Source organism: Photobacterium sp. BZF1 (assembly GCF_014349205.1).
Classification (GTDB): Bacteria; Pseudomonadota; Gammaproteobacteria; order Enterobacterales; family Vibrionaceae; genus Photobacterium.
Genome location: NZ_JACSOF010000005.1, coordinates 1 through 57,671 on the forward strand (window position 1 = coordinate 1; position 57,671 = coordinate 57,671).

36 protein-coding genes and 1 pseudogene (1 of these 37 running past the window's edge) are annotated in these 57,671 nt (G+C 47.8%); 26 read left to right on the forward strand and 11 right to left on the reverse strand.

Annotated features, from left to right (window positions below):
* The 3 genes from BIZ37_RS01785 to trpB form a co-directional block, all read left to right on the forward strand.
* The coding region (locus BIZ37_RS01785) for a type I secretion C-terminal target domain-containing protein (protein WP_187460048.1) at nt 1–5,655 on the forward strand (5,655 nt) is incomplete at its 5' end.
* Nucleotides 5,656–5,894: 239 nt separating this feature from the next.
* Complete coding sequence (locus BIZ37_RS01790) at nt 5,895–17,675, forward strand: retention module-containing protein (protein WP_187460049.1); 11,781 nt, start codon at nt 5,895–5,897, stop codon at nt 17,673–17,675.
* A gap of 108 nt (nt 17,676–17,783) precedes the next feature.
* A complete protein-coding gene (trpB, locus tag BIZ37_RS01795; RefSeq protein ID WP_187460050.1) occupies nt 17,784–19,007 on the forward strand; it encodes a tryptophan synthase subunit beta in 1,224 nt (407 codons plus the stop codon).
* Between the two features lie 75 nt (nt 19,008–19,082).
* On the opposite strand, the gene glcF is transcribed toward trpB, so the two are convergent.
* The gene (glcF, locus tag BIZ37_RS01800) at nt 19,083–20,348 is read right to left on the reverse strand and encodes a glycolate oxidase subunit GlcF (protein ID WP_187460051.1); all 1,266 of its coding nucleotides are present in this window, start codon (nt 20,346–20,348) and stop codon (nt 19,083–19,085) included.
* Between the two features lie 238 nt (nt 20,349–20,586).
* Between glcF and BIZ37_RS01805 the strand changes: the two genes are divergently transcribed.
* The 4 genes from BIZ37_RS01805 to BIZ37_RS01820 all read left to right on the forward strand — a co-directional run bounded on the left by BIZ37_RS01805 (nt 20,587) and on the right by BIZ37_RS01820 (nt 26,292).
* Nucleotides 20,587–21,987 (forward strand): FAD-binding oxidoreductase, encoded by a 1,401-nt coding sequence (locus BIZ37_RS01805; protein WP_187460052.1) that lies wholly within the window; start codon nt 20,587–20,589, stop codon nt 21,985–21,987.
* A 138-nt stretch (nt 21,988–22,125) separates the two neighbouring features.
* Complete coding sequence (locus BIZ37_RS01810; protein ID WP_187460053.1) at nt 22,126–23,073, forward strand: hypothetical protein; 948 nt, start codon at nt 22,126–22,128, stop codon at nt 23,071–23,073.
* Nucleotides 23,074–23,092: 19 nt separating this feature from the next.
* Complete coding sequence (locus BIZ37_RS01815; RefSeq protein ID WP_187460054.1) at nt 23,093–24,583, forward strand: glycerol kinase GlpK; 1,491 nt, start codon at nt 23,093–23,095, stop codon at nt 24,581–24,583.
* Nucleotides 24,583–26,292 (forward strand): glycerol-3-phosphate dehydrogenase/oxidase, encoded by a 1,710-nt coding sequence (locus BIZ37_RS01820; RefSeq protein WP_187460055.1) that lies wholly within the window; start codon nt 24,583–24,585, stop codon nt 26,290–26,292. The genes BIZ37_RS01815 and BIZ37_RS01820 overlap by 1 nt, the downstream gene beginning before the upstream one ends.
* Before the next feature lie 131 nt (nt 26,293–26,423).
* On the opposite strand, the gene BIZ37_RS01825 is transcribed toward BIZ37_RS01820, so the two are convergent.
* Nucleotides 26,424–27,386 (reverse strand): YhfZ family protein, encoded by a 963-nt coding sequence (locus BIZ37_RS01825; RefSeq protein ID WP_187460056.1) that lies wholly within the window; start codon nt 27,384–27,386, stop codon nt 26,424–26,426.
* 255 nt (nt 27,387–27,641) lie between these two features.
* Here BIZ37_RS01825 and gltS point away from each other — a divergent pair, with 255 nt between their 5' ends.
* From gltS to BIZ37_RS01840, 3 genes are all read left to right on the forward strand, one after another.
* On the forward strand, nt 27,642–28,868 hold the full coding sequence (gene gltS, locus BIZ37_RS01830; RefSeq protein WP_187460089.1) for a sodium/glutamate symporter: 1,227 nt from the start codon (nt 27,642–27,644) through the stop codon (nt 28,866–28,868).
* Between the two features lie 184 nt (nt 28,869–29,052).
* Nucleotides 29,053–30,030 carry a transporter gene (locus BIZ37_RS01835; RefSeq protein WP_187460057.1) on the forward strand — a complete coding sequence of 326 codons (978 nt, stop codon included), beginning with the start codon at nt 29,053–29,055 and terminating at the stop codon, nt 30,028–30,030.
* 304 nt (nt 30,031–30,334) lie between these two features.
* Nucleotides 30,335–31,045, forward strand: a complete 711-nt coding sequence (locus BIZ37_RS01840) for a hypothetical protein (protein ID WP_187460058.1) — start codon at nt 30,335–30,337, stop codon at nt 31,043–31,045.
* A 20-nt stretch (nt 31,046–31,065) separates the two neighbouring features.
* Here the strand turns inward: BIZ37_RS01840 and yidA are convergent, their stop codons facing one another.
* Nucleotides 31,066–31,875 (reverse strand): sugar-phosphatase, encoded by an 810-nt coding sequence (yidA, locus tag BIZ37_RS01845; protein WP_187460059.1) that lies wholly within the window; start codon nt 31,873–31,875, stop codon nt 31,066–31,068.
* A gap of 476 nt (nt 31,876–32,351) precedes the next feature.
* On the opposite strand from yidA, the gene BIZ37_RS01850 reads away from it, so the two are divergent.
* The 3 genes from BIZ37_RS01850 (at nt 32,352) to BIZ37_RS01860 (ending at nt 37,642) form a co-directional block, all read left to right on the forward strand.
* Nucleotides 32,352–34,808, forward strand: coding sequence for a family 20 glycosylhydrolase (locus BIZ37_RS01850; protein ID WP_187460060.1), 2,457 nt, complete (start codon nt 32,352–32,354; stop codon nt 34,806–34,808).
* 254 nt (nt 34,809–35,062) lie between these two features.
* Nucleotides 35,063–36,541 carry a putative basic amino acid antiporter YfcC gene (gene yfcC, locus BIZ37_RS01855; RefSeq protein ID WP_222939555.1) on the forward strand — a complete coding sequence of 493 codons (1,479 nt, stop codon included), beginning with the start codon at nt 35,063–35,065 and terminating at the stop codon, nt 36,539–36,541.
* Between the two features lie 96 nt (nt 36,542–36,637).
* Complete coding sequence (locus BIZ37_RS01860) at nt 36,638–37,642, forward strand: succinylglutamate desuccinylase/aspartoacylase family protein (RefSeq protein ID WP_187460090.1); 1,005 nt, start codon at nt 36,638–36,640, stop codon at nt 37,640–37,642.
* 76 nt (nt 37,643–37,718) lie between these two features.
* Here the strand turns inward: BIZ37_RS01860 and BIZ37_RS01865 are convergent, their stop codons facing one another.
* Genes BIZ37_RS01865 through BIZ37_RS30640 form a run of 3 tightly spaced genes read right to left on the reverse strand, consistent with a single transcriptional unit; the run spans nt 37,719 to nt 40,990 of the window.
* Nucleotides 37,719–39,866 (reverse strand): FUSC family protein, encoded by a 2,148-nt coding sequence (locus BIZ37_RS01865; protein WP_187460062.1) that lies wholly within the window; start codon nt 39,864–39,866, stop codon nt 37,719–37,721.
* A gap of 9 nt (nt 39,867–39,875) precedes the next feature.
* Nucleotides 39,876–40,757 carry an HlyD family secretion protein gene (locus BIZ37_RS01870; RefSeq protein ID WP_187460063.1) on the reverse strand — a complete coding sequence of 294 codons (882 nt, stop codon included), beginning with the start codon at nt 40,755–40,757 and terminating at the stop codon, nt 39,876–39,878.
* Between the two features lie 17 nt (nt 40,758–40,774).
* Nucleotides 40,775–40,990, reverse strand: a complete 216-nt coding sequence (locus tag BIZ37_RS30640; protein WP_187460064.1) for a DUF1656 domain-containing protein — start codon at nt 40,988–40,990, stop codon at nt 40,775–40,777.
* Nucleotides 40,991–41,141: 151 nt separating this feature from the next.
* Between BIZ37_RS30640 and BIZ37_RS01880 the strand changes: the two genes are divergently transcribed.
* From BIZ37_RS01880 to dkgB, 3 genes are all read left to right on the forward strand, one after another.
* The gene (locus tag BIZ37_RS01880) at nt 41,142–42,038 is read left to right on the forward strand and encodes a LysR family transcriptional regulator (protein WP_187460065.1); all 897 of its coding nucleotides are present in this window, start codon (nt 41,142–41,144) and stop codon (nt 42,036–42,038) included.
* Nucleotides 42,034–42,918, forward strand: a complete 885-nt coding sequence (locus tag BIZ37_RS01885; RefSeq protein WP_370577288.1) for a LysR family transcriptional regulator — start codon at nt 42,034–42,036, stop codon at nt 42,916–42,918. Before BIZ37_RS01880 ends, BIZ37_RS01885 begins: the two co-directional genes overlap by 5 nt.
* A 159-nt stretch (nt 42,919–43,077) precedes the next feature.
* Entirely contained in the window at nt 43,078–43,884 is an 807-nt protein-coding gene (dkgB, locus tag BIZ37_RS01890) for a 2,5-didehydrogluconate reductase DkgB (RefSeq protein ID WP_187460067.1), read from the forward strand.
* 106 nt (nt 43,885–43,990) lie between these two features.
* On the opposite strand, the gene BIZ37_RS01895 is transcribed toward dkgB, so the two are convergent.
* Nucleotides 43,991–44,689, reverse strand: a complete 699-nt coding sequence (locus BIZ37_RS01895) for a PAS domain-containing protein (RefSeq protein WP_370577287.1) — start codon at nt 44,687–44,689, stop codon at nt 43,991–43,993.
* A 78-nt stretch (nt 44,690–44,767) separates the two neighbouring features.
* The gene (locus tag BIZ37_RS01900; RefSeq protein ID WP_222939552.1) at nt 44,768–45,400 is read right to left on the reverse strand and encodes a D-Ala-D-Ala carboxypeptidase family metallohydrolase; all 633 of its coding nucleotides are present in this window, start codon (nt 45,398–45,400) and stop codon (nt 44,768–44,770) included.
* A gap of 221 nt (nt 45,401–45,621) precedes the next feature.
* On the opposite strand from BIZ37_RS01900, the pseudogene BIZ37_RS01905 reads away from it, so the two are divergent.
* Together BIZ37_RS01905 and argF are read left to right on the forward strand one after the other, a co-directional pair.
* Nucleotides 45,622–46,230: pseudogene (locus BIZ37_RS01905) on the forward strand (murein L,D-transpeptidase catalytic domain family protein); the annotation flags it as partial.
* A gap of 350 nt (nt 46,231–46,580) precedes the next feature.
* Nucleotides 46,581–47,582: an ornithine carbamoyltransferase gene (argF, locus tag BIZ37_RS01910; protein ID WP_187460068.1), complete on the forward strand. Its 1,002-nt coding sequence runs from the start codon at nt 46,581–46,583 to the stop codon at nt 47,580–47,582.
* 100 nt (nt 47,583–47,682) lie between these two features.
* Here the strand turns inward: argF and BIZ37_RS01915 are convergent, their stop codons facing one another.
* On the reverse strand, nt 47,683–48,834 hold the full coding sequence (locus BIZ37_RS01915; protein ID WP_187460069.1) for an iron-containing alcohol dehydrogenase: 1,152 nt from the start codon (nt 48,832–48,834) through the stop codon (nt 47,683–47,685).
* A gap of 250 nt (nt 48,835–49,084) precedes the next feature.
* Between BIZ37_RS01915 and BIZ37_RS01920 the strand changes: the two genes are divergently transcribed.
* The 4 genes from BIZ37_RS01920 (at nt 49,085) to BIZ37_RS01935 (ending at nt 52,282) form a co-directional block, all read left to right on the forward strand.
* Complete coding sequence (locus tag BIZ37_RS01920; RefSeq protein WP_187460070.1) at nt 49,085–50,005, forward strand: AraC family transcriptional regulator; 921 nt, start codon at nt 49,085–49,087, stop codon at nt 50,003–50,005.
* A 191-nt stretch (nt 50,006–50,196) separates the two neighbouring features.
* Nucleotides 50,197–50,757, forward strand: a complete 561-nt coding sequence (locus tag BIZ37_RS01925; protein ID WP_187460071.1) for a porin family protein — start codon at nt 50,197–50,199, stop codon at nt 50,755–50,757.
* Nucleotides 50,758–51,132: 375 nt separating this feature from the next.
* Nucleotides 51,133–51,642: a porin family protein gene (locus BIZ37_RS01930; RefSeq protein WP_107299913.1), complete on the forward strand. Its 510-nt coding sequence runs from the start codon at nt 51,133–51,135 to the stop codon at nt 51,640–51,642.
* Nucleotides 51,643–51,817: 175 nt separating this feature from the next.
* Entirely contained in the window at nt 51,818–52,282 is a 465-nt protein-coding gene (locus BIZ37_RS01935; protein ID WP_107299912.1) for a hypothetical protein, read from the forward strand.
* Nucleotides 52,283–52,347: 65 nt separating this feature from the next.
* On the opposite strand, the gene BIZ37_RS01940 is transcribed toward BIZ37_RS01935, so the two are convergent.
* The gene (locus BIZ37_RS01940; protein ID WP_187460072.1) at nt 52,348–53,388 is read right to left on the reverse strand and encodes an AraC family transcriptional regulator; all 1,041 of its coding nucleotides are present in this window, start codon (nt 53,386–53,388) and stop codon (nt 52,348–52,350) included.
* Nucleotides 53,389–53,592: 204 nt separating this feature from the next.
* Here BIZ37_RS01940 and BIZ37_RS01945 point away from each other — a divergent pair, with 204 nt between their 5' ends.
* From BIZ37_RS01945 to BIZ37_RS01955, 3 genes are all read left to right on the forward strand, one after another.
* Complete coding sequence (locus tag BIZ37_RS01945; protein WP_187460073.1) at nt 53,593–53,973, forward strand: MFS transporter; 381 nt, start codon at nt 53,593–53,595, stop codon at nt 53,971–53,973.
* Nucleotides 53,966–55,189 (forward strand): HlyD family secretion protein, encoded by a 1,224-nt coding sequence (locus BIZ37_RS01950; RefSeq protein ID WP_187460074.1) that lies wholly within the window; start codon nt 53,966–53,968, stop codon nt 55,187–55,189. The genes BIZ37_RS01945 and BIZ37_RS01950 overlap by 8 nt, the downstream gene beginning before the upstream one ends.
* A 199-nt stretch (nt 55,190–55,388) precedes the next feature.
* Entirely contained in the window at nt 55,389–56,093 is a 705-nt protein-coding gene (locus BIZ37_RS01955) for a hypothetical protein (protein ID WP_187460075.1), read from the forward strand.
* On the opposite strand, the gene BIZ37_RS01960 is transcribed toward BIZ37_RS01955, so the two are convergent.
* On the reverse strand, nt 56,090–57,262 hold the full coding sequence (locus BIZ37_RS01960) for a cation:proton antiporter (RefSeq protein ID WP_107299908.1): 1,173 nt from the start codon (nt 57,260–57,262) through the stop codon (nt 56,090–56,092). The genes BIZ37_RS01955 and BIZ37_RS01960 overlap by 4 nt on opposite strands.
* 356 nt (nt 57,263–57,618) lie before the next feature.
* Between BIZ37_RS01960 and BIZ37_RS01965 the strand changes: the two genes are divergently transcribed.
* A protein-coding gene (locus BIZ37_RS01965) for an adenylosuccinate lyase family protein (RefSeq protein WP_187460076.1) crosses the window boundary here: on the forward strand, nt 57,619–57,671 show its start. 1,306 nt of this gene lie beyond the right edge of the window; 53 of the gene's 1,359 nt are visible here — the first part of the coding sequence; the start codon lies at nt 57,619–57,621; its stop codon lies beyond the right edge, outside the window.

Genomic DNA, 57,671 nt, shown 5'->3' on the forward strand with positions numbered 1-57,671 from the left:
GTTCTAAAAGTTAGGCGTATCGAGTCTGATGAGGATGAATGGGTTGACCTGAAGAACCACATTACGTTGACTTCGAAAGATGATCTCAGTGATGGTTCAGAGACATTGTATATCCAAATATCCGATTTGCCAGATGGCGCGATTTTGTCATTAGATGGGAGTACTCCGTTAGCACCTGATGCTAATGGGGTATATGAAATTGCATACAGTGAGATTGAGCAGTTACAACTTAAGCCCGGACCGCATAGTAATGTGGATTTTTCTTTCGATGTGAAGGGCGTTGTAAAAGATACAGCGACTCACACCGCCGCAGATGGCATAACGACCACTGCTGTTTTGCATGAGCACTTCACTCAAGCAAAACCTATTGAAGTTGCCCTTACGGGTGTCGCGGATATGCCTGACTTTGAGTATGACCAAACCAGTTGGACCGAATTGACTGACGGCCGTGTTGGCTTGGAAACGACCATAGAGGAAGACACTTTTGCTTACCTTGATTTCTCGGTATTAACCGGAGAAGCAGGGCGCGCATTCGATGATGAATCTGAGACTTTGAGCTTGATTATTTCGGGAATTCCGGATGGTGTGAAGTTCGAGGATACGACAGGGAATGAGCAATCTTTGGTATATGTTGGTACCAATGGTGCCGGCGAACCAAAATATGAGCTGAAAATTGACTCTATCAATGACTTTAAGATCACCCCACCATTACATAGCACAGACGATATCACCCTTGATGTGACTCTGGTTGTGACTGAGGATGATGGAGACAGCCAAACATTCGGTGGTCATTTGGTGGTTCATGTCGAACCCGTTATTGATGCCGCTAACTACGAAAAAACCTCAACAGGTAGAGAAGACAGTTTTATCAATCTAGATTGGCAACCGCCCCTTGCTGATGACAAAGAAGTTATTACCGGCCTGGTTATAAAAGATCTCCCTGCTGATTTTGACTTGTATATTGGTAACGATTTGCTTAGTCCTGGCGGTTCAGAAATTGTGTTGTCGCAAGCTCAGCTAACCCAAATCACCACTGGTGGTGAAAAACTGAGGATCAAAGGTCCTGAAGACTCGGATGTTGATATTTTAGAAATCAATACGGTAGTTACAGTTTACGAGCTAGATGTCGATTCCAATGCTGATGATGAAAAGTTAGTTTACGGCAAATTGGATGTTGATATTAGAGCGGTTGTTGAAAGTGATGGCCAATTAGCGGTTGTAGATAACAATGGGGCAGCTATTAATATCCTTGTTAGCGATGCTGATGGTGTTATTGATATACCAGTAAATACCACTGGGGATCAGACATTTATTAATGGCCTCTCCTTTGTTGAAGATGATCTCAGCAGTGCAGAAGTGATTCAAGAGGTAGTGATCACCTTGGTCAATCAGGACAATACTGATCTCTCGGACCAATCGGTGATGAATGAGTTCTTTGTCCAAGGAGGGATTAATAACGGCGATGGAAGTTGGACTATTTTTGAAAATGATTTGGCCGATTTGCAAATCATTGCCAAAGCAGAACAAACTGAGCCGGTATATGTTCGAATTACCGCAGAGATCCGTGATCTAGGCGATAACAATGAAAGTGATGAAAGCTCGGTTGTTGTTAAGACAATCCAATCTGTGCCCCTTGAGTTAACGTTTAACGGTTTCCAAGACTTCACCCAACAAGCCGGAAATATTGTGGTTGATACTGATGACACTATCATCGGTGAAGAAGACGTGCAAATTCCATTGGGTGAGAAATTAGAGGGAATAATCTCTGTTGATACCTCTGGGAACCATCATCAGAATGATGACTTTACTTTGGTTATCGATCCTGCTGATTTGCCTACTGGCGCGTCTTTGAAAAATATTGACAAGAATCATCAAACCGGTGAATACGTATTGAATGTCCCTGTCGCGGCAGATGGCTCTTTAGATTTCTCCAGCGTTCAGCTTATTTTGCCTCCTGACTATGCCGGTGACTTCACTCTAGATGTCAAATATGTCACTACTGATACTCAAAGCGGTGATGTTAAAGAGTTTGAGCACTCCATTCCATTTAAAGTTTCGCCTGTCGTTGATGAAGCCGGTTCACCGAGCCTTTCTGTCGTTCAGACTGACGGGTTGGGCATTGATAAGCAGCCTGTTTCTAATGAAGAAACCGATTATGACCATGTAGGGATAGCTCTTGAGGATGGTGATATTACGCTCGATTTGAGTGTGGCTGTTGGCGATAGTAGCACAACCGAGGAAGAGGGCCTTGAAACCGTGGGCCCGGTAACCCTAACAGTAGATGGAACAAAAGGTGTCTTTATTGATCCAAGTATTCCATTTGACCCTGAGGATCCAACGGCAAACCAAGTGACGGTGTTGACACTCGCAGTCAGTGAATTGGATAACATTCAATTCCGCCCTGTGGAAGACTTCAGTGGTACCGTAAGTGTTGGGATAGAATACCAAGTAACTGATAAAACAGAATTTAATTTGACTGGGGGTAGCGAGACTGACATGAAAGCCGTCTCCACGAATGCGAGCTTTGCTGTCATTGCGGTAAATGATCCTGTTGAATGGGTGGGTATTGATAGTCCGGCGATAGGGCAAGAGGATGCCGCTAATGGTACTTCATTAGCCGGTATCGGGGGTAGCCTGTCTGACATTGATGGATCTGAAGAAATAATCTCCGTCAAAATAACGGGCGTTCCCGATGACTTCATTATCCAAGGGGCTGCGAACAACAGTCAGGGTGAATGGAACTTAACACTGCCTGCAGGCAAGCAAACTAGCTTCAATCTCGATGATTTGTCAGTGATTGCACCGAAAGACTTCAGTGGTCAAGTTAACTTGAATGTTGTGGTTTACAGCAAAGAAGCGTCACTTGCTGATATTGTCGAAAATACAGTGAGTTTTGTAGTCGATATTCAGCCGTTTGCCGATAGGGTTGATACGGATATTGAAACCGAGGCATCTGGAACTGAAAATGATGCTGCAGGCATTGAACTGCTCCTCAATGTTGAAGCTTTTGATGATGAGCTTAGCTATGAAGGGGCGGCAACAAATGTGGTGGAGCGCGCTGCTGAAGGCTTAATGATTACCCTTTCAAATGTGCCTGATTCGAGTTCAATCGCTCTACCGAACGGTGTAGTTGGTACTGTTACAGATAATGGCAGTGGTGAGTGGGTTGTCACGGTTGATGCACCTGATTTTGATAAATTAATCTTCCATCCGGGAGATGCTAACAATGTTAACTGGGACGGCAATATCGGTGTCAATATCCGCGCAGTAGATAATGGTGACATAGCAACTGATAGCATTGATGTTAATGAAACGATTCATGTTGACGTTGCTGCTGACAACGATGCACCAGTCAACATGGTACCAACAGATCTTACTGTCGAAGAGGATGTTAGTTTACTGATTAACACGTTGCGGGTAACGGATGTTGATGTTGGCGAAGGTGCTACTGGGGAAATGACAGTGACACTCAATGTTGGGGAGGGAACCTTAGCGGTTGCGAGTGGTTTCGATTGGAACAGCCTTGGCTTGACTGTTGATGGAAATGGGCTGGACACCCTAGTTATCACTGGCAGTTTACAGTACATAAATGATTTGCTTGAGCATGGGGTGGAGTACACCGGAGACCTGCATTTCAATGGTGTTGATACGCTAGCAATGGTAACAAACGATCAAGGAAATTCTGGAGCGGGACCAGTGGGCGGGCTCTCTGATTCTGATCTGGTTACCATTACCGTTACCCCAGTTAATGATGCACCTGAAAATACTGTACCTTCTGTAGTGACAGTAGAAGAAGATGACAGTGTTGATATTACAGGGCTGCAGGTTAGTGATGTTGATTATTCGGAAGCCGGTTCAACCGGAGCCATGACTGTTACTCTTGAGGTCACTGAAGGAAGTTTGACGGTTATCGTCCCTACATTGAGTGGCGTAATGGTCTCTGGTCAGGGAAGTTCGACCATAACAGTAGAGGGTACGTTGCCTGAGATAAACGACCTTCTAGGCCAAGGGGTCAAATATGAAGGTGATTTGAACTTCAGTGGTGATGATGAACTGACTATAACAACCTATGACGGTGGTAATGTTGGCTCAGGTACTCAAGATACAACTGTTAGCAAAGTGCCAGTAAAAGTGACACCGAAAGCGGATGCCCCAACTTTATCCCTAGATAGTAACTCTATTCACACTGCTGCGATTCGTGCTTCATTGAATACTGCCGTGCCTTTGACAGGTTTGATGGCCGCCTTGACCGATGCCTCAGAACTATTGACCGTTGAGGTGAGAAACCTTGGTAATGGCCAATTAGTTGATGGAAATGGGTTATCTGTTGGGCAAGATCTTGGCGCAGGTGTGTGGCAGGTAAGTCAGGCAGAGTTGGCTGATCTCCATGTTATAGGGCTAACTGAAGGAGAGAATGTTCTTGAGGTCATCGCTATATCAGAGGAAACAGACAGCACCAAGGCGGAATCTTTAACTATTGATATACAAGTTGTTGTTGATGATCTGGAGCATACCAATAACCAAATTGGCTCGACGGCTGATCAAGATGGTGCGAACCTTGTTATCGACAGCGATAATTCTCCAGTTTTACTGGGAGGGGCAGGTGACGATGTATTAGTCGGCGGCGATTCAGCGGATATTTTAGTTGGAGGGGCTGGAGACGATATCTTGTGGGGGGGAGAGCAAAACGGTACTGGCGATGGTGCAGCTGATATTTTTAAATGGAATGCAGATGACTTCGGTACTGCTGGGAATGTTGCGACTGATAAGATCATGGATTTTGAGGTCGGTATCGATAAGGTTGACTTGGTAAATGCATTAAGCGGCTATGGTTCCATGTCGCTCACTGAACTGAGTGAGTACATTAAATTATCCAGTAGCGGTGGAAATAGCGTGCTGAGTATTAGCAATATTCAAGGAAATCTAGTTCAAAATATTATTTTTGAAGGTGTCACAGAGTCAGCATTATTAATGGGTGTACCTACTACTGCTTCTGATGAAGACAAACTGACAGCGCTTCTTAATAATGGGCATCTAGAAGTTGGCAGTAATTTTGGTAATAAGCAAGACAACATTGTAGATGCAAGTGACGAAGGTGATTACCTGTATGGCTTAGACGGTGAAGATATTCTTACCGGTGGGGATGCAGATGATTATTTGTTTGGGGGGGATGGTAACGATGTCCTTGACGGACAAGGAGGTAGTGATGACCTTGTCGGTGGTGAGGGAGACGATTCGCTTTCTGGGGGGAACGATGATGATGTACTTCAGGGTGGTGATGGCGATGATATTTTAACGGGTGATGCAGGGAGTGACTTGTTCACCTGGGATGAAGATGCTTCGGGGACAGACATCATTACAGATTTTACTTTGTCCGAAGATCAGTTGGATCTGTCTGAGGTCTTATCAGATGGTGGTGATGATAAATTCACAATGGATGATCTCCTTGCCCATACACAGTCCGGAGATCTAACTGATACATATGATGATCAGGGTGATGTTAATCTGACGGTTAAAACTGAAAAAGGGAACGAGCAAAAAATTATTCTAAAAGATGTCGATTCAGAGAGCCTTGACCCAAATGGGGCGAGTTCAAATGACATTATTGACCAATTGTTCTCTCATAATGCATTTAAGGTTGATCCTGATTCTTAAGATGCAGCTATCGGTTACCGGTAAAATAATAGGAGGCAATAATGCCTCCTTCTTTTATTTTCAGCCATGCAATAAAAAGTTATTTATGAGGTGGTTTAACTGAGTGAAGTCAAAGGTCATATACCGGCTGCAGCGTCTAATTATTGAGAGCCTGTACTAATTGATAAACAGTAGTTCAGGCTCGAGACTAGACTTTATGGCAACGATTGAAGTTTGCTTTCCAGTCAGAGGTCGTTGTAATGGCTGAGTCACCCGTATCACTACCCCTACAGCAAGAAGGGCAGGAGCCAGCCAGAATTCAGGTTCTGCAAGGAAAGTTGTTGTTGGTTGAGCCCGAAGGCAATGTCGTACTCGTCGATGCTGGAGAGGAAATTCTGCGGGACTCAGTTTTATTTGCTGACAGGTATGCGAAGTATCTGGTTATCGTTAAAGGTAATCCAGTTCTGGTCGATTGGCCATGCTCTACCTGCGTATTGGTGGCAAATCCAAACAGTCCAGATGCGCAGCCCCAAGTAGCTATTCAACGTCTAGATGAAGCGCCTGATATTAATGCGTTAGCTGCCAATGGTTTATCGCCCTCAGAAATAGCCGCATTACAGCAATTAATTTTGGAAGGTGCTGATCCGACAGCTGTTTTATCATCAAGCAACTTTGAAGTGATATTTCCCCCAACAGCCGCATTACCTGTTGACGGTTCATCCAATACAGGGTTTGTTTCCATTACAGCTGATGGTGATTCAACCTTGGCAGAAGCTGGGTTTGATACTCGCTTCGAACGAGGGGAGGTTACCGCTGAGGACGAAACTCCGCCTCTTTTTGCCGCATCGGGAGGCGAAACCGGTGAGATGCAACTGACCGAGGCGGATTTTGCGCCTAATAGCTACCCTTCAGAGTCCTCGACGCAAATCATAGTAAGTGCTGGCTCACTGCCGTTGGACCCAGACTCCTTCACCTTTGATCCCAACCAATTGGCACAACTGTTGGCAGAGCTCAATGCTGAAGTCACTTCCAGCGGGCAGCCCGTCGTCTTTAGCTTTGATCCGGCCAGCAACGCCATTGTTGGCGTGAGCAATGGCAATACCGTGGTGACTTTCCAGATTTCTGCTGAAACGGGTGGGCGGGATGTCACAGTAACTGTCACCACCTTGCTCGAACGGCCGGTTGACCATATCCCGGATAATGGCAGTGGCGGCCTTGTTACCAATGTCGATGATGTCCTAGTGGTCGCTTTGCCAATACAAGGCACGGATTCGGCCGGCAACCCGCTTGATAACCCTTTGCTGGTCAACTCTGCCATTGTTGACGGCGAAGACCCAGTGTTTGGTAGCGATAGCGGAACGGTCATCGATGAGGCTGACTCTCTAGGTGTTGATCTTGAGGGCGCGGTGCCACTGGATGTGGGCAGTGATGAAATTAGCACCCTAGTGTTTGATACGCAGCAGCCAGATTTGGAAGGCATAACCAGTAATGGGTTTGAGACGACCGTAACGGTCAACGGTAGTCTGTTGGAAATGGTAGACAGCCGCGGCGAGTTAGTGCTGACAATTACTATTAATACCGATGGCACCTATGTTGTCAATCAGATGCAGCCATTCGATGAGCTCAACAGGGCCGAGTTAGTTTTACAACTCGCTGTTACGGCGACTGATTTTGACGGCGACAGTACCGATGGCATTGTGGTGCTGATCAGTATTGACGGCAATAGCCCTCCCGGAGGTGAGACGGGAGAGATCACCTTTGTCGAACCCGATTTACAACCCAATAACTATCCTGAAAGCGGACAAGATACTATTGAACTCACGCCGGGTGTTGACCGTCTTGACCCTGATACCGTTACTATTGATGAGCTAGTGCTTGCCGATTTTATCAATGAGTTGGAACAAGAGTTGAGCTCTGGAGGCGAAGCGCTCAGCTTTAGTTATGATGATACCACCGATGTCCTGACTGGCGTTCGGCCTGATGGCGAGATCGCTGTTACCTTAACCCTGACTTCAGTGCAAAGCCCAGATGGTCTGGGGATCACCATTACCGCTGATTTAATTCAATTGCTTCCGCTTGATCACCTTGCTACTGGAAACAGCGAGGGGTTCGTCTCGGTTGATGGTGAGCAGATTGTCGTGACCGTGCCAATCCAGGCCAATGACACTGACGGTGATTTCCTCGATACCCCGGCGATTTTAACCACCACTATAGTTGATGGTGATATTCCTGCTTTTGGTGCTGATTCCGGTGCTGCGATTAGTGATCCTGACAATACGCCTGCAGGTCAGGTGAGTACGGCGGTGGGTTCCATTGAACTGGATGTGGGTAGTGATGCGATTGCCAATGTCGTGTTTGTCGATAGTGCCGAGTTGGCGGGTTTGATCGCAGGTTTTACTAGCAATGGATCGCCGGTTAGCTACCAGATCACTCAAAATCAGTTGGTGATTAGTAACAGTCAAGATGAAGCGATTTTGACTGTTACCATCGCCGATGATGGATCTTACAACCTCGAGCAAAGTGATGCCTTTGATCAACCCATTGATAGCAATCAGCTTGTTTTGACGGTCGATGTTAGGGCAACGGATGACGACGGCGATACTGATGATAGCCAGATTGTCCTTACGCTCAATGATGGCTCCGACCCTGTAGGGGGGGAAGAAGTTGCAGTTGCAATGGTGGAACCTGACCTAGAGCCGAGCAACTACCCGCAAAGCATTGAGGCAACATTGAACATTATCGCCGGGGCCGACCGTCTTGATCCCGATTCGGTATCTCTGGACCCAGACCAGCGCGATGATGTGATTGCGGATTTACAAGCGGTGCTTGCTTCTGCAGGCGAAGCATTGACTGTGACATATGATGAAGATAGCGGGCTGCTCGAAGCCCGCCTGCCTGATGGTAGCTTGGTTCTTACGGTAGCAATCAGTAGTGTACAAGCAGGAAACGGAGACGATCTAGCTGTATCTATAATCACTACCCAGCTTCAACCGCTTGACCACCAAGATAGCACTCTGAACTCTCCCTACATCGCTAGTAGTGGCGACGAAATCGTGTTGACTCTACCTCTTATGGCGACAGATACCGATGGCGACAATCTTGCTCAGCCTGCTAGTGCGTCAGTAACAATAACGGACGGCGAGTTTCCTGCATTGGATGATGGGGCGGGTGTTAGCCTAGATGAAACAGATGATGCCAATCAAGCGGTTAGCGGCACGATAGGTATTGATATTGGTAGTGATGATATTGCCTCTTTGCTCTTTGCCGATACCCAGCCCACGTTAGATTTTACCAGCGATGGTAATCCGGTCAGCTTGGTCGTTGGCGGAACGCCTGCTGGTAGTGAAGTTCGCTTGGAAGACTCGCTGGGCAATACCATTTTGCTGGTGACTATCAACATCAATGGCGAGTTCGAGGCTACGCTTAGCGGCACGCTCGATCATACCGTTAGTGATAGTTTGGTGGTGCCGCTTGATGTGGTAATAACAGACAACGACGATGATCAGGCTCCAGGCCAAATCGCTATTACTATTACCGATGGTGATAGCCCAGCAGGTGGCGGGACAATTGGAGTAGGCTTCATTGAGCCGGATCTCGCTCCACCCAATCAAGCCCCGAGCGAGTATCCGATCACCGAGCAGCAACTGGAAGTGATCAGTGCTGGTTCTGATCGTCTGGTGCCCGAATCGGTCCAGATCGACCCCGATCAACTTGCGGCGATTATCGCAGAGTTTAATAGTGAGCTGACTTCTGGCGGTGGCGAGACACTGGCATTCAGCTACGATACGGCAACCAATACGCTAACTGGTGTACTGGGAGACGGCACAGCAGTTCTTACCATAGTCTTTACCCCTGTACAGTCCACCAATGGCCAAGATGTCGATCTGACCATGACGGTGACCCAGTCGCTGCCAATAGACCACAATATCAATGGTAACAGCGACGGGTTTATATCGGTCAGCGGAGAGCTGATAGTGGTAAATCTGCCCTTGCAGGCGACGGATGCCGATGGTGACAACCTGACTACCTTGGTAAGTGCCACGGCATCGATAACCGATGGGCCAATACCGGAACTGGCTGAAGGCAGCAGTATCACGGTCAACGAAACGGCAGATCTTAACGTACCAACACCGGGGCAAATCGGGGTTGATGTAGGCAGTGACGAAGTGGCATCGATTAACTTCGCTGCTGACCAGCCAGCTTTAGCCAACCTGTTTAGTGATGGCCTCCCGGTACAGTTTGAAGTTGTGGGTGGCAACACCCTCAATGCCTTTATCGAGGTCAACGGTACAATGGTCAATGTGTTCACTGTGGTGATGACCCCGGCCGGCGATTATACCCTGACCCTCAACAACAACCTTGATCACCTTGCCGGTGATACAATCTCATTGCCACTCAATGTGCTGGTTACTGATGATGACGGTGATACCAATACCGGAGTGGTCACCCTCAATATCGAGGATGGTAATGATCCTGCCTTTGGTGATGACTCTGGTTTGGACCTCAACGAAGGTGACGATGGCCTGTCGTCGGGCACAGGGAACATTGAGGTCATTCAAGGTAGCGACGATGTTATCTCTGTCCTTTTTTCAACCACACAACCTTCTTTTGAAACGCTGACAAGCAATGGATTTGCGCTGACAACAACCGTCGCGGGTAATCAAATTACGCTTGTTAGGGCTGATGACCCGAATATTGTGGCGCTAGAGATATCGATTGATATAAACGGAGGTTACACTGTCACTCAGCGGCAACCACTAGACCAAATTGATGATTCAGATCTCGCTACATTGCAATTGGCTGTTGAAGTAACAGACCGAGATAATGATACAGCGCAAGGTTCTATCACGGTGACGATTGAAGACGGCACTGATCCTGCTGGTGGCAACGCGGCGCAAATTGCATTTACCGAAGGGGATCTGACTCCGGATCAAGGTGAACAAGGCTATCCGGTATCAAGCGATATAGTGATCACGGTTGCTGCCGGAGTGGATAGGTTGGATCCGGATACTGTTGATATTGATCCTATCCAGCTCGCTACATTATTGGCCGAGTTGGAGACAGACATTACTGCTGGAGGTCTGCCTGTTACAGCGTTATGGGATGCGACAGTCGGAACTCTTACATTGACTGCGGGTGGAGAGACCGTGCTGACAGCGGTGATCACAGCAGTACAAAATGCCGATGGTGAACAGGTTGATATCACTACAACTGTAAGCCAGCTGAAGCCACTTGATCATAATGGTACAGATAATACCGGCTTGGTACGCCAGCAAGACGATACCATCGTTTTTGACCTACCCATTCAACTGCAAGATACCGACGGTGACTTCCTTGAGGCCCCTGCCATTATTACCACCACGATTACTGACGGTAACGATCCGGAACTTGAAACCATCGCTTCGGTTACCGTTTTGGAAAGTGATATCGACGAAGGGGGAGATTTTCATCCGGGCTCAAACCCTGATGGAGATGGACAGGTTGCGACGGGCACTATCACCTTTGATTCAGGATCGGATGAAATCGTGAATTATGAGGTCGATGTTGAAGGTTTCAATACTGCCAATGCCGGTAGTCTGACCGCAGGTGGGCAGCAGGTTACCTTGGTATTCAACGCCACAAACAATACCTATGAGGGCCAAGTTAACGGTCTGGTGATCTTTATATTGGCGTTTAACGCAACGGGCACGGCGGCTGATGACAACTACACCTTCACCTTGCTAGGTGCACTGGACCACATTCAGCCGGACAATGATACAGAGCTGACGATTGAGTTCTCGGCAACTGCGATCGACCAAGATGGCGATGCGAGCTCTGCCGTAACGTTTGAAGTCACAATTCAAGACGATATCCCGCAGACCCAAGATGCTGCTTTCGGGCCGATTGAGGAAGGGGAATCAACCGAAACCTTGGATGTATTAACGGTCCCGGAAGAAGGGGCAGATGATGCCGAGGTGATTGCCGTCATTATTGAAGGTGTTCGTCAGGAGTTGACGGGGACGCCGGATGCACAGGGCTTCTTCAGTTTTGATGTTAACCAAGATGGACAACTGCTGGGGCAGCTGCTGATAAGCGCCGAGGGGCAGGTATTGTTTAACTCCCTGTCTGACCTTGATCACGGCGCCGAGCCAATCGTAGCCAATGTGGACTTCGAAGTTCTTGATGGCGATAACGACCCAAGCCAAAGCACGTTGACGATCACTATCACCGATGAAGAACCGACGTTGGTAGTCCAGCCCTCAGAAGGTGTCGAAGATCAGGGGCGAAACCCAGATGAATCATTGGGTGATCCAACGACGGGGATCCCGATCAATATGTCGATTGATATCGGCGATGCGGATCGCGGGGAGCAGATCGGAGATGTATTTATTATTCTTCCAGCTGATCCCCACGGCCAGTTTTTCCTGGGTGGTGTTGAGATAGTACCGGTAGGTGGGCAGGTGTTAATAGACCCTGCTGCATTTGTCGATCCCGACGGTGATGGGGTGTTTGAGTTGCAGGGTGTGACCTTTGTGCCGGAGCCTGATTATTCAACCTTGTTCGAACCAAATAACCTGCTGGACTTTACCGTGACCGCCGAGGTCGTGACAAATGATGGGGTAAATCAGCCACTTCAGGACGGCACATTATCTATCAGTGTACTGGGTATTGCAGATGAACCGGCCTTCGCAGATAGCACAGTGTTCTATTATGGCGACGGAGAGGAAGACAGTGACAATATTAGCCTTAGCGAGTCATTCCAGGCGTTGCTGCAAGATACCGATGGCTCAGAGACCCTGACCTATTTTATCACCATCACTGAAGGCGAAGCCCAGATAATCGGTGAGGGGATCACCGAGGTTGAGCCGGGGATATTCGAAGTGCCGGTGACGGCGGCGGATACCATAGAAATTGACCCTATCGATAACTTCAGCGGTGATATCCGTTTGAACATCACTGCGCAAAGTACTGAATTAGGCCACTTTGTACCGGGCTCTGAAACCGCACAAATTACCGAAGAAATCCTGATCAATGTGTTGCCCGTTGCCGATGATGCCCAGTTAAAAGTGAGCAGGGTTGAATCCCTCGAGGATGAATCCATAGCCTTAGCCCCGCTTATCGAGTTAATTGAGCTAGATGATCTCGATGATGACTTCGGGGTTGAAACGTTGTTTGTGCGAATATCCGAACTGCCTGACGGGGCGCTGCTTTCACAAAATGGCAGCGTATTGACGCCCGATGTCGATGGTGTTTATGAAATCCTTTATGAAGAGCTGGATCAGGTTGTGCTGATCCCCGTACCGGAAAGTAATGTCGACTTTCAAATCAAAGTAGAAGGGGTAGTGAAAGATGTCGTCGATATTACCCTTGAAGACGGAACGGTAGAGACTGTCGAGGATGTCTTGGTCACGCCAGAACAGTTCATTGAAGTCGCCCTCACCGGTGTGGTCGATGAACCTGAATTTGAGTTAGGCGGCAGTAACTGGACAGAGATTGTTGGTAGCGAAGTGCCTGGCATTGAAACCACGATTGATGAAGATACTGACGCGGTGCTGGATTTCAGTTTGGTATCGGGGGAAATTGCCAATGCGCCTCTGGATGAATCCGAAACCCTGACCTTTGTGGTATCCAATATTCCTGAGGGTACGCGAATCTTTGATGCCGAAGGTAACGAGCAAACTTTGGTGTTTGTCGGGTTTGATGATGAAGGTCTCCCTCGCTACGAGGTGAAGCTAACGGGCGAAGATATTGGTAATCCTGACCAACCCGTCGCAATCAGTATTCGCCCTCCGGAAAATAGCACAGAAGATATCGTGCTCGATGCCAATATCGTGGTGACTGAAAATGACGGCGACCAGGGTGAGTTTGAATTCCAGTTAGTTATCCATATCGAACCTGTCGTCGATGCCGAGGATTACACTCGCCAGAGCAATGGATTGGAAGACCAGCCAGTGAATCTTGATTGGCAGCCGGAACTGACCGATAGCAAAGAACAGATAACCGGCTTGGTAGTAAACAATATCCAGCCCGGATACGGTTTGCAAATCAATGACGGCGGTACGATTACCACTCTGACGGTTGATGCAACCGGTTCAGTGACGTTAACAGAGGCACAACTCACCCAACTCCTCAATGGGGCACAATTGCAATTATTGGCGCCGGAGGATTCAGATTTGAACCTCACTGGCGCGACGGCTATTTCAACCGAGGTGACTGTCACCGAAGTGGATGTCGACTCCCCGGCAACGGATGTCCAAGTCGTTAATGGCACTTTGAACGTCATCATTCAGGCCGTGGTAGAACCGGATGCCGAGATAGGGGTTATACCGACTGGCACCACAGACTTTGTCGATACAATTGTGTCTATTGACGGCAGCTTGGATCTCGGCGGTGGTATTGGTTCAGATGGTCAGATCGTCTTTGAAGATCTCGATCCCAGCAGCGACGAGATCATCTTGTCTATTGTGATCACTTTTCCTGATCCCGAAGCGGATTTTGTGGTCATTGGCGGTATAAACAACGGTGATGGTAGCTGGACAGTGCCTCAAGGCAGCCTTGATGATATCCAGATCCTCGCACCGGCTGATTTTATCGGCACAGTGGATATCGCTATCGCGGCACAGGTGCAGGATCAGAGTGATGATGTAAACCCCAGTGCAATCGAGATCGTCAACAGCACCCTGACGATTGATTTTCAGGGGAATACCCTCAATGACCAGTTTGCCGCAGATATTGTGATTGATGACAGTATAATTGTGACCGGCGAAGAAGATACGGCGGTAACTTTAGGTACATTCCTCAATCAGATTGTCAGCCTCAGTACGGTGGGTGAGAATCAGGGAGATGATGAACTTTCCTTGGTGATCAGTGCCGCCAGCCTGCCAAACGGGGCCACTATCTCGGGTATGGACTTTAACTTTGTCACCGGTGAATATGTGATTAAAGTTCCTGTCCAAGCCGATGGCAGCGTCGATTTGTCTGGCATTACGCTGAACCTTCCTCAGGACTTTGCCGGTGACTTCCTGCTTAGTGTGAAATACGTCAATACCGATACCGAAAGCGGTGATTTCAACGAGGTGACCGACACAATTCCGGTGCGTATTGACCCAGTTGTCGATGTCCCGGATCGGACCGGGGACAACGAGCGAGTACCGGATCTTGGCGTCTCGGTAGTGGAAACCCAAGGACTGGATGCCGACCGCCAACCTATTGAAGAGGGTGAGCCTGAAGTTATCTATCCTGATATTGCCTATGAGGATGGCACTATTATTTTGGATGTTACGGCTACGGTCGCCGATATCAGCACTACAACGCTGGAAGGTCTTGAAACCATCGAACAAGCGGTGATCAGCGTGGGCACCTCGGGAGGCTTTCTGCTCAACGCTGCGGGCGAACAGGTCACCAGCCTGACAATCACAGATAGTAGTGAGTTAAGTGCTATCCGCTATGTTCCGCCACAGGACTTCAGTGGTGATGTATCGCTCGATGTCGCAGTGACGATTGTCGATACCGCAGAATACGATGAAACTACAGGGGCGGCGATCCAAACCGATACCGCCAATTTTGATGGCAGCATCGTTTTCGAGGTGATTGCCGTCAATGATGAAGTCAATTTTATCGGTATCGATGCGCCGGTAGAGGGCGACGAGGATAGTGGCGCGATAAGCTTTGCCGGGATAAGCGGCAACGTCGTCGACATAGATGGCTCTGAGTCGATATTGTCGCTCAAAATTGTCAATGTGCCTGAAGGTTTCATCATTAGCGGTGCTGACAACAATGGTGGTGGCGAATGGAGTGTTGCCGTCCCTCCGGGTAGCGATACTTTCGATTTATCCAGCCTTGGTCTGATCCCGCCAAAGGATTTCAGTGGCTCGGTCGAGTTGGGGATTGTGGTCTTCTCCAAGGAAGACAGTTTGGATTTACCGGTCGAGAATACTGCAACCTTTACTGTGGTCGTCAACCCGATTGCTGACAGGGTAGATATCGACGTTACCCCAACGGCAGAAGGCACCGAGGACGATAATATCGACCTTGTACTCAATATCGAAGCATTTGATGACAGCGATAGCTATACAGGAACTGGCACTAACGTCGTCGAAAACCCACCAGAAACCTTGCAAATTCAAGTTAGTAATGTGCCCGACTCAAGCCAGATTGCCCTGCCGGATGGCGCTTCGGGAACAGTAACCGATCAGGGCAGTGGTGTATGGCTAGTTACTGTTGATAGTTCGGATTTGGATCGCTTGGTGTTCATTCCCGGTGATGCCAATAGTGATAATTGGAATGGTCAGCTCGATCTGGAAATTCGGGCGGTTGATCAAACCGATGTGGCAACGGACGATATTGCCCAGTTCGTGACGATTAACCTCGATATCGAGGCGGTAAACGATGCGCCGGTCAACCAAGTGCCGGACTCGCTTGAGGTCGATGAAGATAACGTGTTGTTAATTGACAGCCTGCAAGTGACCGATGTTGACATAGATGAAGTGAGCGAGGGAACCATGACTGTCTCCCTCAATGTCGGAAACGGTGTGTTGTCGATTCCTGCAGGTTCGCCGACAGGCAGCTTAGCTATTACAGGAAATGGCAGTCAGACATTGGTATTGGAAGGGTCAATAACCGACATCAACACCTTGCTATCTTCAGGCATAAATTACCAGCCTAACGCTGATTTCAATGGTGATGATAGTCTACAAATGATCACCGATGATCAGGGCAATACCGGTACAGGTGGCCCGCTGCAAGATACCGATACGGTGCCGATCACGGTCAACCCTGTTAACGATGCTCCGGAACTGACTGACATAGAAGACCAGAGTGTAGAGGAAGACTCACCTTTAGTGATCAATGGGTTGAGTGTTACTGATGTTGATTTTAACGAGGTTGGTAGCACCGGGGTGATGACAGTCACCCTCACCGCGAACAGTGGGGGGATCACGGCAGTTGAAACCACAGGAGTCACTATCACCGACAACGGCAGTGCCGCTGTCACTTTGGAAGGTAGCCTTGCCGATATCAATACGGCCTTGGCGTCTGGGATCACTTATTTAGCTAACCCAGATTTCAAAGGCGATGATGTGATCACCGTTGTTGCCAACGACAACGGCAACGTCGGCACAGGGGGAGCACAGCAGGCAACAACGACTATCAATGTCACTGTGACCCCTAAGCCAGAACCGCCAACGTTAGAGCTAACCGTTCCCCAATTATCAGATACGCGGGCAACACTTGGCACCCTCGTGCCTCTTCTTGGGCTGGTGGTGATCCCCGCCGATGCGGGTGAAGCGCTTTTCTTGGAAGTCCGCAACCTTGGAGCAGGAAGACTAGTTGATAGTTCAGGGGCGGAAATCGGCACTGATAACGGTGATGGTAGTTGGCGGGTGGCGAGCAGCGAGCTTGATAATATCTTTGTGGCCGATCTCCCTGAAGGAGCAAACAGCTTGACCCTGGTTGGCATCTCGCAGGAAATCGATGGCAGTGAGGCCGAGTCGACCGAATTGTTGATTGGGGTCCGCATAGATGATCTCGCCAATACCGGCAATGAAGTCGGGGCTGGAGATAACGACGCCGAGAACCTTGTCGTGGGCAGTGATGCCGATGAGCGGTTGCTTGGTGGGTTGGCCGATGACATCTTGGTAGGCGGCGGCGGCAGTGATGAATTGCTCGGTGGTGCAGGTAATGATGAGTTATGGGGCGGAGAACTGAATGGCACGGGTGATGGAGCTGCTGATGTTTTCACCTGGCAGGCCGTTGATGTATCGACATCAGGAACACCGTTTACCGATACAGTGAAAGACTTTGAAATCACCCTCGATCAGCTTGATATTGCTGAGATCTTACCGGATAACGGTGAAGATGATCTCGATCGTTTGCTCAACAATATCACGGCCGATATTGATGCCGACGAGGCTGTGAACTTATCGATAGCGGTAAGCGATACTGCCCAGCAGAATATTGCGGTAGAAAACATCGATGTTGCGGCATTAGGGCTCGGCACGGGCTCAAGTTCAAATGAAATCATCAATGAACTGTTCAACAACGGAGTGTTTATTGTTGATTGATTTATAGAGATCACATTTATCCCAAATATTCATCTTGTTACTATTCTGCCTCGGCATATAAGCCGATATGATGGCTAAGTGTACTCATTGAATAGGACAAGGAAAGCCATGAAGAACTCGTTTGATCACGCGCTACCCAATGCTCAAGGTTATTTTGGTGAATACGGCGGCAGCTTTATTCCCGAAGAGCTGCAAAAAGTGATGGAGGAGATCACGGCAGCCTATGATGAGTGCCGCAAAGATCCTGATTTCCAACAAGAGTTGGCGCGCCTATATAAGCATTTTGTCGGCCGGCCTAGCCCTATTTTCCATGCCGAGAACTTATCGGCTAAATATGGCGCACCTATCTATCTCAAGCGTGAGGATCTCAACCATACCGGTGCCCACAAGATCAATCATTGCCTGGGTGAGGCATTGGTTGCCAAGAAAATGGGCAAGAAGAAGCTGATTGCCGAGACCGGTGCTGGACAACACGGGGTTGCGCTGGCAACTGCTGCCGCCTTGGTTGGCTTGGAGTGTGATATCTATATGGGCGAGGTGGATATTGCCAAGGAGCACCCGAATGTCGTCCGCATGCGCATCCTCGGTGCCAATGTCATCCCGGCTACCCATGGTCGCAAAACACTCAAAGAAGCGGTGGATGCCGCGTTTGAAGCTTACCTCAAAGATCCTATCAACCAACTGTATGCCATTGGCTCGGTCGTTGGCCCGCATCCTTTCCCTATGATGGTCCGTGATTTCCAGTCAATTATCGGTAACGAAGCCCGCGTCCAGTTTATGGAGATGACCGGAAACCTGCCTAACAACTTAGTCGCTTGTGTTGGCGGTGGCTCGAATGCAATGGGGCTGTTTACCGCGTTCTTGGACGATCAGGGTGTAGCTATTCACGGTGTAGAACCAGCAGGGCGATCTATGACTGAAGTCGGTGAGCATGCGGCGACTTTGTCATTAGGTGAACCGGGCATCATGCATGGCTTCAAGTCATACATGCTAAAAGACGAGCAGGGTGAGCCGCAGCAAGTCTACTCAGTTGCTAGTGGCTTGGATTATCCCTCAGTTGGGCCACAGCATAGTTACCTGAAAGATATCGGTCGTGTAAGCTACGGTACCGCTAATGATCAGGAAGCCATTGACGCCTTCTTCGAACTATCCCGCAGCGAAGGGATTATTCCTGCCATCGAATCGGCCCATGCCTTGGCCTATGCCCTGAAAATCGCCAAACAGGGTGAAACCGGGTCAATTTTGATTAACCTCTCTGGCCGCGGTGATAAAGATATCGACTTTGTGGTGGAGAACTATGGCAAAGACTATGGCATTGAATCGCTGATTTAAGTTGTTTCGACCTGACGCCATATGAGGAGCCAGCAAGTAAAGTTGCTGGCTTTTTTTTGTTTATCGTCAATGGCACTAGTGACTTGGGTTAATCACCTTGAGCAGTGTTACCCAGTGTGAAATCGGTAGCCTTGTGCCAGAACCGATATGCATTTGGCAGCTTAGGTTAGAGGTGGCTATTTGCGAGGGATGGTTGAGGGTTAGCGCTTTAATTTTGTTGTTTCTAAGCAGAATACTCGATTGTGGCTGTAGCAATGAATAGGTGCCGCCAGACCCACAACAAATTTTATTATCTTCGGTATCACTGAACGTCGCACCAAGCCGGCTTAGGATATGTGTGGGTATATCGTCTTTGCCAAGACCATTCCTTAGCGAACATGGCGTGTGCAAGGCGATGTTTTTGCAGTTCTCGTCGAGCGTGAAATGTGAAAGCTGTTCGTCTTCTTCTAAGATAATTTCACCGATGTTCCTTGTGAGTTTACTGACAATGCTCGCTTTATCGGCATATTTTTCATCGTCAGCAAGATGTGTAGCGTACTCTGTAACCATCAGCTCGCAGCTCGAAGACATTGAAATAATGGCTTCCGCCCCTTGCTCAATCAATGGCCACCATGCATCGATATTTAACCTCATTAGTTGCCGGGCTTTACGGTTATCGCAAAGGCTGGTGTGAACGGCCCCGCAACATTGCGCGGTAGGTTGTTGTTGGGTCTTAATCCCCAAGGCCGAGAGTATGCTGACGGCGGCCCGATTAGTGGTTGGCTGCAGTGTATCTTGGGCGCAGCCGGTCAGTAAGATAACGGACCTGGCCTTATTCCCTGGTTTGGGTACTTGTAGTTTTTGGCTGCTGACCGATACCTCAGGTTGACTGTTGGTATTTTTGGGTGGGATTTTTATCGCGATAGAGTTGGGTAATACAGGTTTCAGCTGCCTTCCAATAGTCAGTGCCAACGAAAAGCGATTAGGGTAGGGAAGAAACTGCTTTATTGCCCACCGAAGCATGCGTTCTCTCCATGGTCGGGGGTACTCTTCCTCCAGCATGCTGCGGGCAATATGGATCAGTTGACCAAATTCGATACCGGCTGGGCAGGTGGTCTCGCAACTTCGGCATGCAATACATAAATCGAGATCTTTGCGTTGTTCTGCTGTTAGCGCCTTTCCCTGCAAAAAATCTCGAATTAAATATATCCGTCCCCTCGGTCCACGGTTTTGGCTACCCGACTCAATAAATGTCGGGCATGTTGCATTGCAAAAGCCGCGGTGGACACACCGTTTAATTATCCTTGCTGCATTGTTTGCGCGCTCGGATTGACGATATTTTTCATCGAGATCGGTAAGCATGGTTCCCTCTCTGGCTCCTTCACATCCAAAGATGATGTGCATCACTTAGCACGGTCAAAAAACAACCAATAACGTGCCATCTATCTCACTTTGCGAACTTCACTTTGACTTTAAATTCTAATGGATCAATAGTCAATTTATTGAATACTCCAAATTATGATTATTGAGTCAAGGCAACTGGAATCAAGGCTCACACCTAACACTGATTAACTAATTACTGAGAGTTGAGAGAGGGGTTATGTTGGATTATCCGTTGATTGTGAAGAAGCTAGAAAAAGCACTGGATGTCGCGAAAGTATCGACACAGAAAAGAGATCTTGAGGCCAGTAGCCACGATACATGGCCATTGATGACCAAGCTCAATTTACTTGATAAGCATCCGAATAAGGCAGATGTCGTAGTAAGAGCGCAGAACGATGACGATATCTGCCAAGTACTGGCGATTGCCAATGAGGAAAAGATCCCGGTAACCGTCAGGGCATTGGCTTCTTCGGTCACAGGACAGCCCCTGCCGACCAAAGGGGGGATTGTGTTGGATATCTCCGAGATCCCAAGCTCATACTCCCTCAATGAACAAAATATGACGGTCACAGCAACCTGCAGCCAAAATGGTGGGGACCTAGAAGATATGTTGCAAAAACAAGGCTGGACGCTGGGCCATTCCCCCCAATCGCTCTACCGCTCAACGGTCGGTGGTTGGCTGGCCACTTTGGCAACTGGGCAGTTTTCCTCTTTGTATGGCGGCATTGAAGATCTGGTTGTTGGTTATGATGTTATTTTGGCGACGGGTGAAAAAATGACCCTAAAGGCCAACCCCCGTGCAGCGATGGGACCGGATTTGCGCCAAATCTTCCTTGGCTCGGAAGGTACATTGGGGGTGATCACCTCAGTGACCCTCAAAGTGTTCCCGACAATGGAAGCGCAAGCTTTCATGACTTATGCCATTCCAACGGTTGAGGATGGCCTTGCCCTCATGCGGGAAATCACCGCCTCCAACCTCAAGCCTTTCCTGGTGCGTTTCTACGATACCGAGGAAGCCAAACATGCCATGCAGGATAAGAGTTTTGACACCCCTGTACTGTTCTTGGGTAGCCGTGGGTTGGCAGCGATGGTGGATGCTGAGCAGAATGTCCTTCACCAGTTAGCTGAAAAGCATGGCGGTAAAGCAATTGGTCCAGAGGGGACGTTGGGCTGGATGGAAAGGCGTTTTGATTTTTCAACCGTTGAGAATCTGCTGGCGACCAAAGGCGGCTTTGGTGAGACCATCGAAATTGCCCATAACTGGGATTCCATCCACTCGCTTTGGCAGGACTTGAAACAAGCCCTCGACCCTATGGCGAATGAAGTGATCTCTCACTTCTCCCACATCTATAACCAAGGGACTTCAATGTACGTCATCTTGCTTGGGCAAGAGGAGTCGGATGAAGCTGCCGTTGCCCGCTTGGAGCAGATTTGGAAAACTACTATGGAGGTCTGTATCAAGCACGGTGCAGAGCTATCGCATCACCATGGTGGTGGGTTGGCACGCTCTCCATACAGCCGCCGCTCAATCGGCGAGGCTCACTTGATCCTACGTAAATTGAAGGCAGCACTGGATCCAAACGCTATCCTCAACCCCGGAAAATTGGGACTGGATTGATGCTAATCGGAAATCAAAAGGCTGGTGCAATTTGATGTACCAGCCTAACCCCTAAATGAGCCTTGGCTAGCGAGAATATTGAGAAACAGCCGATAAGGCTCACCCTACACAGCATAAAAATATATAAGGACATGAAAGATGGATAGCTTATTCAATATCAGTGTCATGGGTATTCTCGGTTCGTTTGCCGGAGGCTTTTTAGGCGCCGTTTTTGGCGGCTTGGTGGCATTTGTTTTTACCGGGATCGCGATTATTGTCGGTATCGCAATTATTATCGGCAGTGGTGATTCCGCCTTCCTTGATTTAATTGGGCTTGGACCGGTATTCGGCCCCCATATTTCATTCGCTGGTGGTGTGGCTGCTGCCGCTTATGCATCGCATAAAGGTTGGCTGGCAAATGGCCGGGATATCGTCACGCCATTGGTTAGTCTGAGCAGGCCGAGTGTGTTGATGGTCGGTGGTGCATTTGGCCTCGGTGGCTATTTGGTTCAGTCTATCCTTGCAGGTATTGAAGGAATTGGCGCAAATACAGACTCTGTTGCCCTGACGGTAGTACTTTCTGCGTTGGCAGCCCGATTGATGTTCAGTAAATGCGGGATTATCGGCCAGCACTGCGAAGGGAAACATGGGTTGGATCGTTTCAAAACATCTGAGCAACATTCATGGTTGGCTTATCAAGATACCTTCCCGATGACCATGATTCTCGGCCTGTTCGTCGGTGCCATGTCAGCTTGGTCGGCGCTGGAGTTGCTAAAAGCCTATCCGGATGCTCCAGGGGTGATATTCCTCGGTTTTGCAATTTCTGCGATATCCCTCCTCTTTTTGGCGATGAATGTCCTTGTTCCTGCAACCCACCATATTACCCTAGTAAGTGCTGTAGCCGTCTCGCTATTTATCGGGGTGGTTCCCAATGATGTCGCACTGGTAACTATTGGTGCTATTTCAGGATTGTGCGCCTCAGTACTGGGCCAATTGTTTGCTCGTTTTTGGCTTATCCGCGCCGATACCCATATCGATCCCCCAGCCAGTGCTATCTGGCCAATGACCACGGCGCTGATTTTAATTTCTTTGGTTGTCAGTAAATAGTGAATACAAGGAGTGAGTCATGAGCAAACATATATTAGTTATTGATGCCGGCACAACGGGTATTCGTGCCCTTATTTACAATGAGCAAAGCCAAATTCTGTCACAGGCCTATACCGAGTTCCCCAACTACCATCCCCAGCCTGACAGGGTAGAGCAGGATGCCAATGAAATTTGGTCAGCAGCCAAAGCAATGATCGCACAGGCACTCAAGCATATCTCACTGCAGATGAACGATATCTCCTGCGTCGGTATAACCAACCAGCGTGCCACCACTGTGGTATGGGACCGTAAAACCGGCCAACCGGTAACCCGGGCTATCGTATGGCAGGACACCAGGACCGCAGGGCGGGTTCAGGAGCTCGCTGAGCAGTGGGGGGAGAAAGTCTACAGCCGGACAGGTTGGGCATTGGCACCTGTCTATTCATCACTCAGCCTTGAGTGGATGCTGGAGAATGTCACTGGCATGCGCGAGCAGGCCGAAGCGGGTGATTTGGCATTCGGTACCATAGATTCATGGTTGGTGTATTGCCTGACCGGTGGTGAAAAACATGTGATCAGTGCTTCCAATGCTTCGGTGACTGGTTCATATGATTTAACCCAGGATGAATGGTACCAAGAGTGGCTGGCAGCATTGAATATCCCGTTATCCATGTTCCCCGAGGTTTGTGATGATGCTGCAGTCGTTGGCCTGACAGATGAGCGTATTGTCGGGGGAAGTGTGCCAATTTCAGGCTTGATTGCCGATCAGCACTCAGCCTTGTTCGCCCAGGGCTGTACCAAAGCGGGGATGATTAAATGTACCCATGGCACCGGTACTTTCCTTGATATGTTAATTGGTGATAAGCCGGTTATAGATGTGAATAGCGGGATTTGTTGCCAGATTGCCTGGCGTAAAAACGGTACAACCCATTATGCCCTTGAAGGTTACGCAGGATGTACCGGTTCGGCAGTCCAGTGGTTAAGAGACGGCTTGCAAATCATTGACTCATCGGCAGAGTCGCAAGCGGTGGCATCCAAGGTCGAAGACAATGGTGGAGTGTACTTCGTTCCGGCTTTGACCGGGCTTTCAGCACCGTATTGGGACCCTTATGCACGAGGTTCTATGTTAGGAATTACGCCGGGAACGACCCGTGGCCATGTTGTGAGGGCAACGTTGGAAGGGATCGTTTATTCCATTCGCGACTTTATCAATGCGATGCAGTCGATATCGGGCTATTCGATTACCCAGATGTCGGTCGATGGCGGTGCAGCCAAGAACGATTTGTTAGTCCAGTTCCAGGCTGATCAGTTAGGGGTCACTGTTATCCGCCCACGGAATGTTGAGGCGACTAGCTTAGGTGCAGCCTTGATGGCAGGGCTTGGGGCCGGTGTTTGGAAAAGCGAGGATGAGGCCTTTTCTATCGGCAGGAATAAACAGACCTTTACCCCACAGATTGATGAGCAAACCCGGGAGCGGCAATACGCGATGTGGACCCGAGCAGTCGAACGAGCACAGGGATGGAGCAAGTGATGAAACGAGCAGTATTACATCAACTTTCAGATACCGTGTTTGATCTTGTGGTGATTGGTGGCGGTATCACAGGCGCAGCCACAGCAAGGGATGCAGCTCTTCGCGGGTTAAAAGTGGTATTGGTGGAGAAAGAGGACTTTGCCTCGGGGACATCTAGCCGCTCGTCGAAATTGATCCACGGTGGACTGCGTTATCTGGAGACCTATCAGTTTGGTTTGGTTGCGGAGTCGGTCAGGGAGCGGGAGATGGCACTTAGGCTGGCACCGCACCTTACCAAGGTACAGCCGTTTTTATATATGTTCTACGATAACACGCCGGACAAGAAGTGGTTGTTGAACTTAGGCTTGACGTTTTACGACTTTGTGTCGGGAAGCTGGAACAAACGGCGTCATAAAATGCTGAGCAAAGAGCAGGTGTTGGCCCGACAGCCGGATTTCAGGCAACAAGGTTTGCGCGGTGCGGCCATGTTTTATGATGTCTCAACGGATGATGCCAGAGTGACCATCGATACGGTGAAGGGGGCTGCTGAGCATGGTGCGCAGGTGCTTAACCATTGTGAAGTGACAGGGTTGACCTACAGCGACAATCAATGTGACGGGGTTAAAGTCACCGATAAGCTGACCGGTCAGCAAGGAGTTATCCGCAGCCGTTATGTGATTAACTCTACCGGGCCTTGGAGCGATGATATTCTGCGTTTTGAGCAGAGTGACTCGAAAGTGCTGCGGCCAACCAAAGGTGTCCATATTGTGCTGCGCAAAAAGGATTTTCCACTGCACTCAGCGGTCTTTATGCGCTCACCTGATGATGGCCGTACGGTTTGGCCGATCCCCTCGATGCAAGATGACAGGGTGTTTATCGGGACGACAGATACCACTTATGACGGTGATTTGAATAACGTCCATCCGGAAAAAGAAGATATACAGTACCTGCTGAATGTGGCTAACCATTTAATGCCCAACAAGAAAATCACCGAAGATCATATTGTTGGCTCATGGGCGGGCTTAAGGCCGCTGATTGCACCTGCTGATGATGTCAACAATAGCAAGACTCCCCGTGAGCATCAGATCATGCGCAGTGAATCTGGGGTTTACTCCATTGTCGGCGGTAAGCTGACCAGTAATCGGGTGATGGCAAAACAACTGTTGGACAAAGTGATAAAGCAAGATCAGAACAAATACCTCAGGCCAGATCTCTTGCCGTACCGAGCAAGCAAGGTCCCGATCTCTGGAGCATGCGAACCTTCGCAGCCAAGTGTGGCGGGTAAGGTGAAGTATGTCGCCAATGAGGTTGTTGCCAAACTGCAAGCGGGAGGTGTGCCATATTCACTGGCTCAATCATGGGCAACTCGCTATGGTCATAACGCTTATCAAGTTGCCTTGTACTGGCATAAAGGTGAACAGTTCCAAAAAGCGCTGGGAGCGCGTGACCTGACAGTGGCAGAGGTTCACTATTGTGTCGAACAAGAAGCGGCATGTTCAATCAAAGACCTGTTGATCCGCAGGACATCGGCTTTCTTCTGGGACAAAGATGGCGGCATGGCCCAGGTTGGCCCGATAGCGCAAGAGATGCAGGGATTATTGGGCTGGACAGAGGAAGATAAGCTAGGCCAAATCGATACCTATTATGATTGGGTTAGCAAGCATAGGCCAAAAGCCATAGCCAAACCGTTAACAGAACCCCGTGATGTTATTGAACTGACCCATTCGTAGCCAATCCTTTTCTTGAGTGGGATCGTTTAGTTACCAGCCTGGTTGCCTCAAACCCAGGCTGGTTTTTTTGGTACTGAGTTTGCCCACGTTAAACTGATACTTGCCTGCGTTTAGCTAATGCTCGTACATATTTAGCTAACAGTAGTAAACGCCTTGTGGTAAGGGTCTTCTTCAACAAAAGCCTGATGTTGGTTTTGCACTATCTCATGGCTGTCAATCTCATTCAGCAGTGCATTGAGTTCTGGCCGGTGGGGGTTGATCACCAGTGTCGCAGCCGATAATTGCTGGTGTGACTCAATCGCTTGTTGGTTTTTCAGTAACCGGGCACAGAGGCCTGCATGCTCTAATGGCACCGGGCTTGAGGTCATGTGCCATAAGCCAACGTCGGCTTCTTTGTTGAGTATTCGGGCCGGGATCTGGCGAAAGTCGGTCTCGATGTATTCGAAGCCTTCGCTCTGTGGAAACTCGATTTTGGTCAGCCTGACATGATCCGAGGAGTGGCTGTCGATGGCAACTTTGGTGGGGTGGCTAATGCTTTTACTCGTGACGGCGACCAAGCGATTCATGGAATAGTAGGTATCCGGCGCCAGTACCTTGATATGATTTTCATCCAGTGGCGTCGGCATATTTTGGGCCGCGCCCAGAGAAACCAGCGCAATATCAAATTCGCCGGATAATACTTGTTCTATCCGTAATTCACCACCGGGCCGGTTGCTGATGAAATAAGGGATATTCAGTTTGCTTAGCTTGTCGGTGATATGGCGGATAACAATATCTATCTCGATGGCACCGCTGCTTGGCATGATCAATTGTACAGGCGGTAACTTCGCAATATTCCAGCACAAGCCTGTATCTATTTGGGTGACGATCCTACCCATATGGCCTTTGGACTGGGTGGATAGTGCCATGGAGTCCTTGAGCATTTTTAGCGCCCGCTGCATGGTACCGGCGACAATCCCGTAGCGTTCATTGAATTGGGTATTGGTCAGTAGCTTGCTGCCTAGCCCTGACTGCAGGGCATGAATAACAATATACCGTTTGGCATTTAATATAGCTTGGTCATCGACAATAGCAGGCGACTTGGTACTTGGCATAAAGGGATTACCACTCAATGAGTTATGGCTACGCTAAAATGATTGTATCGAAATCAGCATTAACATTCTAATGCTCTGTCGTCCTGCTTCGGAGTAAGTTTTAACAAATTAATCATAATTAGATTGTCTCACTTTCCATAACACTGATTCTTACGCGCCAGTCAGCGTTTATTGACCTTAATACGGCTACTTTTAATAGACTTTTGCTAGGGTTAATGAAAGCTTTAGGAACGATAAGGGTTTAACTATATGGGAATGGATTGGGTCAACGGTATTTTGAGGTTTGATTCCTTTTTTGCCGTCACCATCGGGATCTTGGTGCTGTTCGTCGGTCGGCAGCTCAATAATGTCTTCAGGCCGCTCAAAGAGTTCAGTATTCCAGAGCCGGTCACCGGCGGTATCTTGTTTTCGGTGATTATCGCAATAGTTTATAGCGTCAGTGATGTTGCCATTGAATTTGATTTGGTCGCCCGTGATGTGCTTCTGGTGTACTTCTTCACCACGATAGGTATCAATGCCAGCCTGAAAGATTTGCTCAAAGGCGGCTTACCTTTGGTTATCCTGCTCGCCATTACCATTGGCTACATGATGGTGCAGAACTTCACCGGTATCGGCGTGGCAAAAGCCTTTGGCCTTGATAGCCCGGTAGGTATGCTGGGGGGAAGTGTTTCGCTTATTGGCGGTCATGGTACGGCGATTGCTTGGGCACCACGGATTTCGGAGGGCTACGGTATCGCCAATGCGATGGAAATCGGGGTGGCCTGTGCGACCTTTGGTTTGATCTTGGCAAGCTTAATGGGTGGTCCTATCGCCAAGTTCTTGATCACCCGCTACGATTTGAAGCCTGAGAAAAAAGAAGCACTCGATGTCGGGGTCGCCGATGACAAAGCAACTGGCAATATTACCGGCTTTGACTTTCTCGATGCCGTTTTCTCTATCCATGTTTGTGTCATCATCGGGTATATCCTCAACGAAGCGATTGCTGAAATGGGCTTGCAGTTACCGCTGTTTGTTACCTGCTTATTCGCCGGTATTGTAATGACCAATATCGTGTTTAGGGTCAATATCCGCCGGATAACCGGTACGGATTGGCCGGCAAGAAAACCGGCAGTAGCGTTGATCGCTGATATTGCACTGGGTACTTTCCTGGCAATGTCGCTGATGAGCATGCAATTGTGGACATTGATTGACTTGGCTGGGCCGATTTTTGCCATCTTGACCGCACAGTTTATCGTGGCGGTATTGATCAATATCTTTATTGTTTTCCCAGCGATGGGGAAAAACTACGACGCGGCAGTGATCTGCTCCGGCTTTGGCGGTATTTCGCTAGGCTCGACGCCGACAGCGATGGCAAACATGTCTGCCGTTTCCCAGCGCTACGGTAACTCCCACCTGGCCTTTATCATTGTGCCGTTGGTGTGTGCGTTCTTTATCGACTTGGTTAACGCCTTGATGATCCCGTATTTCTTGGCGAATTTCTAAAGTACCCGCTGATAGGTATTCAAGCATATAAAACAATTGCTGGCGCCTAACCCGCTTCATAGGGTTAGGCGCCTCGTCATATTCGTCCTCTATTGCTACTACAATACATATTCTCAACGCCGAATTAGGTAATCTCGATTTATCATCTATATTTCAATCTATTGGGGTAGATTGGAAATCATTTATGTGTGCTTATTGGGTCAGTGGTATGCGTAACCTAGCCTTAGTCTCAATGACTTGGTTGGCATCAATGGTTTTTTCTTGCCAAGTAAAGGCTGAAGAAGGTGCAAGTGGTCACTATCTGCCTGGAAGTCTGCCCTCAAGGATCAATAAAATCCCGCCCAATAAATCAGTAAACATTTTTGTCGATTTGAATGAGTACGAAGGCAAGACTGACGCTGGGCTAACCGTTCCTGTGGCAGGCTTGGCGGTTAATGATATGGATGTGAAAGACCAAACCTATTCACTGAATATTATTTGGAACCCGGGGATTGAGTTAAAGGGTGGAGGGCAGTATGCGATGGCTCTCACCTTGCCATATCGCTCACTGGAAGTCTTTGCAAGCCAAACAAACAATGAGCAAGCGTTTCGCCTACATGACAAGAGTAGTGGCCTTGGCGATATTATGATTTCGCCTTTAATGCTCAGTTATCCACTCTCTGATTTTTGGCAATCTGAGCTGCATTTTAATGTTTACGCGCCGACAGGAAGTTATGAAGTAGGGCAGTTAGCCAATGTTGGTAAAAACTATTGGAGCTTTTCACCTGTTGCTTGGCTGCAATATATTGAGCCAGTAACAGGGCAGGAATTTACGCTGTCTGGCGGTATTGACTGGAATACCAAAAATGATGACACCGACTACCAGACCGGCACCCAAATGCACATTGATTCGACTGTCATTCAATATGTTCCTCTATTGTGGGGTTTTACTGGGCTTGGGTTATCGGGTTATTGGTATCAGCAACTCAGTGACGACTCAGGTAGGGGGGCGACACAAGGAGGGTTTAAGGCAAAATCGGTAGGTCTCGGCCCTATTCTTAGTTATCGGGGGAAATGGTATGGGCGAGCTGTTCGGGCAGAGCTAAAGTGGATCAATGAGATGGAAGTTAAAAACCGAACTGATGGGGACTTTATCTCCTTTAAGTTTTCAGCCCGGTTTTAGGTTGGTTTATCTCTCTCGCTGCCAATCAAAGTAAAAGTGCCACTCAAAGGGAAATTGTGTATCACATATAAGACATCTTTGGAATTTGAGTCCAAAAAGCATTCGCAATCACTGAGCTGTGAGTAATAATACCTTTCCCACCGGACGGGATGATTTTCTTGATACATCCCTCTGTAAAGTTAAGCAGTTAGGCTGTAGCAAGATGACTTATTGCCTATGGCCGTTATGCCTGCTATCCCGCTACTTTATCCGCAGCATCAATGTCTCTAGGTACTTATTTACTTTTTATTGAGTTGATGTGGTTATGGCAGCGATGATGTATCAGCCGACATTCGATCCTATCGAGTCGCTGAGTGATGAGCAGTTGCAGCAAGCAATTGCCGACAGGCTTAACAAGCAGTTGAATAATAAGGATGTTGCCGATCAAACTGCACAGTTTTTTATGGACTACCTACTCAACTGGCAGGCTGAAACCGTGCCGGTAGAGCAAGTAGAAAGTATTCTCGCCTTTTCGTTTGGTAATCGGGTTGCTCCAAATGGTAACCAGCACCCGGGGCCGATGAATGAGGCAATTGCCGATACCGTGGTAACTTTGTACCGCCGAACAGCTGTTCCGGTATACGCCCAGTGGGAAGTGGCCGAGGCGATAGGCAACCGTATCCCGGCGTGTGATCTTCACGCTATCTACCCGCGATTCTCCGGCAAGGGAACAATGAAATACCTTTGCACTCTAGGGGTCGCCGAGAAAGCGGTATCAATAGCCGGTGGTGTAGAAGGCATGGGCAAGACTGCTGTGGTGGCATTTTTTGAGCACAGCCTGCGCACTGTGGATACGGCGCGTGATGCTGGTGTCGATGCGTATCTTCCGCAGGGTTTGGAAATGCCCAAGCAGTTCGACCCAGACTCAGGGCAGGCCTGGACACGGGATCAGCAAACGTATGTGATGCATGAAATCCGCACCCGGGCAACTAATGAGCGAGACCGGATAATTAAGTCAAAAAAAAGCGAAGGTTAACCCTTCGCTTTTTTATTGATTTACTTGCCTAGTACAAACTCTTCAATCACTTTCGCCACACCGTCGTTGTCGTTGGTGTCGGTGATGTGGTTGGCAATAGCTTTGATATCGTCGGTGGCATTGCCCATAGCAACGCCTAGACCGGCATATTTGATCATGTGGTGATCGTTGCCTGCATCACCCATGCAAATGACTTCGCTGGCATCCAGACCCAAATGCTCGGCTAGCATGGCTACACCAGTGCCTTTGTTGCTGTTCGGGTTCATCAGCTCGAGGAAGAACGGGGCACTTTGTACCACAGTGTACTGGGTGTATAGGCTCTCTGGCAGTTGGTTGATTGCTGCGGTAAGCACCTCAGGGTCGGCAACCATCATGACTTTGATCACTTCCTCATCATCAGCCAACTCGGCAAAGTCCAGAACCGTGGTAGGTACACCATTAATGACCGATTCATGCTCGGTGTACGGGTTGTTTTCTGGAGTGATAAGGCCACGCTCAGGGGTGAATGCGTGAATGAAAGTCCCGAAGTCGCTTGCAAGACTGGCAATGTTCTTGGCGTCACGGCCTGTCATGATTTGCTTGCGGATCACCGTTTTGCTTTCAACGCGTTGTACCAAGGATGCGTTGTAGCTCAGGACATAATCATTTTCACCGGTCATACCCAGTTCATCGAGGTACTTAGTCATACCTTCTAGCGGGCGGCCAGAAGCAAGCACGACTTGCACGCCGTTGTCTCGCGAGGCCTGAATAGCCTGTTTAGTTCGATTAGAAATAGCTTTCTGCGAGTTGAGCAGTGTGCCGTCCATATCAAGGGCAACCAGTTTATACATTGATTCGTCCAATCAGTGAGAAATTTTAGAACCTGCATAGTAATCAATTTTTGTGATCAACTCGACATCCTTTGATGATGTTGTTGTGACATTTCAAATTTGATTTGATTTACGTCAACAGGTTTTTCCTTAAACCGGATAGCCAAGCTTAAGGAGACAATTTGTTACTTGTTTGGAAATGGAATTAAGGTATAAGTTTTTGAAACTAATCACAAAATCACCTTATTGATACCTTGCTTTCTAACATGTATTAAGTGGTTGTTTTATCAGGTTATATTGTTATTTATACCCGGTAAATGTGTGAAACTATCAAACAATGAGCGGGTATTTGTGGCTTTTCTCACTGTTTAATTCGCATGGCGAATTTAATATTTCGGCATCCAACAAGGGGGAGTGAGAAGGTATCCAGCCCTACCCCAAATCCATGCTGGGTATCTGCCCCGATAAATAATGATGAGTATGTCTGAGGAATGATCATGAAAAAAACGATCTTGTCTGCTTTGGTAGCCGGAGCCATGTTGTCGCCAGTTGTGAATGCTGCCGCGCCGAATACCGATTTGAACCTAATGCCGTATCCACACTCTGTAGAACTCCGTGAAGGCAAGGTCGAGATTGATGGTGACTTCAAGGTATTCATCAAGGGCTTCCAGTCAGATCGAGTCGCTTTCACTGCCAAGCGACTGCTAAAACGTCTTGAGCGCCAAACCGGTGTACCTATGTTGAACCCTTATGTCGATAGCGAAGACCAAGCGACACTGGTGATTGATATCGAGCAGGCACCGAAAACAGCAGTACAAACGGTTGAAGCTGACGAGTCATACACACTGACGGCGAAGAACGGCAAGATTGTGTTGGCATCTGAACGCCCATATGGCGCAATACGAGGTATCGAAACCCTGCTCCAGTTGGTTGAAACCGACAGCACAGGATACTTTGTACCGGAAGTCACCATTGAGGATACCCCGCGTTTCCCATGGCGTGGTGTGTCTTACGATACTTCTCGTCACTTTGTTGAAATCGATGTCATCAAGCGTCAGCTAGATGCAATGGCCTCGGCTAAGATGAACATTTTCCACTGGCATATCTGGGATGACCAGGCTATCCGTATTCAGTTAGATAGCTACCCGAAACTATGGCAGATGACGTCAGACGGTGACTACTACACCAAAGATGAAATCCGCGGTGTGGTCGAGTACGCCCGCAACCTTGGTATCCGCGTGATCCCTGAAATCTCCCTGCCTGGCCACGCTTCGGCGGTAGCCCATGCTTATCCGGAGTTGATGTCTGGTGGTGAAGGTCAAAGCTACCCGCACCAGCGCGAGTGGGGGGTGTTTGTTCCGCTGATGGATCCAACTAACCCTGAGCTATATACCTTCTTGGGCAAAGTCTTTGATGAAGTGGTTGAGCTTTTCCCAGACGAGTATTTCCATATCGGTGGTGATGAGCCAAATTACCAGCAATGGACAGAAAGCGAAGAGATTCAGGCTTATATCAAAGAGAAGGGCTTGGACGGAAATCATGGCCTACAGTCTTACCTCAACGCCCGTGTCGAAAAAATGCTCGATGAACGTGGCAAGAAGATGATTGGTTGGGATGAGATTTGGCACAAAGATCTACCGACTTCTATTGTGATTCAAAGCTGGCGTGGCCATGACAGCATTGGCCGTGCAGCACAGGAAGGCTACCAGGGTATTTTGTCTACGGGTTACTACCTCGATCAGCCTCAGCCAACGAGCTATCACTACCGCAACGACCCTATGCCGACCGGTATCACGGTTGATGACAAGCTACATGACGGTGAGAAATTTGCTACGTACGAGTGGGAAAAACCGCGTACCAAGGGCGGACCACGTAAAGGTCTTATCACCATCATTGAAGATAAACAAGGTAACTTCCGCGCCTTCACTGACTACAATGGTAAGTCGCGAGAAGAAGTGTATATCCTTGAATATGAGCCGGGCAAAGTGTTCCGCGGTCATTTTGACAACTTCATGTCATACACAGAGTTCAACCTTGCTTTCGATGGTAATGAACTGGCGGAACCGAGCTACCAGTTGATTGGTAATGTCCGCTGGCCGACCACTGGCAAGCTGATTGCCGGGACTGAAATAGAAGGTACGGTGATCCCTGAGCCGGATGGCGGTTACCCTGCTGATTTGACCGAGGAAGAGCAGAAGCTGATCTTGGGTGGTGAAATTACGGCATGGGCGGAAAACTATGACTCGATGACGGTTGAAAACCGCCTGTGGCCGCGTAGCTACGCTATTGCCGAGCGTTTCTGGTCGCCAGAAGAACTGACTGATGAAGGCAGTATGTACCAGCGCATGGCAGCTATCGATAACTGGTCAGAAATCTCGCTTGGCCTTCAGCACCACAACAAAGCGATGATGATGTACAAGCGTCTGGCAAATGGCAGTGATGTCCAGCCTTTGGTGGCACTGGCAGAGTACACCGAGCCTGCGCAGTACTATGCACGGAACTGGGAGAAGTGGATCCAGACGCCTAACCATGGTGACCTGTACAACCAGTATGAGCGCCTGAACCGTTTTGTCGATGCACTACCCGTTGAGAGCCATGCGGTCTATGAAATGGAGAAGTTGGCTGGTGAGTATGCCGATGGCAACAGCGAAGCGCTGACTGCGCTGAAAGCGCACTATGCCAAGGTGTTGAGCGCTGCCCAAGCTGCCAAGCCAATTCTTGCGGCCAATGTGGCATCGGTTGATAGTGTAGTGATTGCCGAGAAAACAATCGAAGTTGCACAAATGGGGCAGGCATTGATTGTCAAGCTGGAGCAGAATCAGTCTCTTAGCGAGCAAGAACAAAATGAATACCTAGCACAACTGAATAATGCAGCAAAAATATATGACGAAGCGATTGTTGCCATCGTCAAACCAACAGAAATGCTGGTGATGCAGCTTAGCGACACAAAATAACCATTCGTTATTCATCACATTGATAAACAATATAAAAGCGCGCCAGTGATGGCGCGCTTTTTGTTTTTGCTAGTCATTTTTACGTGAGGAAATCATTCGTTTTGGTGATAAAAGTGCGCAAGTAGCACTTTTGCAAAATATGATTGACATTGTATGCAAAATTATCGATATTTTATTCTTCATTTTTAAGCTGTAGATGAAGAATTATAATGAGCGATACAACATCGGACGTTGTCCAAAACAAAACCTGGAAAATGCCAGATACCCTGGTATTGATCTTCTTTATTAGCCTGTTGGCGACGGCAATCACCTATGTCGTACCTGCAGGTATGTTTGAAACCCAAGATATCTCCTACATTGCCGACGGCGCAGAAAAGACCCGTACCGTGCTTGATCCCGAGTCGTTTACCTACGCGACGGACGAGCAGGGCGAACTGGTCTACAACAGTGTCGGTTTGTTTGCCAGCGGTGGCGGCATTGGCCTGATGAACTTTGTGTTCGAAGGTTTGGTCTCCGGTTCGAAATGGGGCTCGGCCATTGGCGTTATCATGTTCATGCTGGTGATCGGCGGTGCTTTTGGCATCGTGATGCGCACCGGTACCATTGATAACGGTATCTTGCGCTTGATTGACCGGACCAAAGGCAGCGAATCCCTGTTTATCCCTGTGCTGTTTTCCCTGTTCTCACTGGGTGGCGCTGTATTTGGTATGGGTGAAGAGGCGGTGGCATTTGCCATTATCATAGCCCCGCTGATGGTCAGGATCGGTTATGACGGTATCACAACCGTTATGGTGACCTACGTCGCGACCCAGATTGGCTTTGCTGCATCATGGATGAACCCGTTTTCGGTTGCAGTCGCCCAGGGTATCGCTGGCGTTCCGGTACTTTCGGGTGCCTCGGTACGTATCGGCCTTTGGATCATGTTTACCGTCATCGGTATCGCATTCACCATGTGGTACGCCAATGGCGTGAAGAAAGATCCGACTAAGTCATTTAGCCTAAAAGGCGATGTTCACTTTAAAAACCAAGAAGCCTCTGTGACATCATCCCGCTGGAACTTGGGTGATACCCTTGTCATGATCACTGTGGTTGCGACTATGGTGTGGGTGATTTGGGGTGTGGTAGCCCATGCCTGGTATATTCCTGAAATTGCCTCCCAGTTCTTCACCATGGGCTTTGTTGCCGGCTTGATTGGCGTTGTCTTCCGTTTAAACGGCATGACAGTCAATGATATGGCAGACGCGTTCAAAGAGGGCGCAAGCATTATGCTGGCACCGGCAATCTTGGTCGGTAGTGCGAAAGGTATCCTGCTAATCCTCGGTGGTGGCGGTGATGCGACCGAAGCCAGCGTTTTGAACTCTATCCTAAGCAGTGCAGGTAACGTTATCGGCTCGCTGCCGGAAGTAATGGCTGCTTGGTTGATGTATGTGTTCCAGTCAGTGTTCAACTTCTTCGTGACTTCTGGCTCCGGTCAGGCGGCACTAACCATGCCACTGATGGCACCACTGGCTGATTTGGCAGGTGTAACCCGTCAGGTTGCGGTACTGGCATTCCAGTTGGGTGATGGCTTTACCAATATCATCGTACCAACGTCAGCTTCTTTGATGGCGACTCTGGGTGTGTGCCGCATTGACTGGGGTGACTGGGCGAAGTTCGTATGGCGCTTTATTGCTCTGCTGTTTGTGCTGTCATCTGTCATTGTTGTGACTGCACATTTGATGGGCTTTGCGTAATAGGCGATAAATCGATTAGAGTGAATGGGCAGGCAACTGCCCATTTTTTTGCAAATGACAAAATTCAATACCATGGGGATGGAGAGAATGGCGGAAATGAAGACCCGATATACCGATGATGTTTTACAGGGCCATCAAGTGATCACCCGGCTGAATGTCGATGAGCTACCTGTAGGTTGCCACCGCTTTTGGTTCCGCCCCCAGGAAAACGGCATCGGCCAGAGCTGGCATTTACCGGTTGTGGTATATCGTGGTGAACAGACAGCCAATGCGCCTAAGGTCATGATAACGGCGGGTGTCCATGGCGATGAGCTAAACGGGGTGATCACCGCGCAGAAAATCATCCAACACCTTGCCGAGCAGGCGGTGGTGGGAACGGTGGTTATAGTCCCGACCGTCAATGTGTCTGGTATGTTGATGCATACCCGCGATTTTATTTTGTCCGACCCTGATGCGTCACCGACCAACTTGAACCGCATTTTCCCCGGCAACCCCGAAGGTGATGCGGCCCAGCGATACATTGCATCCATTTGGTATGACTTGCTGGCTCCCAATGCGGATATCGCGGTAGACCTCCATACCCAGACTCGTGGTGCTGCATACCCGCTCTATGTGTTTGCGGATTATCGTATTCCCCAAACGGTGAAAATGGCTCGATTGATGAACCCCGATTGTATTTTTGATGATCCGGGCGATGACGGTGTGTTGGAAACGGTATGGAACCGAAGTGGGGTGCCTTCCATAACCGTGGAAGTCGGCGCTGGTAAGGTCCTCCAGCCGGATATGATTGCCCGGTCTGTTGATGGTGTGATCAACATTCTCAAGTCCGAAGGTGTGCTCGAAAGGGGAGTCAGCCAGCCACAGTATGAATGCTATGAAGGCAAAAAAATCTTCACGGTAAGGGCGACCCTAGGTGGCTTTGCATTGCCACAGGTAGAGATTGGCGATCGCGTTGAGATAGGCCAGTTGGTTGCAGTGCAATACGATAGCTTTGGTGATGAGATACAGCGCTATCACGCCCCGGCTAGCGGATATGTGCTGAGTGTAAACCTCGACCCGATGCGAGAGCCGGGTACCTTGTTAGTGCGTTTGATCCAATAACTCACTAAAGGCATTGTGCTAAATGCCACCGCCAGCCAAACCTTGGGCTGTACGGTGGCATTTTGCTATATGAGGGTTAAACGGCAAAAGGTTGTAGGCGCAAATGGTGAACCTCGCTTTTCTGCACATTACTGCTTAGTGATTTCAGCGATGCGATAAGCAGTTTTAAGGATGTCAGAAGCCTATAACTGGCATCGGCATCCTCCGCACAGAGAGAAAATTGTAATACCGACTCTCTATCTAGCCCGATTAAGTAATGCTGGAGTTCACTTAATAAATCATCAAGCTGCTGCTGGTGGGCTGTCAATGCTTCACTGATGCTCGATTCCTCTAATATACCTGCTAGCGAATTCATAATCTTTGCAACCAGCACCTCTATAGCTTTTGAGTGGGTGGAGAGTCGCCAACGTTGGTGATTGTCTTTAAACGCCCAATAGAGCAGGCAGGCTTTGTATGCACTGTTGATCAGCTCGCTGACTTTCTTAGGATCCACTTCAGGGTAGGTGGCCCAGTTTATTCTACTTGCCGCATTCTCTGCCATTGCGACCGAGCGAAGCGGATCAGGATGAAGCTGGAAGGGCTTATTTGGGGCGCAGTGGCTACCCATTTCGTGCTTTAGGCCGCTGCGCAACCGCCCTAACTCCCGTAAAAAGGTTGACTCTGGTGTGTTGGGGAACACCGAATGGTTGATGAAGAAAACAATCAACATTACAACAATGATGAGCATCAGCTGCAGTAGGGCCATTTGGATATCGTACACTGGGGTCAATTGCATCGCCCCGCTGGTCATCATTATTAACAGCTGGCTACCCAGCATGCGCTGAAGCACCTGCTGTGGTTGGTTCAACAGGTACCAAATGCCAAAGGCGTTAACGAAATAAAAGGCTGCAAGCTGCCAGAGTTCGGTCAACATAGGCATTAACAGGACATATTGGGCAAGGACGAACAATGACCAGCCGAGCATGGAGAACAGCAAGGTCTTGACTTTGGCAAAGGGCAATGACAAAACCACGGTACTGAGTATGGCACCGAGCAGTACGACCATAGCACCGCCAGGCATAGGTACTAGTAGCCATAAAGCGATACATGCCCAAATCACCAGGCAGGCCTTCAATGCTGCAATAGCGCTGTCTGGGCGAAATACCCATTTATCCTTGTAACGGCGATCAAAACTTGTCTTTTTTGAGTTGGTTGTCCCAGTCAAATCATAGAGGGCTTCTACTATGTCAAACTGCAGTTGATCCAACTCAGTAAGAAGTGTGCCTAAAATCAGGGTTGCGCCATGTTGCTTTTGGCTGTTTACATCATGCTTTGATGAATTCAGTAAAGACACTGGACTAGGCATTGCCTGGATACCTATTGTTCCGTTTTTCGGCTTACCATCAAGTATTGCTAAGGCCGCATGTGCCCTTTGGCTCAGCCTGTCGATTAAGGATGCCAATACGGCTGTTTGCCCCGGTGTTACTTTCCCTTTGATTTGGTCATTGAGTTCTGCCAAGTGGCCACATAGCAAAGCCCATTGATTGAGCTGCCTAAGTAAGGCTTGCCACTTGGCGTAATCCTGAGTGATGTGGTAGCTGTCGGCGCTGGCCGCGTAGATTAAGTCTTCCAAGCGGGTTAATTGCCTAAGGCTATCACCCAAATTGAGCTCTTTGGTAAAGCTTCCCTGTTCAGCAAGCTCGTTTTTGGCAACTTGAAGCTGTTTGATTTGATTATCGAAGTAAAGGTGTAGGGTTGAAGTAACCACTGTTCGGCTGGAGCTTGGCCAAAACAAGCTGAAGACCAGAGTAAAGCAGAGGATACCGAGAACGGTTTCCTGAACCCGTAACACGGCCATCGAGAAGGTGAGTTCTGGCAGTAGCTTGCCCATGACTAACACCAATGAGCACACCATCAGGCAGATAGTCCACATATAGCCACTTCGTGGGTTTCCTTGCAGATAGACACAAAGTGCAGCAAAAAGACTGTAGCCAAGCAGGAACGGCAAAGGTTGCTGGGCAAAACTTGCCACCAGAATAAAAGCTGCGATGACCCCGATTAAGGTACCCACAAGGCGGTGGCGGCCTTTTTTCAACGAGTGCCCCGAGGTTTCTGTTGCTGCCATAACGACGACAGCGAAGCCTGCCCAATAGGGACGTTCCCAGCCTAGCCATAGCGCACTGACAATTGCCAAAGTCAGGGCAATGGCCACTTTTAGCGGCAATATACAACGTGGGTTGAGCATGGCAAGTCCTTACAATGCAGTTTGACGGTGCGATTTGTTGATCATGATTGAAGCGGTAGCCCCGACCCGTAACTGTATTGGCTCAGGAACGTTATTAAGCGCAACTCTGACCGGTATTCGTTGTGCAAGACGGATCCATTGGAAATTGGGATTGACGTTGGGCAGCAGAGAAACGCCGGTGCTGCCATCTTGATGGGCGATTCCGTAACCGATACTTTCGACTGTGCCTAGAAGCGGGTGATCGCCATAGGCCATCAAAGTGACAACGGCTTGCTCTCCGAGTGCAACATCATGGATGTCAGTTTCCTTGAAGAAACCTTCAATCCAGAAACTGTTTTTATCGACAAGGGCAACGACCGGTTGGTTGGCTACCACCTGGCTACCCATTCTTAACGTAAGATTGGTAATAAATCCGTCTACTGGTGCGGTAACTTTGGTAAAACTGAGGTTGAGTTCGGCTTCTTCTAAAGCAGCCTTGGCGACCATGACGCCAGCTTGGGCTGATTCGACTGCATTGTTTAGTTGGCTGAGTGACAGTTGCGAAATAGAGCCCGGCTGGCGGCGAGATAGGGAGTGGCCGCGTTTGGCTTCATCATGGGCTTTTTTCAATAGAGCTTGCGATTGGGCCAGGCTGGCATGGGCTTTAGCAAGTGCCGCTTGGTAAGTACGCGGATCGATTTCAAATAGTAAATCACCGGCTTCCACTTCACTGTTGTCATGGATAGCCAGATTAATAATAGGCCCGGTAACACGTGGGGTCACTTTAATAACCTGAGCGCGGATCTGGCCATCACGGGTCCAAGGGTTTTGTAGATATTGCTGATATTTCCAGCCAATGGTGGCAATGGCTAATAGCACTAGGCAAAGGGTGACGCTTAAACGTTTGAACAAGGTAAGCTCCGAAGAAATCAAGAAGGAAAAACGTAAGTACCGACAACAACGGTGTATATAACCGCTAGTGAGAGCTCGACTAACGGTGGGCTGGCGACATGACGAAACCAACGGAGCCGGTTTAACACCCGGACTGTCAGTGAAGTGCATATCAACCCTATCAGGGCAGCGACCAGCAATGGGGGAAGGTAGAGATCTCCAAAGGCAATTTCATGGGGAACGGCAAACGACACAGTTTTTCTCTTGTTGGTCAAAAAAGCGATGGAGCATGTTATTGCTTATCGTATTGGCGATAAATCCTTGAAAAGGGAATACAATCGAAACTCTTGGTTTCTAATGTTGATTAAAATAGAATCTAAAGATTGTTAATCATGGAGCAAGCTGTTGGACCGCTTAACCAGTATTGAGATTTTTGTACGGGCCGTAGAGCTGGGCTCGTTTGCCGCGGTTGCTGAAGAGCGCGGGATCAGCGCCCAGATGGTGGGAAAGCATGTCAGGGGGCTAGAGAACACGATTGGTGCCAAGCTATTAGCGAAATCCACCCGGTTTCAAAGCCTGACGGCTGCGGGGGAGCAGTATTACCAAAGGTGCTTGGTGGTGTTGGATGAGTTAAAGGCCGCCCAGGAAGATATCTACCGCAGTATGAGTGAACCCAGCGGCTGTTTGAAAATAGCCACCGGGGTGAATTTCGGCATCAAGGCATTGGCGCCTATTCTTGCCAGGTTCCAGCTGCAATACCCCAAGCTCGACATTGACCTGACACTGGATAACAATCCACCGGATATGCAAAAAGGAGGCTACGATGTTATCTTCCGAGAACGTTTGGAGGGGTATGACTACCTAGTCGCCACTAAACTGCGCAGCTATCCGATGATTGCCTGTGCGTCACCAACCTACCTCAAACGATACGGCACACCACAGCATCCTGACGATCTGGAACAACATCAATGCCTGCAAAGTAATCTATCGCAGGCTCCATACAAGTGGCGTTTCTTCGACGGTCAGAAAATCACAACACCAAACGTGAGTTCCCGCTTTACCATGAACAGCGGGCAGGCCATGTTGGCAGCTGCATTGGAAGGAGCCGGCATCACCCTGCAGCCAACATTTCAAGTCAGTGAGGCGTTGGCCGATGGCTCGTTGCTGCCTATATTGGAGGACTATAGCTTACCCGAGGTAGAGCTCTATATGCTCTACCGGCCTTCACTACGGAATACGGCAAGGTTGACGGCGCTGCAGGCATTTGTCCGAGAGTCTATGGAGAGTCATGCTGATGATTAAATCGAAAACGGAAGAGTTGGAAGTCTTTTTGGCAGTCATAGACTGCGGCGGCTTCTCTGCTGCCGCCAACCAGCTTGAAATGCAGGTGGCCAAAGTGTCCCGATTGGTCGCGAACCTTGAAAAGGCCATGGGTTGCAGCTTGTTGCACCGCACGACGCGGCGGGTTGAGCCAACCCATGAAGGTTTGATGTTCGCACAGAGCGTCAGGGCAGGGCTGATGCTGATCCAAGATGCACAGGAAAGGTTGAGTTCGCAGCAATCATCGCCAAAAGGCAGGTTGAGAATCGATGCCGCTAGCAGTGTCATGACCCATCAGATTGTCCCGCTTATCAAACCCTTTCAGGTGGCTTACCCCAGTATCGAAGTCGAGTTGGCAACCAATGAAAGTATTATCGATCTGTTAGAGAAGCGAACCGATGTCGCAATAAGGGTCGGTACACTCAAAGACTCCAATTTGCACGCTAGAGTGCTTGGGCAAAGTCCGCTGAAGCTGGTGGCCTCGCCTGACTATATTGCTCAAAATGGAGAGCCAAATAATATCGAGTCGCTATTATCACACCAGCTTATCGGTTTCTCAGGTCAACCCCACCTCAATAAATGGCCAGTTTTTGATGAAGTACTGGACCCAGCATTTTCTACATTGGCGACAAGCGGCGAAATTATCCGTCAGTTGTGTCTGGCTGGAATGGGTATCACTTTGCTGTCTCAGTTTACGGTAGGAAAAGATATTGCCGAGGGGCGACTGGTGAGTCTTTGTGATGGCCTAATTGCGTCCCCACACCCACGAGAGTCAGTGCAGGCAGTGTACTATCAAAATTCTGCACCTTCGCCACGGATAACCGCTTTCTTGGACTTTATCCAATCAAGACTTACTCTATAATTCAGATAATTAGGTAAATATAGCCTGCTCTCAATTCAGGCTTGCTGACTGTCATACTTTCTTAAAAAATGAGAAGGTGTTTTGTGAATTATTGTCTTTTTTGATGGTAATAATGGCGTAAACTAGTATTCAGTTTTTCAGACATCAGAGAATTTAACGATGACAATTGCAATGCCAGTTCTTGGAGCAGGGACTTTCCGCCTGAAAGGTGAAGACGCGTATAACTCAGTGACAATGGCACTGGAAGCGGGTTACCGTCACATTGATACGGCACAGATCTACGGCAATGAAAAAGAAGTGGGTGCTGCTATTGCCGACTCAGGTATTGCTCGTAGTGAGATCTTTCTGACCACTAAAATCTGGATGGACAAATTTGGTAAAGAGGCATTTTTGCCAAGCATCCGTCAGAGCCTGGCTGATTTGCAGGTTGAATATGTAGACCTGTTGCTTATTCACTGGCCGTTGAAAAACGAAGAAGTGGCTATGTCAGACTACCTAGCAAGCCTCAAAGAAGTGAAAGAGTTGGGAATGGCCAAGCAAATTGGTATCTCAAACTTCACTGTTGCCCAGATGCAGCAGGCGATTGATATTTTGGGTACAGAGGCTATCTATACCAACCAGGTTGAAGTTCACCCTTACCTCCAAAACCGCAAAGTTGTCGACTTCTGTCTTGAAAATGGAATCATCGTGACGGGTTACATGCCATTTGCTTATGGCGATGTACTAAAGGACGAAACTATTGCCCGTATTGCTGAAAAGCACCAAGCAACAGCGGCCCAGACGGTACTAGCCTGGATGCGCCAGAACGAGTTTGTGACGATTCCATCTTCAACCAAGCGTGCTAACATCGACAGCAACCTTAAGGCTTCAGAGGTGGTCCTTGATGAAGCTGATATGGCGGCCATTGCCGAGCTAGATCGTAACCACCGTTTGGCAAATCCTGACTTTGCCCCTGAGTGGGATTGATTTCGATTCCATTAGCCTAAGTCATTACAGACAGGTCTCTCAAGCCAGCAGTATATCTGCTGGCTTTTTTTTGGCTAAGTATTGGCTAAAACGGGTAGCGACAAGGTTACTGCACAATGATTGAGGCTGGTGTTTTGAAGAGCTGTTCTGGAATCACAGAAAGCCAGCCATTACAACGGGCATATTCGATCAAAGTTGCACGATTGGTCACACCCACATCGGCAAACCGTGCAATCAAGTTTGAGATTTGTTTTTCGACTGCCTTCGGAGTTCGGTGAATCAATTGTGCGATTTGTTTAGTCTGACGGCCACGCAATAGCCAAAACAGGACGATTTCCTGTGACGGTGTAAGCTGCATACACTCGGGCTTGACGGTGCTGAAAGACGTATTTGTGCTGTTAAGCGCCATGATTTCTGCAAAAGACGCCAGGTTGACCAACTCCCTTAAGTTGGTCGCGCTAAATTGGATACCCCAAGGTTCTCCATTAATGATCACGGGGCGTTTTTCGAAAGTATAAGCATCAAAACCATGAGCATATTTATGCACATCTATGGTAATAATTGTCTTGTTTTCTGATATTGCCTGTCTATCTTGCTGTACAAAGTCAGATGCAAATTGGGCTGTATCACATGGTAGATCACGATCAGTGAGGCCTTCTATATCACATGGTGCATTGACTAAGTCACGGTAGGCTTTGTTGGCAAAGGCGAAAATGCCATCCTTAGACTTCAATCCTGCAGGATACGGGCTGTGCTCTAGCATGTGAATCAGAACGGATAAATATGTATTTTGGTCTATGTTCACACGCGCATTTTATCACTCCGATCAAGGAAGTGAAGTAGGAGAAATCCCCCTTTTTGAGTAGTTTGTCATTAGAAGTAGTTACCAGCTTCTAAAACCGCAAGTATCAATATGGAAGCGGACACCGCTGTATAGGCCCAGCCCCATATTGTTTTTCCTGCCAACTTTGTTGTAGACGCTCATCAATATCTTGTGGAGTTCGGTACGGGAGATATTCCTGACCGGAACCATGTCAAGTGCACAGAAATCCAAGTGGGAGCTGCGTGGCGCACCACCGGCATGTTGGTTGTATTCTTTGCTGCGGTCACCGGAGACAGGGATAAGCAAACCAGTTTTTGGCATGACGTGCTCTTGGACGAACAGTAAGGTGCGCACCATGTTGTCCCAATTCTTTTTGTCAGGTAGGTTGAAAACCGTGGTGTTGCTCAGCCTCCAATCTGTACCTTGCAGCAGAATGAGGTGAAGAGGTATACCTTCTTTGACTCCATTGTCTAGAAAGTACTTATACCCTTCCTGTATCTCCTTCTCTTTCCTGTTCATCAGCACCCAACCTCGAAATGCTGCCAGAGTAGGGACTTTAAAGCCTTGCACCTCAACCACCAAATCACTGTAGTCAAAGTCTGTGTGTACTTCGTAAAGCTTTGATAGATCAACAGCTTCTGCTTGGCTTGCACTTGAAAAGCCCAATAAAAGCGACAACATAATCCACTTCATTATACAACCTCGAATCACTATCCGTAGGATATACCTCGATACGTTCGTTTAAGTGTAGGTGATTTGACTGACAGGGCTTTAGTCGTTTCTTAAGCCTGCATTTGTAATTTTCTATGAAAATCTGTCTGAAATGGTGAGATAAAAAAGCCATTGCCAATTAATCTGTTAAAATTGATCAGGTAACCCCGTCGTAAAAAAGTCGCATTTTGTTATTGCCTATGATCAAAAAAATACTTCTAGTTTTGCTTTTTTCTTCCTTCGCTCAGGCTGGTACTGTCGAGGAGCATATTGAGGATCTTGCTAGCGAAGTTTACGCCAGAGCCTCATTGGACGGGGTAATGGATTACGCTTTGCTCAAAGAAGGTATCGAAGCCTATATGACCAAAGGCACGGGGGCTAATCCTAATTTGGTGATCATTGATTACCGAAGGCCTTCCAATGAAAAACGGTTCTATGTTGTCGATTTGGCCAATAAAAAGTTGAAGTACCATACCTATACTACCCATGGGATTGAGAGTGGTGGTGCAACGGCAGAGCGCTTTTCTAACACCGTCAACTCAAAGCAAACCTCTTTAGGTGTGTTTAAAACGGCTGAGACCTATTACGGGAAATACGGATACTCACTGCGTCTTGATGGCTTGTCTAAAGGGGTCAATGACAATGCCCGCCGGCGTCATATCGTGATCCATGGGGCGAAATATGCCTCGCCCGACTTTTTAGCCGTTAATAACTTTATTGGCTGGAGTTGGGGGTGCCCGGCGTTGCCGCCTGAAAAAAATCGTGAGATTATCGATTTAATTAAAGGGGGTAGCATCATTCTTGCCGCGAACGATGAAATGGTCGCGCAGGAACCATCATCACCATCCTTGCTGGCATCTAATACTATTCATGAACCTTCAGATAGTGAAAACCGAATGGTGATCAGCCGCTAAATGTTTCGAGTTGCCAAGTTATTTGAGAAAAGCCGATGATGCATTCATCGGTTTTTTTGTTGAATTAAAGTGCGTGGTTATTCGTTCTCTTTAATGTTTTATGCCCTGTTAAGGAATGCTGAATAAAGGATTCAGGACAATCAACTAGACGGTTCTGCCGAAAGTCTGGATATTCTAACCACAGGCAACAAAACAGCAGTGAAGCAAAACACTGCATAAATTATATTATTTAACAGAGAGATACGAATATGGCTTTTAATCTACGTCACCGTAATTTCCTACGTTTATTGGATTTCACTGGCAAAGAAATTGAGCACCTGATCGGCCTCGCGCAAGATTTGAAAAAAGCAAAGTACAGTGGTACGGAGCAACCAAGATTGAGCGGCAAGAACATCGCCCTGATCTTTGAAAAAACGTCCACCCGTACCCGTTGTGCATTTGAAGTGGCAGCGTATGACCAGGGCGCGAACGTCACATACATTGGTAGTGGCTCACAAATGGGCCACAAAGAAAGCGCCAAAGATACAGCTCGTGTGCTGGGACGCTTCTACGATGGTATCGAGTTCCGTGGTTATGATCAGAAGGTTGTGGAAACCTTGGGTGAGTTTGCCGGGGTACCGGTCTGGAATGGCCTTACCGACCAATGGCATCCAACCCAGATCATCGCTGACTGGATGACTATGATTGAACACGGTAACGGCAAGCGCCTTAACGAGATGAAGTTGGCCTACATGGGCGATGCTAAGAACAACATGGGTAACTCATTAATGGTCGGTGCTGCGAAAGTGGGCATGGAAATCCGTTTGGTTGGCCCGAAAGAATACTGGCCAGAGCCTGAGTTAGTTGCCGAGTGTAATGAACTGTGTGAAATCTCCGGCGGTAAGATTGTCATCACTGACAACGTTCAAGAAGGTGTGGCAGGTGTCGACTTCATCTACGGCGATGTATGGGTGTCTATGGGTGAGCCTGCAGAACTATGGGCCCAGCGCGTTCACGACCTGTCCCCTTACCAGGTCAATATGGATGTGATTAAAATGACCAATAACCCAGATGTGAAATACATGCACTGCCTACCAGCATTCCACAACAGTGAAACTACGGTGGGTAAAGAAATTTCAGAGCGTTTCTACCTAGAAGGTCTAGAGGTGACAGAAGACGTATTCGAGTCACCTTACAACATCTGCTTCGATGAGGCTGAAAACCGCATGCATGCGATCAAAGCCATCATGGTAGCGACTCTGGGTGATTAATCTAGTCAGTAGACTTTAAGACCTTGAATCCTGTAACTTGAAGTCTTGGGCTTAAAAAAAGGGAGGCGAAGCGCCTCCCTTTTCTTTTATAGCTATGAAGTTACAGCGCAGCTTCTAGGATCGCTCGGCTGTCATTGATCGTGATATTGCCTCGCTCGCCCAATGCTTTCATACCATGCTTTTCAAGGCTGGCAACCAGAGTGTCAATATCAGCATTACCCAACTCGACATCACTTAGGCTAGTTGGTACTTCCATCTGCTTGAAGAAGGCAATAGTTTGGGCAATGGCTTGGTCGATACGCTCGTCGTTTGTACCTTCAGTGATACCAAATACACGCTCTGCGTACTGCAGCAATTTGCCTTCTTTGTCTTCACGGCGCTCTTTCATCACTGCTGGTAGAACAATGCTAAGCGTGCGGGCATGGTCGATACCGTAGTTGCCGGTTAGTTCATGGCCAATCATGTGAGTGGTCCAGTCTTGCGGTACACCGACACCAATCAAACCATTTAGAGCTTGGGTTGCGGTCCACATGATGTTGGCACGCACATCGATATCATCTGGGGTCGCCAGGGCTTTCGGCCCTTCTTCGATAAGGTTCAGAAGCAAACCTTCGGCAAAGCGGTCCTGAACCTTGGCATTGGCCGGGAAGGTCAGGTATTGCTCCATAACATGGACATAAGCATCAACTACACCATTCGCTACCTGACGAGGAGAAAGGCTAAGCGTAGTTGTTGGGTCTAGTACTGCAAACAATGGCTGTACTTTAGGTGATAGGAACGCCAGTTTGTCTTTACCGCGAGAAACAACAGAGCCCATGTTGCTCTCAGAGCCTGTTGCAGGAAGAGTCAATACACATGCAAGTGGTAGGGCACTTTCTACAGGGTGCTGTTGGGCAAGGATATTCCATGGGTCTTCGCCTTGGTAAGCAGCAGCTGCAGCGATGAACTTAGTGCCATCGATAACCGAACCGCCACCGACTGCAAGTAGGTAGTCAAAGCCTTCAGCTTTGATTTTTTCAACCGCTTTCATTAGCGTATCGTACTGAGGGTTTGGTTCTACACCCGCAAACTCGCCCCAGTTATGCTCACTTAGCGCTGCTTTGACTTGATCATATACACCGTTTTTCTTGATAGAACCGCCACCGTAGATGACCAAGACCTTTTTGTCTTGTGGGATATCGTTGGCAATGGCTGCGATTTGGCCTTCACCAAAATGGATACGGGTAGGGTTCTGGTAAGTAAACTTGTCCATGAAGTATCTCCAGTGTTTATTGTATGTGTCGCTATATGATGAACACAGTCTATGCCAATGCTCCCTAAATAGTGATGCTCAAAACTGTTTAATACTTGCCTAAATCTACTTTTTAACTGATATTGTCGTCGGGAATATATGGTAGGATAGTTTTCTGCTGATTGTTCTCCAGCGCTGGCTTTTCGCGTTAGGTCGCGTTCTGCTCTGTGCCCAAAGGCAAATCATTCATTTTAATCTTAGGGTAGGTGAGATGGTATCCGTCGTAGATTCCGCGTCTAAAAAGTGTGTACAGAAAGGGGAAGACCTTTGTATTTACTACGGCTTAGCTGATAGTTCCGGTATTGTTGACCTTCCTATACCGGGTATTCGGTTATTTAGGATCAAGCAGTACCATAAGATGACACCGCAGATGTATCAGCAAGGGGTTGTGGTGATTCTGCAAGGGAATAAAGTGGGCCACCTCAATGATTACCGCTTTGACTACGATACAAACCATTGCCTGATTGTTGCAACACCTTACCCTATAGCATGTGAAACTTTTGCTTCACCGGAAGAGCCTTTGATTGGGTTGGATATCGATTTCGATCTCACCATCATACAAGAGCTTGTTGATACCTTGGAGCAGCACCAGCACAGCGAAATGGCCCCCTCGCCGGATAATGGGCGTGGTGTTGCAGTCACTCAAATTACGCCTGACATACGAGATTGTATCTGCCGGCTTTTGGGCTGCCTTAAAGATCCGTTAGATGCCAAAGTACTGGGCAAGCAATTGTTGCGAGAGTTTTACTTCCAATTGCTCAAAAGTGACCAGGGCTACTTGCTTGCCCAATACTGTAAGCAAGACAGCGCACTATCCCGGGTGTCACGGGTGATCACCCATGTCCAATCACATTATGATCAAAAACTGGCTATTAATGATTTGGCAGATATGGCTGGAATGAGTGTGTCGGCGTTCCACCGTGCCTTCAAGCAGGTGGTAACTGATCCTCCTTTGCAGTACATCAAGAAGATACGCCTCAATAAGGCTAAAACCATGATGTCGCAAGACGGTATGCCTGCCAATATTGCGGCCTTGAAAGTTGGTTATGAGAGTCCAACCCAGTTTAGCCGCGAATTCAAACGTTACTTTGGCGTACCACCAAGTAAGGCGTCACATATAGGACTTTCTTGATACTGTTAAGTCTTTTCTTGTGTTCTGACACAGATAATTACAAATAAAACAGTGTTTTCTATTTTAAGGTTGCGTTCAGTTTTATTGTGTACAGTGTTCATTATTGAAAGGGCAGCAACCATAACTGCACCTAATAACTAGAAACCAAGAACTAACTTGGCTTTACAAATAATGCATCAAGGAAATTACACATGAAAAAGCTAGTAGTAGCGTCAACTCTTATTCTTTCTACTCTTGCGACTACACCTGTTTTGGCTAACAACACTGATTGGTTTGTCGGTGGTGGTATCGGCTACCAGAATGACAAAATCGAAAGAAGTGGCATGCTATATTCGAACAAGAATGTTGAAGATGCTTCCTACCAGTTCCGTGGTGGTGCCATCATCAACGACCAGCACCGATTCACGGCGACATACAGCTATTACGAAAGTAAGTTTGATGGCATTTTTGCTAATGACTATACCCAGAACATGTACCTTGCTTCTTATGATTACTTGATCCCTGTTCATCAAAAGGTAAACCTGTTTGCAGGTGCTACGATGGGTTACTCTGATACTAAGATCAAAAATACTCTGAGCAGCAACAGTTCAACAGATTTTGTATGGGGTGGCCAAGTAGGTGCACAATACAAGTTGAGCAATAACCTATCAACAGACCTTACTTACCGTTACCTAGATCAAGACTATCAAAAAGGTGTGAATAAAATTGATTACACCCAACAGGTCGTTTGGTCTGTTGATTACAAATTTTAATTTAAACTGAATAAATATTAAAAAGAGGACTTGCTGTCCTCTTTTTTTATTTCAACAAATAATGTCAAAACATTCAGTTTATATTTTGTTTATTATTTAAATCCTTTAATAACAGTGCCTTATGTGTCTTCTCTGAGCGTAAATTAATCATTGCTGCTTGTTTTGATTAATTTCTGGTGTGCTTTTAAGATTTCTTATTGAGCACATACATTATTTGTTCAGCATTTATTAAGTTAAAAAACAATGTTTTATATCTTAAGTTTCCATTCAGTAAATAGGCGTATATTGATTGGCGAACAGAACAAATTATATAAGACTTATCCGGCACATTAGATAAGAACAATTAATGAAGCTTGGGAGTCCAAGGAGACATACATGAAAAAGATCACAGCAATCTCAACTTTGGCACTAGCAGTAATGGCAGCATCTCCAGCGTTCGCCGCTGACACACAGTGGTTTGTGGGTGGTGGTGTTGGTTACCAAGAAGATAATGTTAAAGGTGCTAATGCCCAGAACGGTGAAGATGCAACTTACCAGTTACGCGGCGGTGCTATCATGAACGACCATCACCGTGTAATGGGTACTTACAGTTACATGGACAAGTCATCGCAGAACATGTTCTTGGCTTCTTATGATTACCTAATGCCTGTACACCAAAATGTAAACCTATTCGCAGGTGTCTCTGCGGGTGTGGCTGATAACAAGATCAGCGGCAGCAGCTCAACAGATTTCGTTTGGGGTGGTCAAGTTGGTGCGATGTATGAAATCAATGACAATTGGTCAACAGATTTGACGTACCGCTACCTAGATCAGGACTACAGCAAAAACGATACGAAGATCGACTACTCGCAACAAGTAGTATGGTCGGTTGATTACCGTTTCTAATTGATCTGCTTGTAAAAACTAAGCCTAATTAACTGAAGGGGAAAGTGTATACTTTCCCCTTTTCTTGTTTTAATCCATCAAGCTTTAACCGTAGCAGTGAGATAAATTCACTGTCTTGTTTACATGGATACTGCTATAACTAATTGTATTAGATTAAATAAGTCAGGATTCAAGGATGAAGATAAAACTGGTTGGGTTACTAATGGGAAGCATGTTGGCAACGCCTGCTGTCGCTACCCAATTGGAAGGTGGCACTTGGTTATGCCAGCGGCCAGATACCCCGGAAAACATGTGGGAAACCACATCGTATACGTTTAAGCCTGACGGCACGATTCAGTCTGAAGAGTGGCTGAGGCGTTCTGAAAACAATCAAATTCAACTGGAATTCAAGCTGGCAGTTGATTATAGCTTCTACCATAACGGGCTAGATTATGTGCTAAAGCCTGTTCACCTATCGCGGGATATTGTGGTGGACAAAAACAATGTGAATCCGTTTGATAGTGACGCAAGACGCGATTTACTGGGTTACCGGATCTTTTTCCAACCACAGTTTGAAAGTGATAACCGTGCTGAGTTTGTGATGCGCCACCATATTACCCCTGACCAGCGCTTTACCCTCAACTGTTCCCGACAAACATAGTCCTACGACGTACCCATACCCAAGTAATCGCAATTTCTTGGGTATCCCTTCTAATATGAACAATGCTAATTAGGTTTTTGCCGGCTCCGTTCTTGTAGCTTCTCCTTATATTGGGTGGGTGTTTGCCCCCGCTGACGTTGAAAAGCCTTGCTGAAACTCTGCACATTTTTATAGCCGAGCTCTTTGGCTATTTCAGAAATACTAAGATCAGCCTGCATGTATTTGATTGCTTGGTTACAGAGTACATAGCTGGTTATCGAACTGAAGCTCCATCCAAAATGGTGGAGGCGGCGTTGAAGCTGTTGCCGAGATAAGCCGAACTTGTCGGCAACAAAGTCTAAGCTTGGGTAGCCATAGAAGCGGGAATAATTGATCATCTCATACATCATTTTCGCCGCATCATGAGGCTGGGGCATATTGAGAAATTCATCTAGCTCCAGGTTGGTCAGCATCATAGGGCGTGACAATTCAAATGGGAAAGTATTCTCATGCTCAAGGACGGAGATATCCAGCCAAACCCGAGTTAACGGTGCGTTCCAGCGTATGTCTGCGCCAAAAAAGTGCTCTAATTCTCCGTTACCACAAGGTGGCCCGCTTAGCTCGACAGTCAGCGGGTGATAATTCTCTCCCATAAAATAGCGCAGGGTGTTAGTGAACATGATAGCCATGCGTAAGCTGTCTTGGAAGCGCCCCCGTCCTGATGAAAAATGGTTGTCATAGGTCCATTTGATGATTTTACCTGATAGTTCACCGTGGAATGTGGCACCAGATTGCAAGCAGGATGTGCCGTAATTAATCCGGCGGAAAGTAAGAGCAAGCTCAGGCGTTGAGAGGAACCACTGTCCGAGTTTGTCCATGTTGTCAAAACTGATGTCTTTCGCCATTTTGCAAAGGTATGCCGGGTTACCAATCAGTTGCTCTAGTTGCTCCATTTTTTGGTTGAGATCCGAAAAGGGGACCAGTGTCATCGGCTCATCAAGCAATTTGAGAGGTACGCCGATGTCACTAAGGGAGATCCCGTAATGTTTGTCCAAAGCACGGACAAAAGGTTGGAAGAAAATGGATCGGACAAAGGCTGCTTGAAATTGGGAATCAGGTAATGGCATAGCGTGCTTTTGCTCTTATGTGGTCTGAATATATTAAAACCTCTTCTGTATTGATTTAATGTATCCAATCTTGTGATGCCTGTCACTGTTAGTTACATAATCTCACCAACAAAAATAAATTGAAAAAGCCGATAACAGTCAGTGTTTTGCCCTGAGATTGTTTGTTGGCGAAATGATTGTGCGTTAGTGAATTGGAGAACTGTTATGAGTCTCGTCAGCATGCCGTTTGTCGACAGTGGTGTCGACACTGCGCTTCATATTGTCGCCGCTGTGGTGTTATTTGGCTCCATTGCCGCTGCGGCATTTGGTTTTTGGCGCATTCATGAGCTGCCAATCCAAAAAGCCCATACGAAAGAGCATCACCAATTGGGATTGATAACCGCCTTGACCTGGATTGGCTTTATTTGGCATTGGGTATGGGTGGTAGCGGTGTTCATCGCTTTTGTTGATGGCGAACGAGCCTTACGTCGTATCCGAGATATCTGGAAAGAAAAAGAGAGCCATCCACAGCCTCAACCTTCAGCTACTCAGCCTGCCGTCTCTGAGCCGGTGATCATGACTAAAGAGGAGGCAGAAAATGCTTGAGGGTTTGGCGGTATGGGCCCTGTTTATTTACCTACTGCGACTTGTAGGGATGCCATGGAATAAATTCACCAAGACATTCTCTTATCTTGGCGGGGCGGGCTGGTTGGTTTTTGTCTGGATTGGGTTGATTACCTTCGCGCCAATGGATATGTCCGGTGGCTCGGTGGTGCAGTCCCCGCATATTCAGTTGCGTCCCGGTTCGACCAAAATTAAAGGTCATGTGGATGAGATATTCGTCCGCCCTAATGAAAAGGTGAAAAAAGGCCAGTTGGTTTACACCTTGGATGATGAGCAATACCAGATTGCGCTGAATAAAGCCGAAACCCAACTCGATTCAGCCAAGGTTGCTCTGTCTATTGCCAAGGAAGATGTACTGATTGCCAAGCAGAATCATCACGCGTCACTGAAAGACATTGAGATTGCACAGAACGAGATAGAGTCTGCCAAGGAAGATTTGGAGTGGAAGGAAACTACGCTGCGTCGCTATCAGGAGCAAAACAGGGTAGTTAAACATACGATCACTGAAACGCAGATGGATGAGCAGCAGACGGCGGTGGATGTAGCAAGGGCCAAGCAAGTGACTTTACAGTCTCAGTTGGATAAAGCCCGTGTATCAGCCCAACGAGCGCAGTTGGATTTCGAAAAAGCAGAGTTGTCTGTTGCAAGCCGAAAAGTAGATGTAGCGAATAAACAAGAAGATGTCGCCCAGGCGCAATGGAATCTAGACAACACCCAGGTTCACGCGCCAGCCGATGGCTATTTGACCAACTACATTATGCGCGAAGGCCAATATGTTGGTGTTATGCCTCGTATCCAGATGTATACCGATGAAAAGTACGTCTTAATGCGGGTTAATCATCAGGCGATTCGTAATGTCAAAGTTGGGCAGCAGGCAGAGTTTGCCTCACCGGTTTACCCTGGCAAGGTCTTTAGTGCCGAGGTCGAGGGCATAATTGAAGCAACGGGTGAATCGCAGGGAAGTTTGCTGGCAAGGGATGACAATGTCCGTCAAACAACCGGTCAGAACGCTTTGAATAAGCACCATTTTGTCCGCTTGAAACTGACAGAGCCCGGAGACTACGACATTCCGGTTGGCTCCGTTGGCCTGGCATGGATAAGCGCCGAGAAGCCGATTGATTTCTTAGCGTTCCTAGATGTCATTCGCGGCATTATCATCCGCATGAAATCCCAGATTTACTTTATCTGGTCGATGTAAGACATGGTCTAACCCTAAAAGACAACAAACACATGGGTTAGGAGAGTTACCGCTCTGGGATAGCAAGGAATCCGAAGCCGGGTTATCCCTTTTTGACTACGAAAATGCTGACCGTAGCAGCTGCAATTCTACTAGGCTAAGGAATTGCAGCTTTTTTTTTATCATCGGTATAATTGGCAGATTACATGGAGTGTCAATCATGCCTTTAGTTTTCCCGGTTATCCGTTTTTCTCGCCTTACGGCTTCCTTCAACCAATTAGCCTCTTGCTTGTTTACTCTTTTTACTGCGTTGGTGTTGTTTTCGCCAATTTCTCATGCCAATGTTTTTCAACAAAATTTCGAATTTGGTGACTCTGCTGACTACATGAGCTCACTGCCTGAGAGCTTTGACTGCTCAGCCCTTTATCAAACGAGTGAAGGCGCAGAGTCAGAAGGGGAGGCATTTTGTTTCGATCAAACCAACCTGTTCAATACCCAAGATGGAATGCTCACGGCTTTTATCTCTGAGGGTAGAGTCGATGCAGTCGAGTATATGCTGGAAATGTCTTGGGCCAATTACAATGCAGTGCTGGCTGGTTTGCGCCGTCAAAACTATGTTTTTGCTCAGGTGACCGTTGGTGGAGAAACGCTTGATGTCATAAACGGCCTTAAAGTGCTAGATCAGCAAACCCTTGATGACCAGTTGTTTACCTTGGCAAATCATAGTGATTTTTCAGTGCTGCGCGAATTTATCCTGCTGGATCACCGTAGTTTCAAACGTGCGCTAAAAACGGATATCAAAAGCGTAGAGAACTGGCTTTCAGGCAATAGCCCTAAGCGAGGCTTCGAGCGATTAACCCTAATAAGAGTTACCGTTAAAGACAATGAAATCTTACTTAAAGCGAGCCAGCCGTTTTCAGATTAATCCTTGCGAAGCTTCTTGACCGTGGATATTGGGGTAGGGAAGCGGTTTACTACCCAATAGGTCGAGATGATAAACGTGGTAATGGTCGCCATTTGGATAAACAAGACAGCCTCCATCGAGAGTAAACCGCTGATCATGGCTGCGTAGGCAACAAGGAAGGAAAACTCACTGGCTTGGCTGAGCCTAGCACTCAATTCATGCTGCATAGTGGGTTTTTCTCTGGCCATTTTCAGCGCGGTTGAAAAGCCCCAATATTTAATTCCCACCATCACGGCGCCAAAAGCGATGCCGAAGAAGGTGTAGTGGTTCCATTCACTGAAGTCCATCCTTGCGCCAATGGCAAAGAAAAACAGGATCAAGAAGAATTCCCGCAGTGGTTTTAAATGAACAGAAATGGCCTGTGATACCCGGCTGGTTGCAATTGAAATACCTGCAATGAAGGCACCACTTTCATAGGACAATCCTACCTGGTGGCTAAGCTCAGCCCAGAAAAAGCACCAAGCAAGCGTAGCCAGAAAACTATACTCTTGAATAACATCAAATTTTCTGAATAACGGCAAAATGATATAGCGTACACCGATAAACGCTAAGGTACAGATTGCAACAAATTTCCCCAACATCAACAAAAAGCCAACCATCATGGCATTACCGCCATCCATATTGAGAAAAATGATCACGCTAATGGCAATGACGTCCTGCACCAGCAAAATGCTGGTGATTACTTCCCCCATGCGTTGATGGTGCAGGGTGGTTGTCGGAATGAGCTTGAGACCAATGACGGTACTGGAAAACATCAAGGCAGCAGCGCAGATCACAGCATCTAACAGCGACAACTGAATCGCCAAGCAGAACAACAAGGTGATGGTGAAAAAGAAGATGCAGGTGCCAAGGGTGATTATGGCACTTTCCTTGAACAGGTTGAGCAACTTCCTCGGTTGAAGGTTCAAGCCAATTAAAAACAGCAAGAGGATGACACCGATATTGCCGATCTGCGTAATGTGTTCGGCATTGGGGATCAGGTTAAACCCGTAAGGACCGATGACAACGCCGGCAGCAATGTAAGCAAGGATAATCGGCTGGCAGGCATATAAAAAAAGCGTACCCAAGATCGCTGCGCTGATAATAATCGCACACAGTTCAAAGATGATAGGGGCCAATTCAATCGGCATACCAATACAACCGCATAAGAGACATCCTGCAACATGGTGTCACATAAGTTTGGCCCATGATGCTATGTTGCGCCTAAGCGCTTGGTTGCATTGAATGACTTTTAGTAGTGATTGAGGGCTATATCTCGCTTGCTTAAGTGTGATCTATATCACAACGCGTTATACGGTGTGTTGTTCTGTAATTATATAGAATGCTATTCTCTATCTCGTAATGGTTCTCAGCAATATGGATGTTGCTTGATTAGGCTTAATTTGCTGCGGGCTGATGCCCGCTTTTTTTTTCATTAAGCGCACAGTAATCACTATTATGTCAGAGTAGTCTTTATCTCTATCGATTGGCGCTTAGGATGAAGGATATGCCCGGCTCAAATGTCTCTGTTTTTGATTCAACCCTATACTCCCCACTTTT

Bases quoted from the DNA above. Each gene is read 5' to 3' on its own strand.
- BIZ37_RS01790 (WP_187460049.1), top strand. From the start codon at position 5,895: ATGGCTGAGTCACCCGTATCACTACCCCTACAGCAAGAAGGGCAGGAG.
- trpB (WP_187460050.1), top strand. From the start codon at position 17,784: ATGAAGAACTCGTTTGATCACGCGCTACCCAATGCTCAAGGTTATTTT.
- glcF (WP_187460051.1), bottom strand. From the start codon at position 20,348: ATGCTTACCGATCTCGATGAAAAATATCGTCAATCCGAGCGCGCAAAC.
- BIZ37_RS01805 (WP_187460052.1), top strand. From the start codon at position 20,587: ATGTTGGATTATCCGTTGATTGTGAAGAAGCTAGAAAAAGCACTGGAT.
- BIZ37_RS01810 (WP_187460053.1), top strand. From the start codon at position 22,126: ATGGATAGCTTATTCAATATCAGTGTCATGGGTATTCTCGGTTCGTTT.
- BIZ37_RS01815 (WP_187460054.1), top strand. From the start codon at position 23,093: ATGAGCAAACATATATTAGTTATTGATGCCGGCACAACGGGTATTCGT.
- BIZ37_RS01820 (WP_187460055.1), top strand. From the start codon at position 24,583: ATGAAACGAGCAGTATTACATCAACTTTCAGATACCGTGTTTGATCTT.
- BIZ37_RS01825 (WP_187460056.1), bottom strand. From the start codon at position 27,386: ATGCCAAGTACCAAGTCGCCTGCTATTGTCGATGACCAAGCTATATTA.
- gltS (WP_187460089.1), top strand. From the start codon at position 27,642: ATGGATTGGGTCAACGGTATTTTGAGGTTTGATTCCTTTTTTGCCGTC.
- BIZ37_RS01835 (WP_187460057.1), top strand. From the start codon at position 29,053: ATGTGTGCTTATTGGGTCAGTGGTATGCGTAACCTAGCCTTAGTCTCA.
- BIZ37_RS01840 (WP_187460058.1), top strand. From the start codon at position 30,335: ATGGCAGCGATGATGTATCAGCCGACATTCGATCCTATCGAGTCGCTG.
- yidA (WP_187460059.1), bottom strand. From the start codon at position 31,875: ATGTATAAACTGGTTGCCCTTGATATGGACGGCACACTGCTCAACTCG.
- BIZ37_RS01850 (WP_187460060.1), top strand. From the start codon at position 32,352: ATGAAAAAAACGATCTTGTCTGCTTTGGTAGCCGGAGCCATGTTGTCG.
- yfcC (WP_222939555.1), top strand. From the start codon at position 35,063: ATGCCAGATACCCTGGTATTGATCTTCTTTATTAGCCTGTTGGCGACG.
- BIZ37_RS01860 (WP_187460090.1), top strand. From the start codon at position 36,638: ATGAAGACCCGATATACCGATGATGTTTTACAGGGCCATCAAGTGATC.
- BIZ37_RS01865 (WP_187460062.1), bottom strand. From the start codon at position 39,866: ATGCTCAACCCACGTTGTATATTGCCGCTAAAAGTGGCCATTGCCCTG.
- dkgB (WP_187460067.1), top strand. From the start codon at position 43,078: ATGACAATTGCAATGCCAGTTCTTGGAGCAGGGACTTTCCGCCTGAAA.
- BIZ37_RS01900 (WP_222939552.1), bottom strand. From the start codon at position 45,400: ATGAAGTGGATTATGTTGTCGCTTTTATTGGGCTTTTCAAGTGCAAGC.
- argF (WP_187460068.1), top strand. From the start codon at position 46,581: ATGGCTTTTAATCTACGTCACCGTAATTTCCTACGTTTATTGGATTTC.
- BIZ37_RS01915 (WP_187460069.1), bottom strand. From the start codon at position 48,834: ATGGACAAGTTTACTTACCAGAACCCTACCCGTATCCATTTTGGTGAA.
- BIZ37_RS01920 (WP_187460070.1), top strand. From the start codon at position 49,085: ATGGTATCCGTCGTAGATTCCGCGTCTAAAAAGTGTGTACAGAAAGGG.
- BIZ37_RS01925 (WP_187460071.1), top strand. From the start codon at position 50,197: ATGAAAAAGCTAGTAGTAGCGTCAACTCTTATTCTTTCTACTCTTGCG.
- BIZ37_RS01930 (WP_107299913.1), top strand. From the start codon at position 51,133: ATGAAAAAGATCACAGCAATCTCAACTTTGGCACTAGCAGTAATGGCA.
- BIZ37_RS01935 (WP_107299912.1), top strand. From the start codon at position 51,818: ATGAAGATAAAACTGGTTGGGTTACTAATGGGAAGCATGTTGGCAACG.
- BIZ37_RS01940 (WP_187460072.1), bottom strand. From the start codon at position 53,388: ATGCCATTACCTGATTCCCAATTTCAAGCAGCCTTTGTCCGATCCATT.
- BIZ37_RS01945 (WP_187460073.1), top strand. From the start codon at position 53,593: ATGAGTCTCGTCAGCATGCCGTTTGTCGACAGTGGTGTCGACACTGCG.
- BIZ37_RS01950 (WP_187460074.1), top strand. From the start codon at position 53,966: ATGCTTGAGGGTTTGGCGGTATGGGCCCTGTTTATTTACCTACTGCGA.
- BIZ37_RS01955 (WP_187460075.1), top strand. From the start codon at position 55,389: ATGCCTTTAGTTTTCCCGGTTATCCGTTTTTCTCGCCTTACGGCTTCC.
- BIZ37_RS01960 (WP_107299908.1), bottom strand. From the start codon at position 57,262: ATGCCGATTGAATTGGCCCCTATCATCTTTGAACTGTGTGCGATTATT.